This window comes from Pseudomonas sp. NBRC 111131, from assembly GCF_001320525.1.
GTDB lineage: Bacteria > Pseudomonadota > Gammaproteobacteria > Pseudomonadales > Pseudomonadaceae > Aquipseudomonas > Aquipseudomonas ceruminis.
In genome coordinates this window covers 56,851-111,790 of the sequence record NZ_BCBH01000012.1, presented here as the reverse complement: position 1 = coordinate 111,790, position 54,940 = coordinate 56,851, and the positions used below count along the sequence as shown (strand labels likewise).

The 54,940-nt window shown below is 63.4% G+C and carries 58 protein-coding genes and 1 riboswitch (2 of these 59 running past the window's edge); of the genes, 36 read left to right on the top strand and 22 right to left on the bottom strand.

Translation table 11 applies throughout. From position 1 onward, the window contains the following. Positions 1-227 carry the 5' portion of a flavin reductase family protein gene (locus tag APH34_RS13730; RefSeq protein ID WP_054901571.1) on the bottom strand. The gene continues 358 nt to the left of window position 1, outside the view, so 227 of the gene's 585 nt are visible here — the first part of the coding sequence; it begins with the start codon at positions 225-227; its stop codon lies off the left edge, out of view. Between the two features lie 173 nt (positions 228-400). Here APH34_RS13730 and APH34_RS13725 point away from each other — a divergent pair, with 173 nt between their 5' ends. Continuing rightward, positions 401-739: a hypothetical protein gene (locus tag APH34_RS13725; RefSeq protein ID WP_054901570.1), complete on the top strand. Its 339-nt coding sequence runs from the start codon at positions 401-403 to the stop codon at positions 737-739. Between the two features lie 39 nt (positions 740-778). Next, on the top strand, positions 779-2,212 hold the full coding sequence (locus APH34_RS13720) for a PLP-dependent aminotransferase family protein (protein ID WP_054901569.1): 1,434 nt from the start codon (positions 779-781) through the stop codon (positions 2,210-2,212). Here APH34_RS13720 and APH34_RS13715 read toward each other — a convergent pair. Both APH34_RS13715 and APH34_RS13710 read right to left on the bottom strand, forming a co-directional pair. Continuing rightward, complete coding sequence (locus tag APH34_RS13715; RefSeq protein WP_054901568.1) at positions 2,205-3,401, bottom strand: CynX/NimT family MFS transporter; 1,197 nt, start codon at positions 3,399-3,401, stop codon at positions 2,205-2,207. The genes APH34_RS13720 and APH34_RS13715 overlap by 8 nt on opposite strands. Beyond that, the gene (locus APH34_RS13710; RefSeq protein ID WP_054901567.1) at positions 3,398-3,856 is read right to left on the bottom strand and encodes a nucleoside deaminase; all 459 of its coding nucleotides are present in this window, start codon (positions 3,854-3,856) and stop codon (positions 3,398-3,400) included. The genes APH34_RS13715 and APH34_RS13710 overlap by 4 nt, the downstream gene beginning before the upstream one ends. Positions 3,857-4,055: 199 nt before the next feature. On the opposite strand from APH34_RS13710, the gene APH34_RS13705 reads away from it, so the two are divergent. After that, positions 4,056-4,493, top strand: coding sequence for a carboxymuconolactone decarboxylase family protein (locus APH34_RS13705; protein WP_054901616.1), 438 nt, complete (start codon positions 4,056-4,058; stop codon positions 4,491-4,493). A gap of 29 nt (positions 4,494-4,522) precedes the next feature. Here APH34_RS13705 and APH34_RS13700 read toward each other — a convergent pair whose 3' ends face one another. Next, positions 4,523-5,533 carry an AraC family transcriptional regulator gene (locus APH34_RS13700; RefSeq protein WP_054901566.1) on the bottom strand — a complete coding sequence of 337 codons (1,011 nt, stop codon included), beginning with the start codon at positions 5,531-5,533 and terminating at the stop codon, positions 4,523-4,525. 169 nt (positions 5,534-5,702) lie between these two features. On the opposite strand from APH34_RS13700, the gene APH34_RS13695 reads away from it, so the two are divergent. From APH34_RS13695 to APH34_RS13685, 3 genes are read left to right on the top strand one after another with little or no spacing between them, the layout of a single operon-like run. Then, positions 5,703-6,887, top strand: coding sequence for an acetyl-CoA C-acyltransferase family protein (locus tag APH34_RS13695; RefSeq protein ID WP_054901565.1), 1,185 nt, complete (start codon positions 5,703-5,705; stop codon positions 6,885-6,887). A gap of 12 nt (positions 6,888-6,899) precedes the next feature. Continuing rightward, positions 6,900-7,748 carry a 3-hydroxybutyryl-CoA dehydrogenase gene (locus APH34_RS13690; protein ID WP_054901564.1) on the top strand — a complete coding sequence of 283 codons (849 nt, stop codon included), beginning with the start codon at positions 6,900-6,902 and terminating at the stop codon, positions 7,746-7,748. A 12-nt stretch (positions 7,749-7,760) separates the two neighbouring features. Next, entirely contained in the window at positions 7,761-8,342 is a 582-nt protein-coding gene (locus APH34_RS13685) for a TetR/AcrR family transcriptional regulator (protein WP_054901563.1), read from the top strand. A 105-nt stretch (positions 8,343-8,447) separates the two neighbouring features. Here APH34_RS13685 and APH34_RS13680 read toward each other — a convergent pair whose 3' ends face one another. The 5 genes from APH34_RS13680 to APH34_RS13660 are packed head-to-tail and all read right to left on the bottom strand — an operon-like array spanning position 8,448 to position 14,947. Continuing rightward, positions 8,448-8,825, bottom strand: coding sequence for a response regulator (locus APH34_RS13680; protein WP_054901562.1), 378 nt, complete (start codon positions 8,823-8,825; stop codon positions 8,448-8,450). A gap of 44 nt (positions 8,826-8,869) precedes the next feature. Next, on the bottom strand, positions 8,870-10,096 hold the full coding sequence (locus APH34_RS13675; protein ID WP_054901561.1) for a hybrid sensor histidine kinase/response regulator: 1,227 nt from the start codon (positions 10,094-10,096) through the stop codon (positions 8,870-8,872). After that, on the bottom strand, positions 10,090-10,665 hold the full coding sequence (locus APH34_RS13670) for a chemotaxis protein CheB (protein ID WP_054901560.1): 576 nt from the start codon (positions 10,663-10,665) through the stop codon (positions 10,090-10,092). The genes APH34_RS13675 and APH34_RS13670 overlap by 7 nt, the downstream gene beginning before the upstream one ends. Next, entirely contained in the window at positions 10,662-11,483 is an 822-nt protein-coding gene (locus APH34_RS13665) for a protein-glutamate O-methyltransferase CheR (RefSeq protein WP_054901559.1), read from the bottom strand. Before APH34_RS13665 ends, APH34_RS13670 begins: the two co-directional genes overlap by 4 nt. Beyond that, on the bottom strand, positions 11,480-14,947 hold the full coding sequence (locus tag APH34_RS13660) for a response regulator (RefSeq protein WP_054901615.1): 3,468 nt from the start codon (positions 14,945-14,947) through the stop codon (positions 11,480-11,482). Before APH34_RS13660 ends, APH34_RS13665 begins: the two co-directional genes overlap by 4 nt. A 246-nt stretch (positions 14,948-15,193) precedes the next feature. On the opposite strand from APH34_RS13660, the gene APH34_RS13655 reads away from it, so the two are divergent. Then, positions 15,194-15,544, top strand: a complete 351-nt coding sequence (locus APH34_RS13655) for a response regulator (protein ID WP_054901558.1) — start codon at positions 15,194-15,196, stop codon at positions 15,542-15,544. Positions 15,545-15,604: 60 nt separating this feature from the next. Here the strand turns inward: APH34_RS13655 and cobF are convergent, their stop codons facing one another. After that, entirely contained in the window at positions 15,605-16,354 is a 750-nt protein-coding gene (gene cobF, locus APH34_RS13650) for a precorrin-6A synthase (deacetylating) (protein WP_054901557.1), read from the bottom strand. Between the two features lie 66 nt (positions 16,355-16,420). Beyond that, positions 16,421-17,710: an OprD family porin gene (locus APH34_RS13645; RefSeq protein ID WP_054901556.1), complete on the bottom strand. Its 1,290-nt coding sequence runs from the start codon at positions 17,708-17,710 to the stop codon at positions 16,421-16,423. Positions 17,711-18,067: 357 nt separating this feature from the next. Here APH34_RS13645 and APH34_RS13640 point away from each other — a divergent pair, with 357 nt between their 5' ends. From APH34_RS13640 to APH34_RS13630, 3 genes are all read left to right on the top strand, one after another. Continuing rightward, positions 18,068-18,427, top strand: a complete 360-nt coding sequence (locus APH34_RS13640) for a histone-like nucleoid-structuring protein, MvaT/MvaU family (RefSeq protein WP_054901555.1) — start codon at positions 18,068-18,070, stop codon at positions 18,425-18,427. A 222-nt stretch (positions 18,428-18,649) separates the two neighbouring features. Further along, positions 18,650-19,177, top strand: a complete 528-nt coding sequence (gene gloA, locus APH34_RS13635) for a lactoylglutathione lyase (protein ID WP_054901554.1) — start codon at positions 18,650-18,652, stop codon at positions 19,175-19,177. Positions 19,178-19,274: 97 nt separating this feature from the next. Next, entirely contained in the window at positions 19,275-19,517 is a 243-nt protein-coding gene (locus tag APH34_RS13630) for a hypothetical protein (protein ID WP_054901553.1), read from the top strand. Between the two features lie 117 nt (positions 19,518-19,634). Here the strand turns inward: APH34_RS13630 and APH34_RS13625 are convergent, their stop codons facing one another. Continuing rightward, the gene (locus APH34_RS13625; protein ID WP_054901552.1) at positions 19,635-20,456 is read right to left on the bottom strand and encodes a shikimate 5-dehydrogenase; all 822 of its coding nucleotides are present in this window, start codon (positions 20,454-20,456) and stop codon (positions 19,635-19,637) included. A 161-nt stretch (positions 20,457-20,617) separates the two neighbouring features. On the opposite strand from APH34_RS13625, the gene APH34_RS13620 reads away from it, so the two are divergent. The 3 genes from APH34_RS13620 to pbpG all read left to right on the top strand — a co-directional run bounded on the left by APH34_RS13620 (position 20,618) and on the right by pbpG (position 22,462). Continuing rightward, entirely contained in the window at positions 20,618-20,941 is a 324-nt protein-coding gene (locus tag APH34_RS13620) for a hypothetical protein (protein WP_054901551.1), read from the top strand. A gap of 95 nt (positions 20,942-21,036) precedes the next feature. After that, the gene (locus APH34_RS13615; protein ID WP_054901550.1) at positions 21,037-21,219 is read left to right on the top strand and encodes a hypothetical protein; all 183 of its coding nucleotides are present in this window, start codon (positions 21,037-21,039) and stop codon (positions 21,217-21,219) included. A 316-nt stretch (positions 21,220-21,535) separates the two neighbouring features. Then, entirely contained in the window at positions 21,536-22,462 is a 927-nt protein-coding gene (gene pbpG, locus APH34_RS13610) for a D-alanyl-D-alanine endopeptidase (protein ID WP_223849219.1), read from the top strand. A gap of 63 nt (positions 22,463-22,525) precedes the next feature. Here pbpG and APH34_RS13605 read toward each other — a convergent pair whose 3' ends face one another. Further along, positions 22,526-22,960, bottom strand: a complete 435-nt coding sequence (locus tag APH34_RS13605) for a hypothetical protein (RefSeq protein ID WP_054901548.1) — start codon at positions 22,958-22,960, stop codon at positions 22,526-22,528. A 197-nt stretch (positions 22,961-23,157) separates the two neighbouring features. Between APH34_RS13605 and APH34_RS13600 the strand changes: the two genes are divergently transcribed. The 9 genes from APH34_RS13600 to APH34_RS13560 all read left to right on the top strand — a co-directional run bounded on the left by APH34_RS13600 (position 23,158) and on the right by APH34_RS13560 (position 30,727). After that, positions 23,158-24,492 carry a lysine N(6)-hydroxylase/L-ornithine N(5)-oxygenase family protein gene (locus APH34_RS13600; protein WP_054901547.1) on the top strand — a complete coding sequence of 445 codons (1,335 nt, stop codon included), beginning with the start codon at positions 23,158-23,160 and terminating at the stop codon, positions 24,490-24,492. Between the two features lie 174 nt (positions 24,493-24,666). Continuing rightward, entirely contained in the window at positions 24,667-25,866 is a 1,200-nt protein-coding gene (locus tag APH34_RS13595; protein ID WP_054901546.1) for a PepSY domain-containing protein, read from the top strand. Continuing rightward, positions 25,863-26,402 carry a hypothetical protein gene (locus APH34_RS13590; RefSeq protein WP_054901545.1) on the top strand — a complete coding sequence of 180 codons (540 nt, stop codon included), beginning with the start codon at positions 25,863-25,865 and terminating at the stop codon, positions 26,400-26,402. Before APH34_RS13595 ends, APH34_RS13590 begins: the two co-directional genes overlap by 4 nt. After that, positions 26,399-26,719: a hypothetical protein gene (locus tag APH34_RS13585; protein ID WP_054901544.1), complete on the top strand. Its 321-nt coding sequence runs from the start codon at positions 26,399-26,401 to the stop codon at positions 26,717-26,719. Before APH34_RS13590 ends, APH34_RS13585 begins: the two co-directional genes overlap by 4 nt. Positions 26,720-26,730: 11 nt before the next feature. Then, entirely contained in the window at positions 26,731-27,300 is a 570-nt protein-coding gene (locus APH34_RS13580; RefSeq protein WP_082422803.1) for a DUF6162 family protein, read from the top strand. A 16-nt stretch (positions 27,301-27,316) separates the two neighbouring features. Then, positions 27,317-28,219, top strand: coding sequence for a metal ABC transporter substrate-binding protein (locus APH34_RS13575; protein WP_054901542.1), 903 nt, complete (start codon positions 27,317-27,319; stop codon positions 28,217-28,219). Next, complete coding sequence (locus tag APH34_RS13570; RefSeq protein ID WP_054901541.1) at positions 28,216-28,962, top strand: metal ABC transporter ATP-binding protein; 747 nt, start codon at positions 28,216-28,218, stop codon at positions 28,960-28,962. The genes APH34_RS13575 and APH34_RS13570 overlap by 4 nt, the downstream gene beginning before the upstream one ends. After that, positions 28,962-29,861 carry a metal ABC transporter permease gene (locus APH34_RS13565; protein ID WP_054901540.1) on the top strand — a complete coding sequence of 300 codons (900 nt, stop codon included), beginning with the start codon at positions 28,962-28,964 and terminating at the stop codon, positions 29,859-29,861. Before APH34_RS13570 ends, APH34_RS13565 begins: the two co-directional genes overlap by 1 nt. Next, entirely contained in the window at positions 29,858-30,727 is an 870-nt protein-coding gene (locus APH34_RS13560) for a metal ABC transporter solute-binding protein, Zn/Mn family (RefSeq protein WP_054901539.1), read from the top strand. Before APH34_RS13565 ends, APH34_RS13560 begins: the two co-directional genes overlap by 4 nt. 57 nt (positions 30,728-30,784) lie before the next feature. Here APH34_RS13560 and APH34_RS13555 read toward each other — a convergent pair whose 3' ends face one another. The 6 genes from APH34_RS13555 to APH34_RS13530 all read right to left on the bottom strand — a co-directional run bounded on the left by APH34_RS13555 (position 30,785) and on the right by APH34_RS13530 (position 34,262). Beyond that, a complete protein-coding gene (locus tag APH34_RS13555; protein ID WP_054901538.1) occupies positions 30,785-31,837 on the bottom strand; it encodes a DUF1615 domain-containing protein in 1,053 nt (350 codons plus the stop codon). A gap of 26 nt (positions 31,838-31,863) precedes the next feature. Then, entirely contained in the window at positions 31,864-32,415 is a 552-nt protein-coding gene (locus tag APH34_RS13550; protein WP_054901537.1) for a hydrolase, read from the bottom strand. Between the two features lie 57 nt (positions 32,416-32,472). Further along, entirely contained in the window at positions 32,473-33,192 is a 720-nt protein-coding gene (locus APH34_RS13545; RefSeq protein WP_054901536.1) for a thioesterase II family protein, read from the bottom strand. Beyond that, positions 33,189-33,410 carry an MbtH family protein gene (locus APH34_RS13540; RefSeq protein ID WP_003256222.1) on the bottom strand — a complete coding sequence of 74 codons (222 nt, stop codon included), beginning with the start codon at positions 33,408-33,410 and terminating at the stop codon, positions 33,189-33,191. The genes APH34_RS13545 and APH34_RS13540 overlap by 4 nt, the downstream gene beginning before the upstream one ends. Positions 33,411-33,520: 110 nt before the next feature. Then, the gene (locus APH34_RS13535) at positions 33,521-33,922 is read right to left on the bottom strand and encodes a hypothetical protein (protein ID WP_054901535.1); all 402 of its coding nucleotides are present in this window, start codon (positions 33,920-33,922) and stop codon (positions 33,521-33,523) included. Positions 33,923-33,968: 46 nt separating this feature from the next. Then, entirely contained in the window at positions 33,969-34,262 is a 294-nt protein-coding gene (locus tag APH34_RS13530) for a DUF1330 domain-containing protein (protein WP_054901534.1), read from the bottom strand. A gap of 78 nt (positions 34,263-34,340) precedes the next feature. Between APH34_RS13530 and ribBA the strand changes: the two genes are divergently transcribed. From ribBA to APH34_RS13485, 9 genes are all read left to right on the top strand, one after another. Next, positions 34,341-35,462, top strand: coding sequence for a bifunctional 3,4-dihydroxy-2-butanone-4-phosphate synthase/GTP cyclohydrolase II (gene ribBA, locus APH34_RS13525; protein WP_054901533.1), 1,122 nt, complete (start codon positions 34,341-34,343; stop codon positions 35,460-35,462). A gap of 245 nt (positions 35,463-35,707) precedes the next feature. Then, on the top strand, positions 35,708-36,733 hold the full coding sequence (locus tag APH34_RS13520; RefSeq protein ID WP_054901532.1) for a polyamine ABC transporter substrate-binding protein: 1,026 nt from the start codon (positions 35,708-35,710) through the stop codon (positions 36,731-36,733). Next, positions 36,730-37,632: an ABC transporter permease gene (locus tag APH34_RS13515; RefSeq protein WP_054901531.1), complete on the top strand. Its 903-nt coding sequence runs from the start codon at positions 36,730-36,732 to the stop codon at positions 37,630-37,632. Before APH34_RS13520 ends, APH34_RS13515 begins: the two co-directional genes overlap by 4 nt. A gap of 6 nt (positions 37,633-37,638) precedes the next feature. Further along, positions 37,639-38,448 (top strand): ABC transporter permease, encoded by an 810-nt coding sequence (locus APH34_RS13510; protein ID WP_054901530.1) that lies wholly within the window; start codon positions 37,639-37,641, stop codon positions 38,446-38,448. 19 nt (positions 38,449-38,467) lie between these two features. After that, positions 38,468-39,616, top strand: coding sequence for an ABC transporter ATP-binding protein (locus APH34_RS13505; protein WP_054901529.1), 1,149 nt, complete (start codon positions 38,468-38,470; stop codon positions 39,614-39,616). Between the two features lie 66 nt (positions 39,617-39,682). After that, a riboswitch (cobalamin riboswitch) is annotated at positions 39,683-39,889 on the top strand. Between the two features lie 109 nt (positions 39,890-39,998). After that, complete coding sequence (locus APH34_RS13500) at positions 39,999-42,128, top strand: TonB-dependent siderophore receptor (protein WP_054901528.1); 2,130 nt, start codon at positions 39,999-40,001, stop codon at positions 42,126-42,128. Between the two features lie 307 nt (positions 42,129-42,435). Then, positions 42,436-43,446, top strand: coding sequence for an ABC transporter substrate-binding protein (locus APH34_RS13495; RefSeq protein WP_054901527.1), 1,011 nt, complete (start codon positions 42,436-42,438; stop codon positions 43,444-43,446). Next, positions 43,446-44,462 (top strand): iron ABC transporter permease, encoded by a 1,017-nt coding sequence (locus tag APH34_RS13490; protein WP_054901526.1) that lies wholly within the window; start codon positions 43,446-43,448, stop codon positions 44,460-44,462. Before APH34_RS13495 ends, APH34_RS13490 begins: the two co-directional genes overlap by 1 nt. Next, entirely contained in the window at positions 44,459-45,247 is a 789-nt protein-coding gene (locus tag APH34_RS13485; RefSeq protein ID WP_054901525.1) for an ABC transporter ATP-binding protein, read from the top strand. The genes APH34_RS13490 and APH34_RS13485 overlap by 4 nt, the downstream gene beginning before the upstream one ends. 104 nt (positions 45,248-45,351) lie before the next feature. Here APH34_RS13485 and APH34_RS13480 read toward each other — a convergent pair whose 3' ends face one another. Beyond that, a complete protein-coding gene (locus APH34_RS13480) occupies positions 45,352-45,654 on the bottom strand; it encodes a hypothetical protein (protein WP_054901524.1) in 303 nt (100 codons plus the stop codon). A gap of 200 nt (positions 45,655-45,854) precedes the next feature. Between APH34_RS13480 and APH34_RS13475 the strand changes: the two genes are divergently transcribed. The 4 genes from APH34_RS13475 to APH34_RS13460 all read left to right on the top strand — a co-directional run bounded on the left by APH34_RS13475 (position 45,855) and on the right by APH34_RS13460 (position 49,569). Continuing rightward, entirely contained in the window at positions 45,855-46,334 is a 480-nt protein-coding gene (locus APH34_RS13475) for a hypothetical protein (RefSeq protein WP_054901523.1), read from the top strand. Between the two features lie 125 nt (positions 46,335-46,459). After that, positions 46,460-46,840: a hypothetical protein gene (locus tag APH34_RS13470; protein ID WP_054901522.1), complete on the top strand. Its 381-nt coding sequence runs from the start codon at positions 46,460-46,462 to the stop codon at positions 46,838-46,840. Positions 46,841-46,944: 104 nt separating this feature from the next. After that, positions 46,945-47,355 carry a DUF2946 domain-containing protein gene (locus tag APH34_RS13465; protein WP_054901614.1) on the top strand — a complete coding sequence of 137 codons (411 nt, stop codon included), beginning with the start codon at positions 46,945-46,947 and terminating at the stop codon, positions 47,353-47,355. 66 nt (positions 47,356-47,421) lie between these two features. Next, a complete protein-coding gene (locus tag APH34_RS13460; protein WP_054901613.1) occupies positions 47,422-49,569 on the top strand; it encodes a TonB-dependent siderophore receptor in 2,148 nt (715 codons plus the stop codon). 81 nt (positions 49,570-49,650) lie between these two features. Here APH34_RS13460 and APH34_RS13455 read toward each other — a convergent pair whose 3' ends face one another. Next, the gene (locus tag APH34_RS13455; protein ID WP_054901521.1) at positions 49,651-50,379 is read right to left on the bottom strand and encodes a bifunctional 2-polyprenyl-6-hydroxyphenol methylase/3-demethylubiquinol 3-O-methyltransferase UbiG; all 729 of its coding nucleotides are present in this window, start codon (positions 50,377-50,379) and stop codon (positions 49,651-49,653) included. Positions 50,380-50,617: 238 nt separating this feature from the next. Here APH34_RS13455 and APH34_RS13450 point away from each other — a divergent pair, with 238 nt between their 5' ends. Further along, positions 50,618-51,955 (top strand): MFS transporter, encoded by a 1,338-nt coding sequence (locus APH34_RS13450; RefSeq protein ID WP_054901520.1) that lies wholly within the window; start codon positions 50,618-50,620, stop codon positions 51,953-51,955. A gap of 36 nt (positions 51,956-51,991) precedes the next feature. Here the strand turns inward: APH34_RS13450 and APH34_RS13445 are convergent, their stop codons facing one another. Further along, positions 51,992-54,940 carry the 3' portion of an efflux RND transporter permease subunit gene (locus APH34_RS13445; protein ID WP_054901519.1) on the bottom strand. Its footprint extends 198 nt past the window's final position, so 2,949 of the gene's 3,147 nt are visible here — the last part of the coding sequence; the start codon falls outside the window, past its right edge; the stop codon is at positions 51,992-51,994.

Genomic DNA, 54,940 nt, shown 5'->3' with positions numbered 1-54,940 from the left:
GGAACCTGCAGCACGAACCAGCCACTGCCTTCGATCAGTTGGCGTGTACGGGCACTTTTGTCCAGTACCACGGTGACCTTAGGCGGGTTGAAGTCCAGCGCGCATGCCCAGGCGGCGGCCATGACGTTGTCCACACCTTCGTGGCTGGCCGACACCAGCACGGTCGGCCCATGGTTGAGCAGGCGATAGGCCTTTTGCAGGTCGACGGTTTGAAAGTGGCTGTTCATCGGTGTCCTCGGTCCGCGCAGGTATCAGGCGCGCAATTGTGCCGTATCAACGGCGTTGAGGCACCCACTCTGTAACTTGGGAATTTTCCTACCCAACAGATCGGAAACGCCTTACTTGTCGCTGTGGGCAGGCAAAAACATGATCGGCACTCGTCTTCCAGAGGAGGCTGAGCATGCACTCACTTGCCCGTACCACTGCCGAACTGCGCAGCACCCTGCGCGAACTGATGGCTCATGAGATCAGCAACCCGGACGAGGACCCGCACCTCTCGGGTGTGCTGTTCTTCTGCGCTACCGACGAACGCACCCGGCAGTTGATCGAGCGTATCGAACTGTTGGCCAGTGAGGTATTTTTCGACACCTGCGGCCGCGCCATCGCCCACCGTATGCGCGCCGCTGCCATCGAGGGCGTGTGCATCAGGCAGAAGCGCTCGGCACCGGCTGACGAAACGGTCATACGCATCGCCCTGCCTGGCAAGCGCTACATCACCGTGAGCACCGCGCGCTTCTGATCCGCTATCCTGAGCACTCCCGCGCTCCGGACCGTCACCATGGAACTACACATCCGCCTGGAAGGCCGCAAAGGCTTGGCCGACCAGCTTTACCAACAGCTGCGTGCTGGCATCGACAGTGGCCACCTGGCCGCCGGCACGCAACTGCCACCGACCCGCCTGTTGGCCGAGCAACTGGGTGTGTCGCGCAAGACCGTTGCCGAAGCCTATTCGCGGCTGACCTATGACAACCTGCTCAGCGGTGTGGTCGGCCGCGGTACCTTCATAACCCCACGCCAGCCTGTGCGCAGTAGCGAAACCCAGCCCGTGCCACTGGCCGCAGCCGCCTCCCTGGAGCGCTGGCAACAACGCGCCACGGTGCTGGCCGGGCGCACTCAGCAGGCGCCTTCACGCTATGACTTCGTCGGCGGAGCGTCGATCAAAGCGCAGTTTCCCTTCGACCACTGGCGCAGCTGCCTGAACTACGCCCTGCGCCGCAGTCAGCGGCACCCAGAGCGACAGTTCGCGGCCCAGGGCCTGCCCGAGCTGCGCGAGGCCATTGCCCACCACATCGCCTTCGCCCGCGGCGTGCACTGCAGCGCGGCTGACGTGCTGGTGTGCAACGGTGCCCAGCAGGCCCTGGACCTGATCGCTCGGGTGCTGATCGAGCCCGGCTGCCCGGTGGCCATGGAAGACCCCGGTTACCCGCCGGCACGCCAGTTGTTCCTGGCCTTGGGTGCGCGCCTGCAATCGGTCCCGGTGGACGACCAGGGCCTGTGTGTAGAACAGATCGCCGACGGTACCCGGCTGATCTACGTCACGCCTTCGCACCAGTTCCCCCTGGGCATGCCGATGAGTGAACCGCGTCGGCAAGCGTTGCTGGCCCGCGCCGCCGAGCTGGGCGCGCTGATCATCGAAGACGACTACGACTGCGAATTCCGCTACCAGGGCCAGGCTTGCGATGCCCTGCAGCGCCTCGACCGCCATGGCCTGGTGGCCTACGTCGGCACCTTCTCCAAGACCCTGCTGCCGGAACTGCGCCTGGGTTACGCAGTCCTGCCGCCCGCAGTGCTGAGCGCCGCTTGCGTGGCCAAGCACTTGAGTGACTGGCACAGCCCCTCGCTGTTGCAGTGGGCGCTGGCGCGCTTTATCAGCGAGGGGCACCTGAGCAAGCACATCCGCCGCTGCCACGATATCTACAGTGCCCGCCGGGCGCGTATCCTGGCACGCCTGGAGGAAGACCTGGCACCCTGGCTCAGCGCCGTGCCGGCCAACGCCGGGTTCCACCTCAGCGCCCTCGCCCAGCCGGGTATCGATATAGAGATGCTGACCAACCTCGCCCGCAAGGTGGAGGTTGGTCTTTACTCGCTGGCGCCCTTCTTCAGCGAGGCCCCCGTGCGCCCCGGCCTGGTGTTCGGTTTTGGTGCCATCGAACTGCTGGACATCGACCCGGCGCTGGACCGTGTGCGCGATACCCTGCAGCGCCTCACCTGACCACGGCCGGCTGGCTGCCAGGCCCAGGCCTAGCGACGGCAGCCGCGTAGCTACGCGGTGCGAAGCACCGGGTCACCAGCAACATGGCCAGCACGGTAACCGTCAGCAATGTCCAGGACGCCTGGAAGTTGCCGCTCACCTCCCGTAACCCGCCCGTGATGTACGGCACGATGCCGGTGATGATGAAGCCAATGCCCTGCACGAACGCCGCCAGGCTGCCAGCCTCGGCGGGGGTTTTCAGGTGTTCCAGGGTCAAGGTCAGGCTCAGGCTGAAGCACGCACCCAGCCCGAAACCGATCATCGCCACCCACGCTCCCATGGCCAGCGTTGGCGCCAGCAGCAGGCCGAGAAAGCCGACCAGCTGGATCGACAATGCCAGCCACAGCCCAGGCCGTCGATCAGCCCAACGGCGCAACAGCATCGGTAGCCCCAGCGCCCCGGCGACCTGGAACAGGGTCATCAGGCCCACCAGGTCTCCACCCCCCTGGGCTGTGCCGCCCTGCTCGAGGTGGTAGGCCGGCAGCCAGGCAACCATACTGGTGTAGCCGCCATTGATCAGGCCAAAGTACAGCGCCAATAGCCAGGCCCGGCGCGTGCCGAACCAGTGCCCTGCACCCGCTCCCGTCAGTACGGGTGCAGCCTCACGCGGGCGCAGCGCGGCCCAGGCAAGCACCGCCAGTACCGCCGGTACCGCCCACACGCCAAGGCCCGCCTGCCAATGGCCAAAGTGCCCGCTGATATGCGGCCCGAGCACCGCCGCCAGCCCGCCACCGCTCATCAGCGCCGCCGAGTAAAGGCCCATGGCCGCAGCCAGGCGATTGGCAAACCAGCGATTGACCAGCCCCGGCATCATGCCCTGGACCACCGCCACCCCCAACCCGGCCAGTACCGCACTGGCAATCAGCGCCCAGGCACTGTCCAGCTGCAACCGCCACAGGCAGGCCAGGGCAATGGCGCCAAGGCCGCCAAGCATGCCGCCATGCTCGCTGATCCAGCGTCGCAGCCAGGGTTGCAGCAACGGCACCAGGCCCATGCACAGCACCGGTAATGCTGTCAGCAGCGCCGCCTGCTGGTAGCCCAACCCGGTGCCGGCGCGAATGGGCTCAAGCAGCGGCCCGATGCTGGTCAGGATCGGGCGCAGGTTCAAGGCCAGCAATATCACCAACAACAGGTTCAACGCGCCCCTCATGGCTGGCTCGCCTGCTTCCATTGCTGATACAACCCTGCTTCGCCTGCTGGCTTGAGCGGGCGTAACGGCAAGCTCTGCTGTTGTGGCGGGCGAGCCATCTGCGCATAGACCGCCGCGGTGGAAAGGCCATAGGGCTCGCCTTCCTCATTGTCATAGGCAAACCAGGCGCGTTCGATGCCACACAAGTGCATGGCCGCCAGGCACATCGGGCACGGGTGCCCCGTGGCATAGATTTCAGCACCGTCCAGGCGTGCCCGGCCCAAGGCGTGGGACGCCTTGCGAATGGCCTGCATCTCAGCGTGGCTGGTCGGGTCCTGAGTGCTGTGGATCTCGTTGACGGCGCGGGCGATCACCCGCCCTTGGTACACCAGCACGGCGCCGAAGGGCCGGCCACCGGCCTGGATATTGGCACGGGCCAGGTCAAGGGCTTCGCGCATGTAGCGTTCTTCGGACATGAATCGGTTCTCCTGGAGCTAGACCGGGCCATTATCCCGTCTCCTCGACCCAGTCTGAAATGAAGAGATTGGATGCATGCCAGTGGCCACCTGAATGGCGCGATTGGCCTCCTGGCAAAGCGTGCGATTGGCTATCGGGGCATCGGGCGGGCGGCGCTAAGGTAGCGCCATGTCCACCCACCTTGATCTGGAGATCACCATGCACAATCGTATCGAATGGGCCAAGCACGCACCTGACGCCTACAAAGCCATGGTCGGCCTGGAGCAGGCGCTGGCCAGGAGCGGCCTGGAAAACGCGCTGCTGGAACTGGTGCGCCTGCGCGCTTCGCAGATCAACGGCTGCGCCTACTGCGTCAACATGCATGCCAATGACGCACGCAAGGCCGGCGAGACCGAAGCCCGCCTGCAGACCTTGAGCGTCTGGCGTGACACCGCTTACTTCACCCCGCGCGAGCGTGCGGCACTGGCCTGGGTCGAGTGCCTCACACGCTTGCCGGAGCAAGGCGCGCCACAGCCGGAGTATGAAGCGCTGCAAGCGCACTTCGAACCCACCGAGGTGGTCAACCTGACACTCGCCATCGCCACCATCAATGCCTGGAACCGGTTCGGGGTGGGATTTGCCATGGTGCCGGCCTGATCGATTGCCGACGACCGGCAGCAGCCCCGTCAGCGCCTGGCCAACAAGGCCCGATAGCTTCCGGGGCTTTGCCCGGTCCATTTCTTGAAAGCCCGGTGAAACGCACTGGGCTCCTGAAAGCCTGCCTGTTCGGCGATTTCGGCAATGCTCAACGCGCCCTCGCGCAAGCGCTCGAATGCCATCGCCCGGCGCACCTCGTCCTTGATCTGCTGATACGACCGCCCTTCCCGCTCCAGTTGGCGGCGAAAGGTACTGGCGCTGACGCCCTGTTGCACGGCCAATGCCGCCAAGGTTGGCCATTGGCCGTAGCGCCGCGCGCGCAGATGGCGATACACCTGTGCAACCAGGCCATTCTGGTTGCGAAAACGGATGACCAACCCTTGCGGCGCGCTGCGCAGGAAGGTCTTCAGGCTGCCGAGGTCCTGCACCACGGGCAAACGCAGGTAGGCGCTGTCGAATTCGACTTCGGTACGCCCACTGCCAAGGCGCAGGTCCGGTCCCCATAAGAGCAGGTCGTCCTCCTGCGCTGGGCGCGCCACCGCCAGTTCGGTGCGGTCGATGGCCAGGCGGCGCCCAGCCAGCCAGCACAGCAGGCCCACCACCAGCACCAGGTAGGTTTCCTCGGCGTACACCCGGGTCAACGGGTCGGCGATGCCCGAGTGCACGCTGATCGTCGCCCGCCCGGCCCGCACCGTCAGGCTGCCCCGCAGGTCGCGCAGGAACAGGCCAAAATTGCCCATGCACTGGCGCAGGGCTTTTTCCAGGTTCGGCTCCTGGATCAGCCCTCGGCAGATCAAGGCGAAGCTGCCCAGCGGCATGCCATGGCTGTCCAGGCGGAAAAACTCGTCATCCAGCCGCTGAATCAGCGCCAGCCACAGCTGGGCGAACGCCTTGGCGGGCACGCGGGCTTGTGCTTGTCCAAGCACACCGGGGTCGATGCCCACCGCGCGCAGGTGGGCATCGCGCAGCTCAGGCTTGTCGCGCAGGGCATGGAGCATGGCATTGAGAAAGTACACGGCGACCGAATCGCTATCGCGCATGGCGGAATTCGCTGTCTATGCTGAGTGGCAAAAAGTGCCAGGTTGACTGAACAGATCCGGCATAGGCTCGAACAGGGCCTTTGCCTAGACTCGGACCCAACGACGGGGTCGCCGGCCATTCTCGCAGAGCCTGGCCCGCTCCCGCCATGCCTTCGCAATCGGAGCCTCTATGAGCAGCGCAGAAATCTACGTCGTCAGTGCCGTCCGTACCGCCATCGGCGGTTTTGGTGGTTCCCTCAAGGACTTGCCGCTGGCCGACCTGGCCACCGCCGTCAGCCACGCCGCCATCGAGCGCTCGGGCGTGGCCGCCGATCAGATCGGCCACGTGGTCATGGGCACCGTCATTCCCACTGAGCCACGTGACGCCTACCTGGCACGGGTGGCGGCGATGAACGCTGGCATCCCCAAGGAAACCCCGGCATTCAACGTCAACCGCCTGTGCGGCTCGGGCCTGCAGGCCATTGTTTCGGCCAGCCAATGCCTGCTGCTCGGCGACGCCGACGTGGCCCTGGCAGCCGGTGCCGAGTCGATGAGCCGCGGCCCTTACCTGCTGCCACAGGCCCGCTGGGGAGCGCGCATGGGCGACCTGCAGGGGATCGACTACACCGTGGGCGTGTTGCAGGACCCGTTCGAACACTTCCACATGGGCATTACCGCGGAAAATGTCGCTGCCAAACATGGCGTCACCCGGGAAATGCAGGATGAGCTGGCCCTGACCAGCCAGCGCCGCGCCGCCCGCGCCATTGCCGAGGGCCGCTTCGCCAGCCAGATCGTGCCGTTGGAGCTGAAGACCCGCAAAGGCAGCGTCCAGTTCGCAGTAGACGAACACGTACGCGGGGATGTCACCGCCGAGCAACTGGCGGGCATGAAAACCGTCTTCAAGAAGGACGGCACCGTCACCGCAGGCAACGCCAGTGGCATCAACGACGGCGCTGCGGGCCTGGTGCTGGCCACCGGTGACGCCGTGCGTCGCCTGGGCCTCAAGCCGCTGGCGCGCCTGGTGGCCTACGCCCACGCGGGCGTCGAGCCGGAACTGATGGGCCTGGGACCGATTCCGGCCACGCGCAAGGTACTGGAAAAGGCCGGCCTGAACATCGCCGACCTGGACGTGATCGAGTCCAATGAGGCCTTTGCTGCCCAGGCCTGCGCCGTGGCCAACGCCCTGGGCTTGGACCCCGAAAAGGTCAACCCGAACGGCTCGGGCATTTCCCTCGGCCATCCGGTGGGCGCCACGGGGGCGATCATTGCCACCAAGGCCATCCATGAACTGCAGCGCATCCAGGGCCGCTACGCGCTGGCCACCATGTGCATCGGCGGCGGCCAAGGCATCGCCGTTGTCTTTGAGCGCGTCTGAGGGAACAGAACCATGAGCATTGAACAGATCGCCGTTATCGGCGCCGGCACCATGGGCAACGGCATCGCGCAGGTGTGTGCAGTGGCCGGTTACCAGGTGCTGTTGGTGGATGTTTCCGACGCCGCGCTGGAGCGTGGCGTGGCCACCTTGGGCAAGAACCTGGAGCGCCAGGTCAGCAAGGGCACCCTCGACGCCGAACGCGCTGCAGCGGCCAGAACGCGCATCCGCACCAGCACCGATTACGCACAGCTCAGCGCCGCCCATCTGGTGATCGAGGCCGCCACCGAGAACCTCCAGCTCAAGCAGCGCATCCTCCAGCAGGTCGCCGCTAACGTAACGGCCGATTGCCTGATCGCCACCAATACCTCGTCGCTGTCGGTCACCCAGTTGGCCGCCAGTATCGAGCACCCTGAACGCTTCATCGGCGTGCACTTTTTCAACCCGGTGCCGATGATGGCCCTGGTCGAGATCATCCGTGGCCTGCAGACCAGCGACGGGACCTATGCCCAGGCGCTGCTGGTGACCGAAAAGTTGGGCAAGACACCGATCACCGCCGGTAACCGCCCGGGGTTCGTGGTCAACCGCATCCTGGTGCCGATGATCAACGAAGCGATCTTCGTGCGTCAGGAGGGCCTGGCCAGTGCCGAGGATATCGACACCGGCATGCGCCTGGGCTGCAACCAACCGATCGGTCCGCTGGCCCTGGCGGACCTGATTGGCCTGGATACATTGCTGGCGATCATGGAGGCCTTCCATGAGGGCTTCAACGACAGCAAGTACCGCCCTGCGCCGCTGCTCAAGGAAATGGTCGCGGCCGGCTGGCTGGGGCGCAAGAGTGGCCGCGGTTTCTTTACCTACTGAGGACGAAGCAGCATGCCCCCGGTCAATGCCGCAATGCGCTGTGCCAACTTTGAAGAGCGACGTGACCGGGCCATGGCGCTGTTTGCCGAGAAAGGCTTCGGCCAGGTGAGCATGCGCGAGCTGGCGGCCCATGTGGGGCTGACCGCAGGTTCGTTGTATCACCATTTCCCGAGCAAGCAGGACCTGCTGTACGACTTGATCGAAGAGGTGTACGAGGAGCTGCAGGCCACCCTGGACCAAGGCCGCCGCGCCATGGCCCGGGGGGCATCGGCGTTGTCGTGCCTGATCGCGGCGCATTGGCAGTTGCATGCCGAGCGCCCCTTGCAGTTTCGCCTGGCCGAGCGCGATTTATGCTGTTTGAGTGAGGCGCAACAGGCGCACCTGGCATCGTTGCGCAAGCGGTATGAGGCAGGGTTGCTGCGCTTGATTGCACCGCAAGCGAAACTGCCGGGGCGTGCGTTGGACGCTACAGCACATGTACTGGCGACGTTGCTCAACCAACTGCCGGGGTTGCTCAAAGCATTGCCTCAAGCACAAGGGTTGGAGCTGATGGAAAATTTGCTGGTCGGTGGGATCGAGCGGACGCTGCGATAGCCTGCCAGGGCCGCTTCGCAGGGCAAGCCCGCGCCCAGTTCCCCCATGCCAAGGGATGCGGCGAAACCTCTGGAGGCGGGCTTGCCCCGCGAAGGGCCCGCCGCCTCAGCGCAACAGCGACTGGATCTGCTCGTGCAAGGTATCCAGGTCAAACGGCTTTGCCAGGATCGGTGCCTTGCGGGTGATCGGGCTGCCTGACTCGAGAATTTCCGCCGGGTAGCCACTGATGAAAATGACCTTCAGGTCTGGCCGCAATTTCACCGCGGGCTCGGCAATCTCCACCCCGGAGATCCCCCCAGGCAAGCGGAAGTCTGTCACCATCAGGTCCAGGTGCGGCTTGCTCGCCAGGATTGCGAACGCCTGCTCACCGTCTTCGGCGACCAGTACGTGGTAACCCTCCCCCGACAGGTAGTCGCGCAGGATCATGCGGATCGCCGGCTCATCCTCGACTACCAGTACCACATCTTGTGCATCTTCACTCATGACAACGCCTTGAAATTCATACAGTTGGCCATCTGACCCCAGGCTTAGGCAGAGGTTGCCCGCACCTGATCGTTTTGTTCTGCCCGCTTCGTCAACGGTAACCGAAGGGTGAACGTGGCACCCTTGCCTTCCTCGCTTTCGACCTGGATCTGCCCGCCATGGGCCTGCACGATCTGCTCCGAAATGTACAACCCCAACCCGAGCCCGCCGCTGGCCTGTTGCGTGGCCACACGCTCGAACTGCTGGAAGATCCGCTGCTGATTGACACCGCTGATGCCGATGCCATTGTCCTGCACTTGTACGCAGGCCATGCCGTTCTGCGCGAACACCCGTACCTGTACGGGCCGGCGTTCGCCATAGCGCAATGCATTGGACAACAGGTTGGCCAGTACTTGTTCAATCCGAAATTCATCCCACTCGCCCTGCAGCGGCTCGCAACGCTGCAGGTCGATGTGCGTCTCCAGTGCCAAGGCCTGGGCGGCGAAATTTTCCACCAGACCGCGCACCAGTTGGCTAAGGTCGAACAGCTTGGGTCGCAGCGACAGCTTGCCAGTGCGGATACGCGAGACATCCAGCATATCTTCGATCAACCGGATCAGGCTGTTGATCTGCCGCTCGTCACGCTCGACCATCGCCTGCAGCTTGTCGGCGCTAAAGGCATCGAGGTTGCCACGCGCCAGGTGCATCTTGCGCAGTTGCGTTTCGAGGATCAGACCATTGAGCGGCGTGCGCACTTCGTGGGAGACGATCGACATGAAATCGTCACGCATGCGCACCGCATGCTCCAGCTCGCCACGGGCAACCTGCAATTGCCCCAGCAGCAACTCTTGCTCCTGGCGGCTTCGCTCCAGGGCCTGGAGCTGGCGGTCAAGCACCTTGCGCTGCCGGTACAAGTCGACGAATACCGTGACCTTGCTCTTTACCGCAAAGGTGTCCAGCGGCTTGTGCAGAAAATCCACCGCACCACTTTCGTAGCCCTTGAAGGCGTAGTTCATCTCTCGTCCGGCGGCCGTGACGAAGACGATCGGTATATTGCGGGTCTTTTCCGTGCCACGCATCAGCTCGGCAAGCTCGAAGCCATTCATCCCCGGCATCTGCACATCGAGGATGGCCAGGGCGAATTCGTGTTCGAGCAACAGCGACAATGCCGCTTCTGCAGACTGGGCCTGGTGCACCTCGCGGTCTACGCCCTGAATCAGGGCGTCGAGGGCCAGCAGGTTTTCCGGCAGGTCGTCGACGATCAGCAGTTTGGCGGTGGTGTGGCTTAGCATGCGCAGGGTTCCAGGGTCGCGAGCAACTGCTCGATTCCGCTCAGAGAAAGTATATGGTCAGGCTGGTGAAGGGCCAGGGCGGCCTCCGGCATCAGCGCCACCTGTGCGTCGCGGGGGTCCTGGACCACGGTCCGGCCGCCGCTGTTCTTGATATAGGCAAGGCCCTTGGCGCCGTCTTCGTTGGCACCGGTGAGCAGCACGCCAAGCAGCTCGGGGCCATAGGCATCGGCCGCCGAGGTAAACAGAAAATCGATGGCCGGGCGCGAGAAATGCACCGGCTCTTCCTGGCTCAGCGACAAGCTGAAGTCGCGTTCTACGGAGAGGTGGTAAGCCGGCCCCGCCACATAGATCTGCCCTGGGGCGATGGCCTGCTTGTCGCAGGCTTCCTGCACCGGACGGTGCAGCCGGCGCTGCAGCACCTCGGCCAGGCGGCTGTGGCGATCGTCGGGCAAATGCAGCACGCACATGACCGGGAAATCGAAGCCCGCCGGCAGGCTGCCGAGCACCGTGAACAATGCCGCCACGCCGCCGGCAGAGGCCCCTATCACTACCGCACGCACGCCCTTCATGATTTGCGGTAGATCCGTTCGGGCTTGACCAGCGGCTCGAAGCGCTCGCTGTAAGCCGAGAAATCCACTGACTCCTTGCTACCCAGCACCAGAAAGCCGCGGTGGCACAACGACTCATGGAACAGGCCCAAAGCGCGGTCCTGCAGTTCTTTGTTGAAATAGATCAGCACGTTGCGGCAAGACACCAGCTGGGTTTCGGAAAACACGCTGTCGGTCGCCAGGCTATGATCGGCGAAGGTCACGTTTTCGCGCAGGGTGCTGTCCATGATGGCGTTGCCATAGGCGGCGGTGTAGTACTCGGCGAAATCACGACGCCCGCCGGCGAGGCGGTAGCTCTGCTCGTATTCGCGCATGCTCTGCATTGAGTAGATGCCTTGCTTGGCCTTCTCCAGCGAATGCGGGTTTATGTCGGTGGCGTAGATGATGGTGCGCTCGAGCAGGCCTTCCTCACGCAGGAGAATGGCCATCGAGTACACCTCCTCGCCGGTGCTGCAGCCCGCGATCCACACCTTGATCGAAGGCCAGGTGCGCAACAGCGGCACCACTTCGTTGCGCAACGCGAGGAAGTGGCTTGGATCGCGGAACATCTCGCTGACCGGGATCGTCAGGAACTGCAGCAACTGCATGAACATGCCGGGGTCGTGCAGCACCCGCTCCTGCAATGCCGACACCGTCAGGCAGTCGAACTGGCGCAGGGCATGGAGGATCCGACGCTTGATCGAAGCGCCAGAATAGTTGCGGAAATCGTAGCTGTACTTGAGGTAGATCGCCTCGATCAGCAGCCGGATTTCAATGTCGGTGTTGCGCTCGCTAGTCAAATTCGCTCCAGTTGCGGCAGCCATACGCGGATCAACGAGAACAGGCGGTCCAGATCGATCGGTTTGGCCAAGTAATCATTGGCACCGGCCTGCAGGCAACGCTGCTGGTCATCCTTCATCGCCTTGGCCGTCACGGCAATGATCGGCAGCTTGCGCCAGCGTGGTTGCAGACGGATCAGGCGGGTGGCCTCGAAGCCGTCCATTTCCGGCATCATCACGTCCATCAGGACCAGGTCGATGTCGTCGTGCTGCTCGAGGCGCTCGATGGCTTCGCGCCCGTTGCGGCCGATCTCGACAATGGCGCCCTTGTGTTCCAGGGCGCTGGTCAGGGCAAAGATGTTACGCACATCGTCATCCACCAGCAGCACCTTGCGGCCCTCGAATACCTTGTCGCGGCTGCGCGCGGTCTTGAGCATGCGCTGGCGTTCATGGGACAACTGAGACTCGACTTTATGCAGGAACAGCGTCACTTCGTCGAGCAGACGCTCTGGCGAGCGGGCGCCCTTGATGATGATCGAGCGCGAATACTTGAGCAGGTCGGCTTCTTCTTCACGGGTCAGGTTGCGACCGGTGTACACAATCACCGGCGGGAACGAGCGGATGTCTTCAGCGGTCATGCGCTTGAGCAGCTCGTTGCCCAGCATGTCCGGCAGCTTGAGGTCGATGATCATGCAGTCGTAGATGTTCTCGCGTAACAGCGCCAGGGCATCCTGGGCCATGGCCACGGCAGTGATCTCGACATCGTCATCGCCGATCAGACGGGCGATGCTCTCACGCTGCAGGTCGTCGTCTTCCACCAGCAGGATGTGCTTGAGCTTCTGCGTCAGCTTGGCCTCAAGGCGAGCGAACACTTCCTTGAGTTCTTCGCGGCTGGTGGGCTTGACGGCATAGCCCACTGCGCCCATGTGCATGGCCGCCTCGACGCGGTCCTCCACCGAAATGATATGCACCGGAATGTGCCGGGTGCCGGCCTGTTCCTTGAGGCGTTGCAGCACGGTAAGCCCTGAATGGTCGGGCAGGCGCATGTCCAGCAGGATGGCATCGGGAATGTACCGCGCCGCCAGCTCGAAGCCCTCGTCGGCACCGTGGGCCACCAGGCAGCTGTAGCCCAGTTCGTGGGCCAGGTCGAAGAGGATACGGGCGAAGTTCGGCTCGTCCTCGATCACCAGGATGCAGCGGTTGCCGAACGGTGCACGCTCACGGTCATCGGCAAATGCCGCTGCCGGCAGTTTGGGCGCTGCCGGTGCCGCTGCCTCAGGTACTGGCGGTAAGGTGTCGACCGCCGGGCGCAGGCTCAGCGCCTCCACTTCGTCGGCCTCGGCCTCGTAACGTTCCGGCATGATCAGGCTGAACACGCTGCCCTGGCCGGGGCTGCTGTCGACGCTGATCTGCCCGCCCAGCAGATGGGCCAGGTCGCGGGAAATCGACAAGCCCAGGCCGGTGCCGCCGTAGCGGCGGTTGCTGCTGCCGTCGACCTGATGGAAGGCGCCGAAAATCGCCTGCTGCTGCTCGGTAGCGATGCCGATGCCAGAATCGCGCACGGCGAACACGATGCCGGTGCCGGCCTGGTGGCTGATGGTCAGGCTGACCTGGCCATGGTCAGTAAACTTAATGGCGTTGGACAGCAGGTTCTTGAGGATCTGCTCCAGGCGCTGGCGGTCGGTGAACAGGGTGGCCGGCACATGCCCGTCGAGCTTGACCTCGAAGGACAGCCCCTTCTGTTCGGCCAACGGCAGGAACATGCCCCGCAAGCCTTCGACCAGGCGAGCCAGCTGGGTGGTCTCGGGGCGCACGTCGAGCTTGCCGGCCTCGACCTTGGCGATGTCGAGGATATCGTTGATCAGGTTCAGCAAGTCGTTGCCGGCCGAATAGATCGACTCAGCGAACTTGATCTGCTCGGCGCTGAGGTTACCCTCGCCGTTCTCGGCCAGCAGCTTGGCCAGGATCAGCGAGCTGTTGAGCGGCGTGCGCAGCTCATGGGACATGTTGGCAAGGAACTCGGACTTGTATTTGCTCGAACGCTGCAGGTCGTCGGCGCGGGCCTGCAGCTCGCGCTGGGCCTGGCTCAATTCGTCGTTCTTGCGGTCCAAGGCTTCGGTGCGTTCGGACAGTTGCTCGTTGGTCTGCTCGAGTTCGGCTTGCTGGGTTTCCAGATGGGCCTGCGACTCCTTGAGCACGCGCGACTGCTCTTCGAGCTCTTCGTTGGCGGTCTTCAGTTCTTCCTGCTGCACCTGCAACTCTTCGTTGAGCTGCTGGGTCTCTGCCAGCACCTCCTGCAGGCGTTGGCGATAACGGGCACTTTCGATAGACATGCCCAGGTTGCCGCCGACACGCTCGAGCAACTCATCGTCACGCTCCTGCAACGGGCGCAGGAAGCCCAGTTCGATCACGCCGTTGACTTGGCCGTCGTCGCTGGCCGGCATCAGCAAGGCGCTGCGCGGCAGACCGCTGCCCAAACCGGAACTCAGGTGGTAGTAGTCTTCAGGCAAGTCGTCCAGGCGCAGCAGCCGGCCTTCACGTACCGCCTGGGCCAGCAGGCCGTCATGGGCAGCCACCACCTGTTCGCGGGCCTGCTCCTGGGCGTCCAGGCCATAGGTGGCCACCCGCACCAGGCGCCCATGCCCGTCGCGCACGTACAGGGCGCCGACCACGCTGCCCAGGTAGCTGGCAAAGAAACGCAGAATGTTGTCGCCCAGCATTGGCAAGGTCAGTTGCCCCAGCACCTGTTCGGCCAGTTGTGTCTGGCCGTTGCGCAGCCAAGCCTGGTGCTCCAGGCGCTCGGCCGAGCGCTGCTGGGCCTTGAGGTTGTCGTCGTAGCTGCTAGACAAGGCCATCAGGTCGCGCCGCCCCAGGTAGGCCAGCAGCCCGCTCAGGCCGACGATGAACAACACGAAGACCGAAATGGCGGTGACCGTGACACTGCTGACCTTCTCGTTACGGGCCATGCGCAGTTGCTGCTCGGTACTCACCAGGCCGTCGAACTCCTTGCGGATTTCGTCGGTGATGCGTTTGCCCCGGCCATTGCCGATCGATTGACGGTAGTCGCCGCCATTACGACGCTGGGCGATCATCTCACCACCGAAGTCGTTCCAGGCCTGCTGCAGGGCTATCAGACGGTCGATACGGTCAACCTGCTGCGGGTTGTCTTCGACCAGGCCGCGCAAGCTGCGCAGGCTGCCGAGAATCTTCGGTTTAGCCACCTCGTAAGGGTCAAGAAAGCTTTCGTCCCCGGTAATCAGGAAGCCGCGCATACCGGTTTCCATGTCGATCGACAGCTTGACCGTTTCGTTGGCATTGCCGATGACCCGGTCGGTATGCTCGACCCATTGCATAGCCGACAGCAGGTAATTGATCACCGCGACAAAGGCCACGGCACCGAGCAGACCCACCCCCAAGGGCAAGCCGATGTTGCGGCTCAACAGCTTGCGGAAGCTTTGTTGGTCCATCGAGGCTGCTTGAATCATCTGAAAACGCCTGAGCGAAAAGTCCATTGAACGGTGTGGCGAATGAAGCCTGTTCCTGCCTGCCACCCACTTACCGGTTAGCAGCGAGTCTAACCACCTTTGCGGGCTTCGGCAGGCATTTAGCCGCTATTTGAAGGCAGCGTTCCTCAATCGTTCCATCCAATTGCAACCAACGGTATCCTCAGGGAACTTCTGGCGCTGCCTGGCGCACAGAATAAAGACATTCTTCTGGTACAGGATCAAACAATGCACCTCTTGGTAGTCGAAGATGACGACATCGTCCGCATGCTGATGATCGAAGTGCTCGACGAACTGGGCTATGCGGCCTTGGAGGCAGACTGCGCCACGGCAGCACTGGCGATCCTCGAAGACCCAAGCCAGCCCCTGGCGTTGCTGATGACCGATGTGGGCCTGCCGGACATGCGTGGCGAGGTGCTGGCGGCCAAGGCGCGTGCCCTGCGGCCCTCGTTGCCGGTGCTGTTTGCCAGTGGCTATTCCGAAAGCCTCGACGTGCCAGAGGGTATGCACATGATTGGCAAGCCATTCAGCATCGATCAGTTGCGTGACAAGGTGGTCGCCATTCTCGGTAAGGCGTGAACGCTGTGTTGGCCCGAGCGCCGGCCTGCCGGTGATCGGGCCGGTTCAGGCAACCTCTGGTTACAGCTCCCTGCGCAACAGGTAGGTATCCATGATCCACCCTTTGCGCGCCCTCGCTTGCTCCCGTACCTGTAATATCCGCGCTTTGACTAACGGCAACGGCCCGGCAATCAACACCTCGTCCTCGGTGCCCAGGTACGCACCCCAGTAGATCAGCAGCTCAGGGTCATCGAGCGCGGCAAACGCGCACTGCCCATCAAGCATCACCACCACGTTGTTCACTCGCCCCTGATCCGCCAGGCGGCGGCCCGGCAGCACGACCAACGGCTCGCCAATACGGTTGAGCGGCACCTGGTGCCGCGCCGCCAGAGCCTGCACGCTGCTGATACCGGGGATGACCTCCAGGCGCAGCGATACGCCACCCTCGCGAACCAGCTGGAGAATGCGCAAGGTGCTGTCATAAAGGGCAGGCTCGCCCCATAACAGAAAGCCGCCGATATCGCCGGCGCCCATCTCATCGGTGAGGAGGCGGGCATACAGCGTGGCGCGCTGGCGGTGCCAGCCCTGGACCGCGGCCACATAGTCGGCGGCCTCCGCGTCACGTTGCGGGTCCGCCACCTGCACCAGGCGGTAGTCGCCCGCAGGGCGGTAGCGTTCGAGAATGGCCTTGCGCAGGTGCACCAGCTCATCCTTGCCCGAGCCCTTGTCGAGGACAAAGAATACCGTAGCGCGGCGCAGCGCATCGACCGCCTCATAGGTGACCTGGCGTGGATCACCTGGCCCGATGCCAATAAGCAGCACGTCTTTCATTACCCAAGCCCTGACGGGAACCAGCAACCATTGTCGGCCGGCTGCTGGTGTTTTGGCAAAGCGACGTCAGAAGATCGAGAAGTTGTAACTGACGATGACACGGGTCTCGTCCATGTCACGCGCCCATTTCTCGTAGTTGCTGCGGTAGGTGGAGTTGCGCAGGCGCACACTGACATCCTTGAACGTGCCGGTCTGGACCTGATACTTAAACTCGGTGTCGCGTTCCCATTCCTTGCCTTCGGCGTTACTGCCGGGGACCTTGATGTGGTCGCCATTGATGTAACGGGTGAAGAAGGTCAGGCCAGGCACGCCCAGGGCCTTGAAGTCATAGTCGTAGCGCAGTTGCCAGGAGCGCTCCTGGGCAGCGGCAAAGTCGTTGACCTGCGCGTAGTTGACCAGGTAAGGGTTAGTGCCATCGAGGTAGGGCATGGCGCTTTCGCCATACATGCGCTGCCAGCCCGCACTGATCTTGTGGCCACCCAGGCTGTAGCCGAGCATGCCGCTGAACGCGCGGTGGTCGATTTCACCCGCGCGGGCGTTACCGATGTCATCGCTTTTGATCAGACGCAGGTCCGCCGACAGGCTGCCGACCGCCAGCGGCTGGCTGGCCACCAGACCCAGGAAGTGCTGACGGTAGATGTTTTCCAGCTTGGCCACCTGGTACTGGGCGCTGAGCCGGTCGTTGAAACGGTAATCCAGCCCCGCCAGGTCGAAGTGGTCGGCTTCGGTATCGCAGGCGTAGCGCTTGTTCTTGCAATGCACGCGAATGTCCTGGCGGTCGGTAGAGTCACGTGCGGTGTACTGGTTCAAGCGCGCCAGGGTGAACTTCAGGTCGTGTACTTCTTCGGACGTGAGCATGGCGCCATGGAACATGGTCGGCAACAGGCGACCATCGTTGTATTTCAACAGTGGCACATCCGGCATCATCGAGCCGTACTTGAGCACGGTGTTGGAGACCTTGACCTTGGCCGCCAGGCCCATCTTCGCGTACTGGTCGGCGGAGTGCCGTGGATCATGACCGGAAGAAGGCAACAAGCCACTGTTACTGTCCGCAGGGCTGGAATCGAGCTTGATACCAAACATGCCCAACGCGTCCACACCAAAGCCTACCGGGCCCTGGGTATAACCCGACTGCACATTGAGAATGAAGCCTTGCGCCCACTCTTCGCGCTTTGACGCTCCCTGGCTGGAACTGCTGTGGCCGTCACGGAAATCCCGGTTGAAATAGACATTGCGTGCTTCGACCTTGGCACTGCTGTCTTCAAGAAAACCGGCAGCCTGGGCGTGCGCACCGGCACACAAAAGGAACAGGCCGGCAACACGACGCCCAGGGGCGAGAGGAAAAGGGGCAAACATGCGAGGGAACATCCAGAAGAAAGGCAAAAAACAAACCGTGGCGGACATGCGCCACGCTGAGGCAAGACGGCCGAACACGGCTCGACCATCATCTGAAATGATCGCGCGAAGGCTCTACCATGGGCCATTGGACCATGGTCTATAGGCCAGGAGCGGCACTGCAAAAAATGCGCGGGCTGCCCGTACGGAAAACTAGCAAAGTTCCCGTCTTACTTGAAAAAGTTTGCGGTTTACCCAATTGCCACGAGTGTCTACACTCGATATCAGCGAACAGTTTCACCCACCCGTGTGGCCGGCGTTTATTTCTGTTCAATGTTCGTCACGCCATGCCACGAAAGACGTACAGGAGTGATTACAGTGTCCAGACTTGCAGAGTTTCGTGCTGCCGAAAAAGCGCTCCAGGAGCAAATGGCTCAACTGGAAGCGCTGAAAAAGGATGCCGGCCTAAAACGCGAAATCGAATTCGAGCAGAAACTAGTCGGCCTGATGAAAAGCTATGACAAAAGTCTGCGCGATATCATCGCTATTCTTGATCCGAAGGCCGTTACACGCGGCGCGGTCAGCGCGCCCAAACAGCAACGCCGACCGCGCGTGGTGAAAGTGTACGAAAACCCTCACACCGGCGAGCAGATCGAAACAAAAGGTGGCAACCACCGCGGCCTCAAGGCCTGGAAAGAAGAATACGGGGCTGCCACCGTGGAAAGTTGGCTGCGCTGATGAAACGTCAACGCCTGCTTCACACTTTTTTCACAAGGACTGGCTCAGTATCGAAACAGCTAAAGGACTAGCGACCCCATCACGCGCCCGCACATGCGGGCCTCTCTTCCAGCGCCCTGCCCCTTGCAGGGCGCTTTCATTTGCGCAATCGGTTCACTGCCGTATCATGGCCCTCCTGTCTGTTGCGCTGGCATCGATGCCAGCCCCGTCTCTGGAGTTCCCATGAGCCTGCAAAATCTGCAAACCCTGCCTGGTGTCACCGCACAACCTGACGCCGCCACCGCCAAGTTCGTCTTCAACCACACCATGCTGCGGGTAAAGGACATCGAGAAGTCTCTGGACTTCTACACGCGCGTGCTGGGCTTCCGCCTGGTCGACAAGCGTGACTTTCCGGAAGCGGCCTTCAGCCTGTACTTCCTGGCCCTGGTCGACCCCGCGCAAATCCCCGCCGACGACCACGAGCGCCACCAGTGGATGAAGTCGATCCCTGGCGTGCTGGAGCTGACCCACAACCACGGCACCGAAAGCGACCCGGCGTTCGCCTACCACAATGGCAACACCGACCCGCGTGGCTTTGGCCATATCTGCATTTCGGTTCCGGACGTGCACGTTGCCTGCGCCCGTTTCGAGGCGCTGAACGTACCGTTCCAGAAGCGCCTGGCTGACGGTCGCATGAACCACCTGGCGTTCATCAAGGACCCGGACGGCTACTGGGTCGAAGTAATCCAGCCAACCGAAGTCAAAGGCTGACCCTACGGCAGTCTTCGTTCGTCGGGCCGGGAACTCCCGGCCTCTCGCTGTGGTATATGAAAGTAAGCGCTTCACATGCCACAGCGAGGTAAGGACGATGCAATCTCTTCACTGTGAATACCGCGACCACACCATCACCGCCAGCGTGATGCCTCACCCCGACTCTCCCCTTCCCTATGCCGCCGGTTGCCTGATCACCGACCCGCAAGGCCATACCAGCAAACGAATATCGATGCCGATGAAGTTCTTCTCGGACCTTGAGCATGCTCAGCATGTGTCCCTGGCCCATGGCCGGGCCTTGGTGGATGAGCGGCTGGACAGGGAGCACAGTGCCTCCTGATGCAATGGGGCAAATGCCCCTTTCGCGGGCCAAGCTCACCACCAACGGTTGGCCACGCCATCGCGCTGGGCGCACAACCAGTGGGGTGGCTTGACCCGTGAAGAGCCGGCACCCAACCTAGATATCCCGTGCGTACTTCACCGCAGCATCAATCTGCGCTTGAGTCGGCCGCACGCCGGTATACAGTACGAACTGCTCAAGCGCCTGTAATGCAATCACCTCCAACCCGGTAATCACCGGCTTGCCCAGCGCCTGTGCCTGCCGAATCAATGGTGTTTGTGCTGGCAGCGCCACCACATCGAACACCCGCTCGGCGGCGGCAATGGCGTTCTCGCTGAACGCAAGCTGCTCGGCCTCCGGCCCACCCGCCATGCCGATCGGCGTCACGTTCACCAGCATGGGAGGGCACAGATCACCCAGGTCGGCGACCCAACGGTAGCCACACAGATCGGCCAGCTGCCGCCCGGCCTGCTCGTTACGCGCCACGATGATCCCTTCCTGGAACCCGGCATCACGCAGGGCGCTGGCCACCGCCTTGGCCATGCCCCCGCTGCCACGCAGGGCGAAGGCGGTGGCCGGGTCTACCTGATGTTGCTCCAGCAACTGGCGCACCGCCAGGTAGTCGGTGTTGTACGCCTTCAGGTGCCCGGCGGTGTTGACCAGCGTATTGACCGACTCGATCGCAGCGGCGGAGGGGTCGATTTCATCGACCAAGGCCATGCACGCTTCCTTGTAGGGCATCGATACCCCGCACCCCCGTATGCCCAGCGCACGGATACCTGCCACAGCAGCCGGCAGGTCATCGGTGCTCATCGCCTTGTAATAGAAATCCAGCCCAAGTTGCTGGTACAGGTGGTTATGAAAGCGCACGCCAAAGTGGCCGGGGCGACCGGCAAGAGAAATGCACAGCACAGTGTCTCTGCTGGGAGTTGCCGCCATAACCTGCTCCTTCTTCATGACTGAAACGTTTGTTCAGCGTAACAGAGCCCACCGCTTGTCGTCCCTTACACAACCTTTACCGTTCCCGTGTACTCAGCTGACAGTGCACAGAGTCATAGTAGTAAGGCCCCAAGCGCGGGGTTTTCTTACGAGGAAGTCTCATGAACCGTCTTATCCCCGGAATCGCCCTGCTGGTCGGTGCCCTGGCCATCAGTGGGCAGGCCTGCGCCCACGGTGGTGGCTGGTATGGCCCTGGCCCCCTGCTCGGTGCGGCCGTCGTCGGGGCAGTGGTCGGGGCGACAGTTTCCGGTGGCCACGACCGGACCGTCTACGTCGAACGTCAACCTGCTTATTATTCGCCGCCGCCAGTGTATGTACAGGCGCCGCCACCGCCGGTCTATTACCAACCGTACTACGTGCCTGCACCGCCGCCGGTGTACCGCTATGGCCCGCCGCCGGTGTATTACGGGCCGCCACGCTGGTAACCGTTGATAAAACTGATGAGCACTATTGAGCGAGTTGATTTCAAACCGCGCCGGCGGCTGCGTAAGGTAGGGCCATGTTTCACAGGAGGTCTCCCATGGCCGCTATCCAGATCATGTCCGTCGTCGGCAGCGCTGTCCCTACTACCCTGCGCGAGCAAGGCCTGCTGGCATGCTGGTACTTGGTGCGCAACGGTGAAGCCGTAAGCGGCCCGCTGGCCAGCCGGGCCTCTGCCCAGGCGCTGGCCGAACAGCTGCAGGAGGCTTGCCTGCTGGCTTGAAGTATTTGTTGTGCGTTGCTCCCTACGCCTCTTCCGGCCCGCCTATGCGGGCCTTTTTTTGTTCATCCCCTGGCATCCTGTGCAGGAGCCGTTGCCACTGAACGACGACATCATCAATGGTCGCGGCATCGGCGGGCGATTTCTACGTCTGCGTTCATCCATACCATTTTGAGAGCAGGATTAAATTTCGTTCACGTTGCGCCCTTTAGTCATAAGGCATTCGACAGGGATTAAGCCATACTCCAGAATGCGAGCGGTTTTTAGGGGGAAAACCCTTGCACAGCCAACGACATACCAACCTTTAGTGAGCCTCAACGTGAAAACATCCCTGTCCATCCTCAGCCTGCTGCTGTTGCTCACAGGAACCGCGACCCTTCCGTCGACCGCTGCTGCACAACCCCCGGCCCAGGTTCAACGCGACCCGTCCAAATTGCACCTGGCATCAGGCAGTGCGCTGCTGATCGACCTGAACAGCAACCAGGAATTGTATTCCAGCCATGCCGACCGCGTAGTCCCCATTGCCTCAGTGACCAAGCTGATGACTGCGATGGTGGTGCTGGACGCCAAGCTGCCCATGGATGAGATGCTCACCATGACCATCGCCAACAACCCGGACATGAAAGGTGTCTATTCGCGGGTACGCCTGGGCAGTGAGCTCAACCGCCGCGAAACGCTGCTGATCACGCTGATGTCGTCGGAAAACCGCGCCGCCACGACCCTGGCCAACCATTACCCGGGGGGTTACCCGGCCTTCATCAAAGCCATGAATGCCAAGGCGCGCAGCCTGGGCATGAGCCATACCCGCTACGTTGAGCCCACAGGCCTGTCGACGCAGAACGTTTCCAACGCCCGCGACCTGGCCAAGCTGCTGATGGCCTCGCGCAAATACCCGATGCTGAGCGAGCTGTCGACCACCCGCGAGAAGACCGTGGCTTTCCGCAAGCCCAACTACACGCTGGGGTTCCGCAATACCGACCACCTGGTGAACAAGAGCAACTGGGACATCAAGCTGACCAAGACGGGCTTCACCAATGAGGCAGGCCATTGCCTGGTGCTGTTGACCCGCATGGACAACCGCCCGGTGGCCATGGTGATCCTCGACGCCTTCGGCAAATACACCCACTTCGCCGATGCCAGCCGCATGCGTCAATGGCTGGAAACAGGCGCGGCCAAGCCAGCACCGGCGGTGGCGATGCAGTACAAGTCGGACCGCCAGAACAAGAGCCGATTGGCATCGGAGTAGCACTAGAACGGCCCCGCCTCATCGTCGACACGCCAGTGATGATGGGGCGGGTATAAGGCTGCCTCAGGCCTGGGTGTTGACCGAGCCACCGGCGCTGCTGCCACCGGTTTTGGCCAGGGCTTCGAGCAGCTGCGCAGTAGCCTTCATGATCTCGCCGGTCAGGGTCGAGATGCTGGCCTGTTTGGCCGTTACCGCCGCAAGCTTGGTGCCCTCGTCCTTCTGTGCCATCAGGTCGGCCAACTGCTTCTGTTCGTCAGCCAGCTGCTTTTGCATGCGCTTGATCATCTCACGCAACTGCTTGATGTATCCCGGCTCTTCACTTGCGCTACTTTCTTCAGCGCCTTGAGCCTGGCCGCCGTTGCGCAGCTTGGAAGTATCGACCTGCGTCGCAGAGCGGCCCTCCTCGGTTTTCTCGGTTTCCTTGTCCTTGGCTGCCTGGCCGGCGTTGAGTACCTGGGCCGAATGGCTGCTGTTGATGACTGCTGTAATACCTACCATGACGTTCTCCCTGCTGTGAACGGGTCCGTGCGATGCCCTGCCTATCGGCGGCCTGACGCAGATCTTTAGCGTCAGCCGTTCACCCCCCCTCGCCGTTCAGTAAATTCCCCACAACGTGGCTCGTTCCAACCAATGTACTTGCGCAGGAGCCGGAGCCCCGGCGGGCGTCCACATTCGACCATTATGGAATCGCAGCCATGAGCCAGTCTTCACACCCGGAAACCATCAAAGACCTGATAGGCGTGGGCTTCGGCCCTTCCAACCTGGCCTTGGCCATCGCCCTGGAAGAACTCGCGCAGAGCCAGGGCCACGCACTCGACGCCCTGTTCATCGACAAGCAGAAGGAATACCGCTGGCACGGAGAAACCCTGGCCACCCAGAGCGAACTGCAGATTTCTTTCCTCAAGGACCTGGTTTCGCTGCGCAATCCGACCAGCCCCTACAGTTTCGTCAACTACCTGCACCAGAAGCAGCGTCTGGCCGACTTCATCAACCTCGGTACGTTCTACCCCTGCCGCCTGGAGTACAACGATTACCTGCGCTGGGCGGCTGAGCATTTCGCCGCACAGGCCGTGTATGGTGAGGAAGTGCTGCGTATCGAGCCGGAAGTGAAAGGCGGCCGTGTGGAGCATCTGCGCCTGGTGTCCCGCGATACCCAAGGCCGTGAATACAGCCGACGAACCCGCTCGGTAGTGGTCGGCAGTGGCGGCACGCCGAAAATCCCGGAAAAATTCGGCGCGTTCAAGGATGACCCGCGCGTCTTCCACCACTCGCAGTATTTGAGCAGCCTCGACAAACTGCCCTGCACCGAGGGCAAACCTATGCGCATCGCAGTGATCGGCTCTGGCCAGAGCGCCGCGGAAGCCTTCATCGACCTCAACGACAGCTACCCGTCGGTCAAGGTCGACATGATCCTACGCGGCTCTGCGCTCAAACCCGCCGACGACAGCCCGTTCGTCAACGAAATTTTCTCGCCGGACTACACCGACCTGGTCTACAACGAGCCGGCCGACCAGCGGGCCAAGCTGCTGGGCGAATACCACAACACCAACTACTCGGTAGTCGACCTGGACCTGATCGAGCGCATCTACGGCATCCTCTACCGTCAGAAGGTATCGCACCAGTTCCGCCACAACGTGCTATGCCGTCGCCAGGTCGAGGCGGTGGTGGCCACCCGCGATGGCATCGAGCTGACCCTGCGTGACCTGGCGACCGGCCAGCAGCAGACCCACCGCTACGATGCAGTGATTCTCGCCACAGGCTACGAGCGCCGTTCACACCGCGACCTGCTGGCACCGCTGGCGGGCTACCTGGACGACTTCAGCGTCGACCGCAACTATCGGGTACTGACCAGCCCGGACCTGCAAGCCTCGGTTTACCTGCAAGGCTTCTGCGAGAACAGCCATGGCCTGAGCGACACATTGCTGTCGGTACTGCCCTCCCGCGCCGCAGAAATCGGCCAGGCGCTGTACCACGACTTGGCGCGTCAGCTCGACAAAACGCCAGCTGCGGTCGCCCTGACCAGCGCCTGATAGCGTTCAAACCATGACAACGCCGACAGGGTGCCTAAGGGCGCGCTGTCGGCTTTGTGCATTCTGAAACATTTGCTTTCACTTAAATCGGCAGGATTTCCATTCTCATTCGTCCTTATAGATGCAGCCCCTTTGGCTGGGCATGTGCTCGCCCCCTATTTCAGAAGACGACCAATGGCCAAATCTCAGAAAAAATCCAAGTCCAAGTTGTGGTTCCTCGTGCACAGCTGGCTCGCCCTGCCGATCTGGTTCTTCGTGCTGATTGTCTGCTTTACTGGCATGCTCGCGGTGGTCAGCCAGGAAATCGTCTGGCTGGCCAACCCCGATGTCCGTGCCAGCAAGCCCGACGACAGCGCCGAACGGCTGAGCTTTCAGCAAGTGCTGAGCGCGCTGAACCACGCCGAGCCGCAAATGATGGTGCGCTCACTGAGCCAGCCCGACGGCTCTCACTTCGCCCTCACAGCCAGTGTGACCTACCCCGACGGCACCAGCCCGACGCTGTACGTCAACCCGTACACCGGGGCCATCCAGGGCAAGAGCCCGGACTTCAATTTCGAAGCGTTCACCCGCGCCCTGCACGGCTGGTGGCTGGTGCCTTTCACCAACGGCTTCAGCTGGGGCTGGTACCTGGTCTCGCTGCTCGGCCTGCCGATGCTGGCGTCGCTGGTCACCGGGCTGGTGGTGTACAAAAAATTCTGGAAGGGCTTTTTCAAGCCGGTGCGCACGGGCCACGGCTCGCGGATCTTTTGGGGCGACGTGCATCGCCTGGCGGGCGTCTGGTCGATATGGTTTATCGCCGTCATTGCCATCACCGGGGTCTGGTTCCTGATCCGGGCGATCCTGTTCGACAACCAGATCACGATATCCAGCGAACCGATCGTGCCGGTGATCGCCCGCGAAGATGTACCCCTGACCAGCGACGGCAGCCCAGCACCGCGCATCGACCTGGACGAAGCCGCGCGCATCGCCGGCCTGGCCATCCCGGGCCTGGACATTAGCTTCATCTCCCTGCCCGCCACCGCCTACAGCCATATCAGCCTGGGCGGGCGCGGCTGGTACCCGTTGATGTACCAGACGGCCGAGGTCAATCCCTATACCCGCGTGGTAGACAGCCAGTTCCTGCTTGCGGACCGCTCTGCCCTGGAGTTCGTCACCGAATCCATGCGCCCCTTGCACACCGGTGACTTTGGCGGCCTGCCGATCAAACTGGTGTGGTTCTTCTTCGGCCTGATCCTGACCCTGATGGTATTCAGTGGCCTGTTGATCTGGACCAAGCGCACCGCCCAGGCGACCGCAGCCGCCCTCAAACGCAGCGAGCGCACGCCCCCTACCCGCACGTCAGGCAGCGACAACCCCGTGGAGATACGCCCATGAGCCAGTCCCAGGCCCTGCCCAACCGCCCCCTCAAACAGCTGTGGCTGAAATGGCGCTTCCACCTGAACATCTTGCTCATCCTCATCCCCTTGGGGTTCATGCCCAAGTATTTTGCCGATGCCAAGCTGTTTCGCGGTGATGCCGGGTTGGGGGTGAACCCGATCAACGACATTCAGGTGGGCCCTTACAGCCTCGACCTGGCCGAACTGCGTAGCGAACCCCCTCGCGCCGACGGCACGGCGGGCCATTTCAAGCTGTTCAACGCCGCGCTGTGCAAGGCCTGCATCAGCGACGTCAAGGCCGTCTACCTGCGCATTGGCAAGCCCCGCAGCCTGCGCGCCGCCGGCACCATCTTCTTCGGCGCGCCCTACCGCATGGGCACGAACCTGCCCATACCACCACGCACCCAACCTGATGCGCAGGTGTGGATCACCATCGAAGGCTGGGACGGCAGCATGCACCAGGCGTCGGTGCTCTTGGCCAAGGCGTCGCCAGCCACCGTGGCCTGGCTCGAGAAAAAAGGAGGCAAACCATGAAACACCTGATGCGCAGGCTCGCCCTGCCCTTGCTGGTGCTGGCCGCAGGCCCGGCCCTGGCGCACAACCCGATGTGCGAATGTGAAGAAGTGGACGGTGGCCAGGTCAGATGCACCGGTGGCTTCTCGGATGGCAGCGGCGCCCCTGGCGTGACCCTGGACGTGATCGGTTATGACGAGCAGGTACTGGTCGGTGGCAAGCTTGGCGAAGATTCGACCCTGACCTTCAAGCGCCCGGATGGCGAATTCTATGTGCTGTTCGACGCCGGCCCAGGTCATGTGGTGGAAGTCGACTACGCCGACATCGCGCAACCATGAATAACCCGACCATGCGCCGTACCCAGGTGGTACGCCCGGCCGGGGCCGGGCATGAAACCCTTTACGTGGTGCTGATCAGCCTGCTGATCGTCGTCCTTGCCGCCACCGTAGTGTGGATGCGTGGGGAGCGCGAGGACGAGCAGACCATCGCCAGCCACCAGGTTGATGCGCGCCGCGACCTGACAGCCGCTGAACAGGGCATCTATACCGACCTGCGCGTCGCGTTCGACGAGATCCAACTGTTGCGCGAGGAAACTGCCGCCGTGCCAGGCGTGGACGCCCTGGCAGCGGAAGGCCTGCCGCCGTTCGTGGTGGACGCCGGCAGCCAAAGCCGCGGCAGCCACCAGTGGCTGTGGCTGCAGACCGGTGCCTACCTGGGTCGCAGTCAGGATCTACAGCTCGCCGGCAGCTTCCTGCTGATCCTGCCGGGGGACAGCAGCGGCCAGGCCGATGTCTGGCTACGCCGCGACAGCGCCGCCGTCACCCCGGACGACTTCGACCAGGCTGCATTGATCGCCGCTGGCTGGCGGCAGGTGGTCAGCCACTACGACGCCGGGGTCACCCGCGAACACCGTCACTGAACCCAAGGAATCGCCCATGTTCCGCTCCGCATTCGCCCTGATCCTTGCCTGCGCCATGCCGCTGCTTGCCCTGGCCGACCCCGGCAGGCCCCTGCGCATCGGCATCACGCTGCACCCTTACTACAGCTATGTGAGCAATATCGTCGGCGACAAGGCCGAAGTGGTACCGCTGATCCCGGCGGGTTTCAACCCGCATGCCTACGAGCCGCGGGCCGAGGACATCAAGCGCATCGGTAGCCTGGATGTGGTCGTGCTCAACGGTGTGGGCCATGACGATTTCGCCGACCGCATGATCGCCGCCAGCGAAAAGCCTCAGATCAAGACCATCGAGGCCAACCAGAACGTACCCTTGCTGGCGGCCACCGGTATCGCCGCGCGCGGCGCCGGCAAAGTGGTCAACCCGCACACGTTCCTGTCCATCAGCACCACCATCGCCCAGGTCAACACCATTGCCCGCGAGCTGGGCAAGCTCGACCCGGACAATGCCGCCTTCTACACCCAGAACGCCCGCGCCTACGCCAAGCGGCTGCGCACCTTGCGTGCCCAAGCCCTGGCCAAGGTCACCGAAGCGCCGGGTGCTGACTTGCGCGTGGCGACCATTCACGCCGCCTACGACTACCTGGTGCGCGACTTCGGCCTGGAGGTCACCGCCGTGGTCGAGCCCGCCCACGGCATCGAGCCAAGCCCGGCACAGCTCAAGAAAACCATCGACCAGCTCAAGGCCCTGGACGTGAGGGTGATCTTCTCGGAGATGGACTTCCCTTCCGCCTATGTCCAGACCATCCAGCGCGAGTCCGGCGTGCGCCTGTACCCGCTGACGCATATCTCCTACGGCGAGTACACCCCTGAGAAATACGAAGTGGAGATGAAGCGCAACCTCGATACCGTGGTACGCGCCATCCAGGAGAACCGCGCATGACCGCCGCAGCCAGCATCAGGGCCGCGGACGGGCCGCGGATCGATTTTGCCGGTATAAACCTCACGCTGGGCCGCACGCGCATTCTCGAGCAGGTCAGTTTCAATGTCAGCCCCGGCAGCGTACACGCCATCGTCGGGCCCAACGGCGGCGGCAAGAGCTCGCTGATCAAGACCTTGCTGGGGCAGATGCCGCACCAGGGTCAACTGACCCTGCACTGGCCAGGTGAACGGCAGGTGATCGGCTATGTGCCACAGGCCTTGGAGTTCGACAGTGGCCTGCCCATGACCGTGGATGATTTCATGGCTGCGATGTGCCAACAGCGCCCGGCGTTCCTCGGCCTGTCACGCCGGGTACAGCCGGCGATCGACGCGGCACTGGCCCGGGTGGGTATGCTCGACAAGCGCAAACGACGCATGGGGGCATTGTCCGGGGGCGAGCGTCAGCGAGTGCTGCTCGCCCAGGGGTTGATCCCCGAGCCGCAGTTGCTGGTGCTGGACGAGCCGATGTCGGCACTCGACGAAGCGGGCATCCAGGTGTTCGAGCAACTGCTACAGGGCTGGCGCCAGGCCGGTACGACCGTGCTGTGGATCGAGCATGACCTTGCAGCGGTGTTGCGCCTGGCCGACCGGGTCACCGGCCTGAGCCGCCAGGTACTGTTCGACGCCCCGCCTGCCCAGGCCCTGACCCCAGAGCGCCTGCTTGGCCTGTTCTCCGTCCACCCGCGCAGTGAGGGCCGCACCTGATGAGCTATAAAACCTTTCGCCAAGTGGTCCAGGAATGGGCCGGCGCTGGCTACCTGCCGGAGGCGCTGGCCTACGGTTTTGTCATCAACGCGCTGCTGGCCGGCCTGATGATCGGCCCGGTGCTGGGCGGCCTGGGAACGCTCGTGGTGGTCAAGCGCTTTGCCTTCTTCTCCGAGGCTGTCGGCCACGCCGCACTCACCGGTGTGGCCATCGGCATTCTGCTCGGCGAACCTTACACCGGCCCTTATGGCAGCCTGTTCGGTTACTGCCTGTTGTTCGGCATTCTGCTTAACTTCCTGCGCAACCGTACTGGGCTTTCGCCGGACACGCTGATCGGCGTGTTTCTCTCGGTGTCGCTGGCGCTGGGCGCGAGCCTGCTGCTGATGCTGGCGGGCAAGATCAACGTGCACATCCTGGAAAACGTACTGTTCGGCTCAGTGCTGACAGTCAGCGGCCAGGACCTGGTGGTGCTCGGCATTGTCGCGGTGATGGTGTTGGCACTAGCCCTGCCGCTGTACAACCGCATCATGCTGGCCAGCTTCAACCCGCAACTGGCGGCCGTGCGTGGGGTAGCGGTGAAGACCCTGGACTACCTGTTCGTGGTGCTGGTGACCTTGGTTACCGTGGCCTCGGTGAAAGTCATCGGGGCGATTCTGGTGGGCGCGCTGCTGGTGATTCCAGCTGCGGCCGCACGGCTGGTGAGCCAGTCGCTCAAGGGCTTTTTCTTCATCTCGGTGCTGATCGCCACGCTGAGCACACTGTGCGGCATTCTGCTGCCGATCGTCTTCGACCTGCCGGTGCCCTCGGGCGCCGCGATCATTCTGGTTGCGGGCATGTGCTTCGCCCTCGCGGCCCTGGCCCGCGCCCTCGTTCCACGCCTGCAAGGAAACCCGGCATGAACCTGAAACAGTTGACCGTGGTACTGGCACTGGTCGCCCTGCCCTCATGGGCCCTGGCCACGCAAGTACTGACCACCCTGCCCGTCACCCACAGCCTGGCAAGCACCCTGCTCGAGGGTACGTCAGTGCAACTCAAGCGTGCCGCGCCAGGTAACCTGCCAGCCAGCCGGCAACCGTCGTACTTCAGCAACCGTGGGGCGGCCAGCCTGGCAAAGGCGGCGCTGCAGGCCGACGCGGTGATCGGCGTACGTTCGATCTGGCGTGATGACCCGTTGTACCCAATGGCCCGGCGCAGCAACATCCGCATTGTCGAAATCGATGCCGCGCAGCCGGTGGATGGCGCACTGCCAGGTATTGCGGTCAATGGCGACGAGGCTTACAGCACCTACCCCTGGTTGAACCCAACCAACCTGGGGCGCATGGCAGACGTTCTGGCCAACGACCTGGAGCGTCTGGCACCTGCGGACAAGGCGCGAATTCAGGAAAACCTGGCGGCGCTCAAGCGGCAACTGCTGGAATTGACCGCCAAAAGCCAGACAGCGCTCGCCCAGGTCGACAACCTGAGCGTGGTCAGCCTGTCCGAGCGTCTTGGGTACCTGGCCAGCGGCTTGAATCTGGATGTGGTAGAGCAGGCGTTGCCCACCGATGGCAAGTGGGACGAGGCGGCGCTCAAGGCGTTGGCGCAAAACCTGAAAGCGCAGGATGTGGCCCTGGTGCTGGACCATCGGCAGCCGCAGGCAGCGGTCGCTGCCGTGATCGAGGCCAGTGGGGCGACGCTGCTGGTGGTGGAGAGCGATCCGGAGGATGCGGTGGCCGGGCTCAAGGCCAGCGTCGATCAGGTGGTTGGGGCATTGAGCGAGGGTTGATGCTGCCCTCACGGGCCCTTTCGCGGGGCAAGCCCGCGAAGGGGCCAGTACAGCCCGCTAACGCTTCATGCAGCGTTGATAACGCTCATCCACCCGCCCGGCAAACCATGCGGTAGTCAGCTTGCGGGTAATCTTCGGGCTCTTCAGCTCAATTCCCGGCAACACCGCCCTCGGCACCGGTTTTTCCGCGGCGGCATCGGCCAGGGCGAATACCCCGCTGTACAGCTTGCTGTCCTCGAACGCCAGGCGATCACCCAGCTCAAGCTGGCTGCGAATTTGCGTATTGCGCAACCCCAGCTTCACCCCGAGCTTGCGCGCCGCCTGCTCAGTGCTCCCCGGCAGGATCGCCCCAGGCGCAATCAGGTCGCCATCGAGCGCCAATCTCACCCCGGTCACCTGGCTCAACGCCGCCTGAAACGCCGCATTGCGGCTTGCATACCAACCGGCATTGAAATCGGCAAAGCGATAGAGCGGGCGCTCATAGTGCGCGGGGTAACCCAGCAAGTGGGCAATACCGAAGTACATGCCTCCTCGGCGCGTGAACACTTCCTGGCGAACCGTGCCGCTGTAGGTGTAGGGATAGTCCTTGGCATGCTGTTCGGCAAAGGCGACGCTGACTTGCATCGGCCCGCCCGTGTGCACCGGGTTGAGGCCGCCGAGCAAGGTCTTGCCCAGCGGCAGACGGGCGATGAATTCGTCGTATAGCGCGCTCAGTTCTTTTTCGCTGCGCACCGCGAGCAAGCGCTGTTGGTAGGTCTTGCCGTTGCCCGAGGTGGTGTTCAGCGCGCCATCGACCAGCAGGCGCGGCACATGCAGCCGCGCGGCGCGGCGGTCGATTTCTTCGCGGGCGATACGGCCCAGGTTGGGCACCTGCGGGTCGGCGTTGAAGGTCGACTCCTGCTCCGTCACCGCCAGCGCGGCACACAGGTTGCTCTTGCTCGGCGCGATGCGCTGGGCCTCGAATGCCTGCTGGATATCCTTGGCCCACCCTTCCCGGTCTTTGGCCTGGGACGGTAGCAGGCGCAACAGCTGGGCGCGTACCTTGGCAGGGTCGGCTTCGGGCTCTTCCTCACGGCGCCCGGCGCAGCCCTGCAGCAACGCCAGGGCCATCAGGCCAGCCGTCAACAGCCGCCCGTTCAGGGCTGTTCACCGACCATGTAGGTCTTGCTGATGTGCCGGAACTGCGGGTGGCTGGCACTGCCCATGAGTTCGAACAGGACCATTTCCCGGGTGACTACCTGGGCGCCCGCCTGGCGCATGCGTGCCAACCCTGCCGCCTTGTTCGCCGGGGTACGGCTGTCACAGGCGTCCTCGACCACGAACACCTGCTTGCCCAGGCTGAGCAGACCAAGGGCGGTTTGCAGCACGCAGACGTGGGTTTCCATGCCGCAGACGATCACCTGCTCACGGGCCAGCAGGCTGTCGGGCAGGCACTGGGCGGCGACGCAGGAGAAGTGCTTCTTTTCAACCACCTCAGCGGCCGGAGCTGCAGCGAGCAGCGCAGGCAGGGTATGGCCCAGGCCCTGGGGATACTGTTCGGAGATGACTACCGGCAACCCCAGCTCGGCACTGGCCGCCACTAGCCAGCGAGCCCGGGCGTGCGTGCCTTCGGGGTCGCTCATGGCGCCGATGAGTTTTTCCTGGATGTCGACGACCAACAGTGTGGCCTTGTGAGGTTCGATCAGCATTGCCTGCCCCTTGCCTGGGAAAACGCCTAGCCTCCCCCAGGCAAGCGGCGGCGTCAATCAGGCGAAAAGCCGATGCGGCGCCAGGGAAGCCGCCAACTCGGCCAGTACCTGGTCCTCCTGTTCATGGATGAAGAAATGGCTGCCAGGGAACATCTGCAACGAGAACGGCCCCTGGGTTTCCCTGGCCCAGGCCTGCAGTTGCTCCTTGCTGGCCCGGTCATCCTCACCGCCAAGCACATGCAGCGCGCAGGCCAACGGCGCGCGCTGACGATACGCATAACGACCGCACAACAGGAAATCCGCTCGCAGCACCGGCAAGGTCAGGCTCATCAGCTCCGCGTTGGCCAGCACCTCCTCCGGGGTGCCGTTGAGTTCGCGCAGTTCGTTGCGCAGCTCATCATCGGTCTTGGGGGCCCGCCAGTTATTACCGTCGTAGTCTTCGCGCCGCGTGGGTGCCGCGGTACCACACGCGAACAGGGCCAAAGGCGGCGGGCAACCCAGTGCTCGCAGTTCATGGGCCAGTTCGAACGCCAGCAGTGCGCCAAGGCTATGGCCTAATAGGGCATAAGGTGCGTTGGCGGCCACGCGCTGCTCCGTCGCCAGTAGCCGGGCCAGGGCCTGCATGTCGGTCTGCAGCGGCTCGCCCAGGCGCGCTCCGCGCCCAGGCAGCTCGACCGGACGCACCTGCAGCCACGCGGGCAGCTTGCGCCGCCAGCGGCTGTAGACCATGGCGCTGGCACCCGAATACGGCAGGCACAGCAGGTTGACCGTGGTCACTGTGCGGCGGCTTCTGCCATTTTCTGGCGCAGGCTCAGCGGGCGCATGTCAGTCCACACTTCATCGATGTAGGCCAGGCAGTCCTTCTTCAGGCCACTCTTGCCGACGGCGCGCCAGCCGTTCGGGATCGCCTTGTAGTCGGGCCAGATGGAATATTGCTCTTCGTGGTTGACCACTACCTGGAACTGGATATCGTCGCGGTCGAAAACGGAAGTCATTGCCTGTCTCCTTGAGTGATAGATGCCGATGCGCGATTGGCGCAGAGAGGCTCTCTGGTAGACGGAGAAACGCGCAGGAAAATTAGCCAAGATTGGCGAAGGACAACCGTTCACGCATCGCCGAGCAAGTCATGGGCATCCAGCAAACGAAACGCCACCTGCGGATTACGCTCCAGACCACGCCGGATGGCCGCCGGAATCGCCTGCCGGGTCTTCCGGCACAGGCCAGGCTGGGCGTCCAGTTCGATGACGAAGCCACGCATGGTGCGCACCTCGTTGAAACCTGGCGCGATGTGCACGCGGATGCCGAGGTTTTCGTACAGCCGCGCCTGCAGACGGTGGAGGTCTTCCAGGTCTGTGAGGTTTTCCAGGCGTTCGAGCAGGCGCTTTTCCTCCTGGCGCGTGAGCAGGAGGATACGCTGCGCGGCTGGCGGGTGCTCGGCCAAGTGTTCGCGGCCGCAGTCACAAGCGCCAGGTGGGCAAGGTTGGCGTAAAGGGGGCGTTGTACTCATGGGGCAAGCATAGCCTGTACCGCCCTGGCGGTCAGGCCCGGACCGCTCAGGGCGCGATGCCTTCGACAATGATCACCTCTGCCTTCGCCACCCCTTGCCTATGGCTGCATGCCTGCTGGTAGCGCTCGGACCGATAACAGGCCACCGCCTGCTCATACGAGTCGAACTCGATCACCACGCTGCGTTGCGGCGTGGCTCGCCCTTCCATCGCCTCGCTGCGCCCGCCCCTGGCCAGAAAGCGTCTGCCAAAGGCCGCGAACGCCGCCGGGGCGCGCTGGGTGTACTGCTGGTATTGCTCGGGGTCGATCACGTCCACATGGGCGATCCAATAGGCTTTCATCCGCTACGCTCCTGTTGCACCATTAACTGTGTATGATGGTATACCATAATAATCAACCTCTCACAGCGAGTGTGCAACATGGCGTTCAACCGCATCGAAGAACTCCTCGAGGACTACCGGCAAGGCAAGATGGTCCTGCTGGTGGACGACGAAGACCGGGAAAACGAGGGCGACCTGTTGATCGCCGCCGAGCGCTGCGACGCCCAGGCCATCAACTTCATGGCGCGCGAAGCGCGAGGCCTGATCTGCCTGACCCTGACTGATGAGCACTGCCAGCGCCTTGGCCTGGAACAGATGGTGCCGGCCAACGGTAGCGCGTTCAGCACGGCGTTCACGGTGTCGATCGAGGCCGCAAGCGGCGTCACCACCGGTATTTCCGCCGCCGACCGGGCACGCACCGTGGCTGCGGCCATGGCCGCCGAGGCCAGCCCTGAAGACCTGGTGCAGCCCGGCCACATCTTCCCCCTGCGCGCCCGCGAAGGGGGCGTGCTGACCCGGGCCGGCCATACCGAAGCCGGGTGTGACCTGGCTCGCCTGGCAGGCTTCAGCCCTGCCTCGGTGATCGTCGAGGTGCTCAACGACGACGGCACCATGGCCCGCCGCCCGGACCTTGAAGTGTTCGCCGCCCGCCACGGCATCAAGATCGGCACCATCGCCGACCTGATCCATCACCGCCTGAGCACTGAACAGACCATCAAGCGCATCGGCGAGCGCGATCTGCCGACCGTGCATGGCACCTTCCGCCTGGTCACCTATGAGGACCGCATCGAAGGTGGTGTGCACATGGCCATGGTGATGGGCGATATCCGCCGCGAGCAGCCGACGTTGGTGCGGGTGCATGTGATCGACCCGCTGCGCGACCTGGTGGGGGCCGAGTACGCGGGCCCTGCCAACTGGACGTTGTGGGCAGCGCTGCAGAAAGTGGCCGAGGAAGGCGCCGGGGTGGTGGTGATCCTGGCAAACCACGAATCTTCACAGGCGCTGCTCGAGCGTGTACCGCAGTTGACCCAACCGGTGCGGCCTTACCAGCGCGGACAGTCGAAGGTGTACTCCGAAGTCGGAACCGGCGCGCAGATTCTGCAAGACCTCGGCGTCGGCAAGCTGCGCCACCTTGGGCCGCCGCTCAAGTATGCGGGGCTGGCGGGGTATGCGCTGGAGGTGGTGCAGAGCATTGCATTCGAGCCGCCCCTGGCGACCTGATTGGGCGATGGCTACTGCGCTGGGATTGTAACCGCCCGGGGGCACAGAGTGATGGCCGGTAGCCTTCCGCGCTTGCCAAAATCTTGGAATACCATAATATGATATCCCGTAGACCTTGAGTTTGCAGGCCGCCACCTACCGTCACCTACGGCCTTTCACACTTTGTTTTAGCTGCTCCCCGAATACTGTTGGCGGGCGCACCATCAGCCCCGCCTCGAATAACAAAAAGCAACGAGGGCGTAACCATGCTGTTGAGCAAACGTGTAACCGCAGTGCTGTCTGCCAGCCTGCTGACCTTGGCGTGTCAGGCTGCCCAGGCCGCCGAGAGCCTCAACTTCGTCAGCTGGGGCGGGACCACCCAGGACGCCCAGAAGGAAGCGTGGGCCGTACCGTTCTCCAAATCGACCGACATCAAGGTCGTCCAGGACGGCCCCACCGACTACGGCAAGCTCAAGGCCATGGTCGAAAGCGGCAACGTGCAGTGGGACGTGGTCGACGTGGAGGCCGACTTTGCCTTGCGTGCCGCCAGCGAAGGCCTGCTCGAACCTCTGGACTTCACCACCATTGAGCGCGACAAGATCGACCCGCGCTTTGTCTCCGACCATGGCGTGGGTTCGTTCTTCTTCTCTTTCGTGCTCGGCTACAACGAGAGCAAGCTCGGCGCCAACAAACCAGTCGACTGGAGCGCCTTGTTCGACACCAAGACGTTCCCAGGCAAGCGCGCCCTGTACAAATGGCCTAGCCCCGGCGTGCTGGAGCTGGCCCTGCTGGCCGACGGTGTGCCCGCCGACAAGCTCTACCCACTGGACCTGGATCGCGCCTTCAAAAAGCTCGACACGATCAAGAAAGACATCGTCTGGTGGGGCGGTGGCGCCCAGTCACAGCAGCTGTTGGCCTCGGGTGAAGCCTCGCTCGGGCAGTTCTGGAACGGCCGCGTCTATGCCCTGCAGCAAGACGGGGCGCCGGTGGGCGTGAGCTGGAAGCAGAACCTGGTCATGGCCGATTTCCTGGTCATCCCCAAAGGCGCCAGGAACAAGGACGCCGCCATGAAGTTCCTGGCGAACGCCAGCAGCGCCGAAGGCCAGGCCGAGTTCGCCAACAAGACGGCGTACGCACCGGTAAACATCGACAGCGTCGCCAAGCTCGATAAAGATCTCGCGCCCAACCTGCCAACCGCCTATGTCCAGGACCAGGTGACACTGGACTTCGCCTACTGGGCCAAGAACGGCCAAACCATCGCCGCGCGCTGGAATGAGTGGTTGGTCAAATGAAAGTCGCCATCAACGCCCTGCACAACGCGCAAGGTGCGCCCACGGGCGCGGCCCCTCGCCGCGAGCCACTGAGCCGCCGCTGGAAAGGCAGCCGCAACCTGCTACCGGCCCTGCTGTTTCTTGGCCTGTTCTTTTTCGCCCCGCTGATCGGCCTGCTGCTGCGCGGGGTACTGGAGCCGGTGCCGGGTTTGGGCAACTACGAGCAGCTGTTCGCCAATTCGGCCTATGCGCGGGTACTGTTCAATACCTTTTCGGTGGCTGGCGTGGTCACCCTGATCAGCGTCCTGCTGGGTTTTCCACTGGCCTGGGCAATAACCCTGGTGCCCAACGGCTGGGGCCGCTGGCTGCTGAACATCGTGCTGCTGTCGATGTGGACCAGCCTGCTGGCCCGCACCTACTCGTGGCTGGTGCTGCTGCAAAGCTCGGGGGTGATCAACAAGGTGCTGATGGCCCTGGGCATCATCGATGCGCCGCTGGAGATGGTGCACAACCTGACTGGCGTGGTGATCGGCATGAGCTACATCATGATCCCGTTCATCGTGCTGCCCTTGCAGGCGACCATGCATGCCATTGACCCCATGGTGCTGCAGGCCGGTTCGATCTGCGGGGCAAGCCCGTGGACCAACTTCTGGAAGGTGTTCCTGCCGCTGTGCCGCTCGGGGCTGTTCTCCGGTGCGCTGATGGTGTTCGTGATGTCGCTCGGTTACTACGTCACCCCGGCGCTGCTCGGTGGCGCGCAGAACATGATGCTGCCCGAATTCATCATCCAGCAGGTGCAGTCGTTCCTCAACTGGGGCCTGGCCAGCGCCGCCGCCGCACTGCTGGTAGTGATCACGCTGGTGCTCTTCTACCTGTACCTGAAGCTGCAGCCGGAATCGCCGGTTGGCACCGCGAGGTAATTTGCCATGCTCCTGTCACCCAATGCCATGGGTCGCCCGTTGCGTACGGGCTTGTACCTGACCACCGGGGTCATCGCGGCCTTTTTGCTGCTGCCGGTGGTGTTCATCGTGCTGCTGTCGTTCGGGTCTTCGCAGTGGCTGGTATTCCCGCCACCGGGCTGGACCTTCAAATGGTACGGCCAGTTCTTCTCCAACCCTGAGTGGATGGATGCGGCCCTGGCCAGCCTCAAGGTCGCGGTGCTGACCACCCTCGCTGCCGTGCTGCTGGGCCTGCCCACCGCATTCGCCCTGGTCCGTGGCCGCTTTCCCGGCCGCGAACTGCTCTATGGCCTGTTCACCATGCCGATGATCGTGCCGCTGGTGATCATCGCTGTGGCGGTGTACGCACTGTTCCTCAAGCTTGGCTACACCGGCACGCTGTTCGCCTTCGTGGTCAGCCATGTGATCGTCGCCCTGCCCTTTACCATCATTTCGATCATCAACTCGCTCAAGCTGTTCGACCAGTCGATCGAGGACGCCGCAGTGATCTGCGGCGCCTCGCGCCTGCAAGCGATCTTCAAGGTGACCTTCCCGGCCATTCGCCCTGGGATGATTGCCGGCGGGCTGTTCGCCTTTCTCGTGTCGTGGGATGAGGTGGTGCTCAGCGTGATGATGGCCAGCCCCGATCTGCAGACCCTGCCGGTAAAAATGTGGACCACCCTGCGCCAGGACCTGAGCCCAGTGATTGCCGTCGCCTCGACGCTGCTGATCGGCCTGTCGCTGCTTGTCATGGTCGTGGCCGCCGCTTTGCGCCGGCGTACCGACGCCAACGCTTGAGTACCCGGAGAGAACAACAATGAGTGCAGTCATCAAAGACAACGCGCACCACAAACCCCTGGTCAGCCTTCGCGGGTTGAACAAGCACTACGGCGACTTCACCGCCGTGGACAACCTCAACCTAGAGATCCAGGACGGTGAGTTCCTGACCTTTCTCGGCTCCAGCGGCTCGGGCAAGTCCACCACCCTGTCGATGCTCGCCGGGTTCGAGACGCCAAGCAGCGGCGAAATCCTGGTCGATGGCCAGTCGCTGGTAAACGTGCCACCGCACAAGCGTGACATTGGCATGGTGTTCCAACGCTATTCGCTGTTTCCGCACCTGAATGTGCGCGACAACATCGCCTTCCCGCTCGCCATCCGCAAGTTGGGCGCCAGCGAAACCCACAAACGGGTCGAGGCCATGCTCAAGCTGGTGCAACTGGAGGCGTTCGCCCATCGCAAGCCGGCGCAGCTGTCTGGCGGCCAGCAACAGCGCGTGGCCATTGCCCGGGCATTGGTCTATGAGCCACGTATCCTGTTGATGGACGAACCGCTTGGCGCGCTGGACAAGAAACTGCGCGAGGACCTGCAGGACGAACTGCGCCAACTGCACCGTCGGCTGGGCATTACCATCGTCTATGTGACCCACGACCAGGAAGAGGCCATGCGTCTGTCCCAGCGCATCGCCATCTTCAGCCACGGCAAGGTCGTCGGCCTCGGCACCGGCTACGACCTCTACCAGAATCCGCCCAATGCCTTCGTTGCGTCGTTCCTGGGCAACTCAAATTTCCTTCAGGTCAAGGCCAGCAGCCATGGCGCGGCCAGCTTCGAAGGCCAGCCTGTAGCGATCCGCCTGACCGCGGGCCTGGCCACCGGGCAGGAGGCACTGATCATGGTGCGCCCGGAAAAGGCCCTGGCCCTGACCACAGAGCAAGCCGCACGCCAACCGCTGCCAGCGGGCTGGAATGAAGTCAGTGCCAAGGTCACTGAAGTGCTGTTCCTGGGCGAAAGCCAGACCTGCCATGTGCTCACCGCCGGCGGTACTGAGCTTACCGTCAAGGCGCTATCTGCGGCAGGCATGGCGATGCAGCCGGGGGCCAGCGTGAAGGTACGCTGGGCAGTGGCTGATGCCTGCATCTACACGCAATGGGCGCAGAGTGACCTGAGCAAGGGGGCGGGTGCGCACTGACAGGCATACATACGGCACCCTGTGTGTTGTTACGTACCCCATTGACGTGCGCGCTGACCAATGGTCATATGCGCGCCAGTTTCAGGTGTCCTGCGCCGCCGAGCGCAGGGTGAAACGGGAAGCCGGTGCGTCGTGGTTCACGACAAGTCCGGCGCTGCCCCCGCAACGGTAAGCGAGCGATGCCTTCGATACACCACTGTGCACCTGCATGGGAAGGTGAAGGCCTCATGACCCTCGCAAGCCCGGAGACCGGCCTGAAGCGTTACTTGGCAACCCGCGGTGGGCGGGCGCAGGCCGGTATCTGCGTGCGCGCCTGCGTGCGTGGTTGTGCCTTTGCGTGTTCTCCACCGGGATCCATTCATTCCTGCAACAGTGGAAAGACATGTCCCGTTTCTTCAAGCTTCACCCTCTGGCGGCCTGCCTGGCAGTCACCCTCCCGGCCTTGGCCGACGACCACGACAAGGCGGTCCTGGCACTCCCCTCCACGGCCATTACGGACACCCGCGATGCTCAGGTAGTCGACCTTGCGACGCCCACCCAGGCTGGCTCACGGCTGAACCTCAGCGCCCTGGAAACCCCGGCCAGCACCAGCAGCATCACGGCCGAACAAATCCAGCAGCGCAACAACGTCACCGTTCAGGATGCCGTGACCCGCTCGCCGGGCATCACCTTCACCGGCACCCCGGGTGACGGTGGCACGGGCCTGTCGGCTCGCGGTTTTGACGGACATGGCTCGGTGATGACACTGTTCGATGGCGCACGCCTGTACACCGGTGCCGGTACCCAGACCTTCCCGGTAGACCCCTGGATGGTCGAGCGCATCGACGTGATCCGTGGCCCGGCCTCGGTGCTGTATGGCGAGGGTGCCACCGGTGCGGTGGTCAACGTCATCCCGAAAAAACCGTTCACCGGCGACATTCACAACCACCTGCGCCTGGGCTACGGCTCCTGGGACCGCCAGCAACTGGGCCTGGACAGCGGCGGCAGCCTCAGCGAGCGCCTGAGCTACCGGGTTACCCTGAACCAGCAGGCTGGCAACGGCTGGGTGGACCGCACCGACTCACGCAGCCTGGCCCTGAGTGCCGCGCTGCGTTTCGACGCCACCGACGACCTGAGCTTCACCCTGGCCCATGAGCGCGGCGATGCCGAGCCGGCCAACTACTACGGCACGCCGCTGATCGACGGCCACTACCGCAGCAGCCTGCGCAAGAAGAACTTCAACATCCACAACGACGTGCAGCGCTACCACGATGAATGGACCCGCTTCACCACCGACTGGACCCTCAACGACCAGCTCAGCGCCAGCAACCAGCTCTACTACATCAAGAGCCGCCGCCACTGGCGCAATGCCGAGGACTACAGCTGGGACGCCGACCTGGGCCAACTCCAGCGCGGCAGTTACCTGGAGATCAAGCACAACCAGGAACAGATCGGCGACCGCCAGACCTTCACCTTCGACCATTCGCTGTTCGGCCTGGCGAGCAGGACGATGGTCGGTGCCGAGTACAACAAGATTCGCTTCAACGTCGACAGCAACTCGCCGTACATCGATGCTGAGCCTGGTGACTATGTCGACCCATGGAACCCAACGCCAGGTTGGTTCCACAGTGATTCGCCACTGCGCCCACAGACGCTCTCCACCACCCATACCTTCGCCCTGTTCGCCGAGAACCGCCTGCAACTGACTGAGCGCCTGTCGCTGGTGACCGGTGTACGCCGCGACCAGAACCACATCGACCGTGACAACCTCACCAACGACACCCGTAGCGACCGCAGCCTGCAAGGCGGCAACTGGCGCGCCGGGCTGGTGTTCGCGGTCAACGATGACGTGTCGCTGTATGGCCAGTACTCCACCAGTGAGGACGGGGTGAACAACCTCATCAGCCTAAACCCGACGCAGATGAACTACGACCTGACCGAGTCGAAGCAGACCGAGCTGGGGCTCAAGCAGCGTTTCTGGGAAGGGCGCGGTGAATGGACGCTGGCGGCCTACCACATCGTCAAGAAAAAACTGCTGGTGGATGACCCTGTCACCCACGAAAAACAGCAGGCCGGGCAACAGACCTCCGATGGCCTGGAGGCGACACTTGAACTGGCCTTGGCGCACCAGTGGCACGTTTCGGCCAATGCCTCGGTGGTACGCGCCAAGTACGACGACTTCGACCAGATGGTCGGCGGCGTGCCGCAGGACCGCGCCGGCAACCGCCCGGCCAACGTGCCACGGCGCACCGCCAACCTGTGGTTGAGCAAGGGCTTCGGCCAGCAGGTCGAGGCTGGCATCGGCGCCCGTTATGTGGATGAGCGCTACGCCAATACCGCCAACACCCAGCGCGCGCCAGGGTACACCGTGGTCGATGCCAACATCGGCTGGCAGGTGTTGCCGGATGTGCGGCTGGGATTGCAGGTGAACAACCTGTTCGACCGCGAGTACGTGGCGGCTGCCTTCAGTGGCGAGCAATGGATCATGGGAACGCCCCGCGCCTATTTCGCGACGGTGGATTACAGTTTTTGATTTGAAGTGTCAGCGCCGGCGCTAGGGCCGGTGCTGACAACTCAAAACTCGGCGCCGCGCCGATGTTCTGAATTTGCGTTTCACCCGGCAGCCTGATGGTCTACCATGCGGCCCGCCGGTTTCCACCACGGAATCAAAAAGGCGGAGCCAGGCCAAGACGCACCCGTCAGGAGACCTGCCGGCCTACATTCACCAACCGGCGGGGTGTCCGGGATTGGCCAGCCGTATTGCCCCCACCTTGCGCGGGCGCTTGGCGACGCCTGTCCGTGCGTTCCTTCCGTGACTGTCCGATAGGAGATCGCCCAGCATGTTGCTCCGTTTCGTCACCCTGCTCGCCGGCCTGAGCCTCACCGGCATCGCCCATGCCGCTGTCACCCACTACCCGCTGACTATCGCCAACTGCGGCGTAACGCAGACGTTCGGCCACGCCCCCCAGCGCGTCGTAACCATCGGCCAGGCCAGCACCGAAATGCTCTATGCCCTGGGGCTGGGTGACAAACTGGCAGGCACCTCGCTGTGGTTCAACAACGTGCTGCCAGAATTCAAGACGTTGAACGACAAGGTGCCGCGGCTGGCCGACAACGACCCGAGCTTCGAGGCCGTCGTTGGCAAACGCCCACAACTGGTCGCCGTGCAGTTCGAGTGGATGGTTGGCGCTCAGGGCGTGGTGGGTACCCGCGAACAGTTCAACGAACTGAACATCCCCACTTACCTGTTGCCCTCGGACTGCGAAGGCAAGGACAACCTGGTGGGCGCCGATGGCACCCGCCTGCAGGCGTTTCAGGTCCAGAGCATCTACAAGAGCGTCAGCCAGCTGGCCGAGATTTTTGACGTGCAGGACCGTGGCGCTGCCCTGAACACAGACCTCGAAGCCCGCCTGATCAGCGCCAAGCAACAGCTGGCCGGCAAGGACCTGAGCAACACGTCGGCGGCGTTCTGGTTCTCCAGTGCCGACCTGGAACTGGACCCCTATGTCGCCGGCCGACAGGGCGTGGCCGACTTCATGCTGCGTACCCTGGGCGTGCGCAACGTCGTGGAGTCCACCGAAGAATGGCCGACCGTGGGCTGGGAAACCCTGGCAAAGGCCAACCCTACCTGGCTGATCATCGCCCGTATGGACCGCCGCCGCTTCCCCGCTGACGACCACCAGAAAAAACTCGAATTTCTCCACAGTGACCCGGTTACCCGCAACATGGAGGCGGTGAAGAACAACCGCATCATCATCCTCGACGCCGATGCCATGCAGGCGGGTATCCGCTTGTTCCGTGGCCTGCAGACGCTGTCGGCGGCCTTTGCCCGCGGTACGGCAGCGCCGTGATGAAGCGTCTGTTGCCCTGCAGTGCCCTGGCGCTGGCGGCCTTGCTGGCGGCGCTGCTGGCCGGTACCGCGATAGGTGAAACCAGCGTGTCGCCCACCGTGGTCTATCAGGTGCTGGCCAACCAGCTGTGGCATGCCGGCTATTCGGTCGACCCGATCGATGCCGGCATCGTCTGGAACTACCGCCTGACCCGCACCCTGGTTGCCGCTGCCTGCGGCGCCGGCCTGGCGACCTGCGGGGTAATCCTCCAGGCCCTGCTGCGCAACCCGCTGGCCGAACCGTACTTGCTGGGTTTGTCGGCTGGCGCCTCGACCGGGGCTGTGCTGGTTGGCCTGCTGGGCCTGGGCAGCGTGGCCCTGAGCATGTCCGCCGGGGCTTTTGTCGGCGCTGTGGCGGCCTTTGCCCTGGTGCTGGCGCTGGCCCGCGCGGCCGGCCCCAGCAGCAACAACGCCCAGGTGATCCTGGCAGGTATTGCCGGTTCGCAGCTGTTCAATGCCCTGACCGCGTTTCTGATCACCAAGTCGGCTACCGCCGAGCAGGCCCGCGGCATCCTGTTCTGGCTGTTGGGCAACCTCAGCGGTGTGCGCTGGCCATCGGTATGGCTGGCCCTGCCAGTGGTACTGTTCGGGCTGGTGGTCTGCCTGTGGCATCGGCGCGCTCTGGACGCATTCACGTTTGGCGCTGATTCGGCCGCGTCGCTGGGCATCGCGGTGCGCCGCACGCAACTGCTGCTGATCAGCTGTGCAGCGCTGGTGACGGCGGTGATGGTGTCGATCGTCGGTGCCATCGGGTTTGTCGGCCTGGTCATCCCGCATGCCTTGCGCCTGCTGCTCGGCCCCGGCCACAGCCGCCTGCTGCCAGCCAGTGCCCTGGGTGGCGCGTTGTTCCTGATTGCCGCCGACATGCTGTCGCGCACCCTGATCCCAGGCCAGGTGATCCCGGTGGGCGTGGTCACGGCACTGATCGGGGCGCCGGTGTTCGCGCTCATTCTGGTCAGCCGCCGGGGGCGCCCATGACGGTCATGCAGCCCAGGCCCGTCGCTCCTCTCGCCTGTCAGAGCCTGAACCTGCAACTGTCGGGCAACCGCGTATTGCGCGATATCGACCTCACGGTGACCGCCGGTGAAACCCTGGGCATCGTCGGCCCTAACGGTTCTGGCAAATCGTCTTTGCTCAAGGTACTGGCCGGGCTGCGCACGCCCAGCAGCGGCAGCGTGCAGTTACTTGGCGAGCCGCTGGCGCGCCTGCCTCGGCGCCGCGTCGCTCAGGCCTTGGCGCTGGTCGAGCAACAAGCCGACACCCTTGATGCCGTGCGCGTATTCGACGCCGTGGCCCTGGGCCGCACACCCTGGTTATCCGCTTTGGCGCCCTTCGCCCATGAAGACCACGCGATCGTCGAGCAAGCCCTTGCCGATCTGGATGCCACTCACCTGCGTGCACGGGTGTGGAGCTCGTTGTCCGGCGGTGAACGCCAGCGGGTACACATTGCCCGCGCCTTGGCCCAACGCCCGCGGGTACTGCTGCTCGATGAGCCGACCAACCACCTCGACATCCAGCATCAACTGAGCCTGCTGCAGCAGGTGCAGGCGCTGCCGGTCACCACGCTGGTGGCCCTGCACGACCTCAACCAGGCGCTGACCTGCGACCGCGTGGCGGTGCTCGACCAGGGTCGCCTGGTGGCCCTTGGCAAACCCCTGGAGGTGCTGACTCCAGATCGCCTGCTGGTCACCTTCGGGGTGCACGCGCGCTACCTCACCGACCCCTTCGACGGCGCACGCATCCTGCGTTTTCGCGCCCCCTGAACCAGGAACAGTTCCGCTATGCTCCTGCGCGCCCCCACCCTGCTGCTTGCCAGCGCCTTGCCGATTGCTGAATGTCTGTGCAGTGTGCGGCGGGGACTACAGGCCTATGCCAACCCCCAAATTTGCTTCTCCTTCTCGGACAACATCGCAACCACCTCAGTGAAAACCTCGTTGAACTCCGAGCTGACGTGCTTGTGCACATGCTGATTAGTCAGCAAGTACCGCTTCACGGCCTTCGGCCAATTGCCCTCCTTGTGCGCAGCAATGATGATGGCGTTGGCATCCTGGTAATTGGCCGGCGTCTTCTTCTCGGTGAGGCGTCTTTCAAAGTCTGCGAAGGTCCAGTCATCCCTGCGGTTTTCGAACTCATCAAGCAGTTCGAGCTTGTACAGCGCAAGATAGGCCATGGGCATTGCTCCTTCGTCAATATCGGCACGCGAAGGTAAGTAAATCGTCGGATGATTGAAATGAACGGGGTGGCCATCGCGGGCATTGCCAAGTAGGAAAGCACCTACCCGGCGGGCCACAGTGGGTCATTCTCTACGTCGATCAGCCAACGACACCGCTATAATCCAAACCTTTAAAACGCGCGCCCAAGGCCATTTCCATGCCCCGCATCACCACGCTGCTACTGCCGCTGCTGTTCACCGCTGCCCTCACCGCCTGCGAGCAAAAACCCACTCGCGAGGAGCAAATCCTGGCGAACCTGCCGCTGCAGGAAGCCTATGAGCACAACATCGACCACATGGCTTTGCTACTGACCCGCACCCACCCGCAGCTCGCCGAAGACACCATCCGCGGCGTGCTGCGCAAGCACCTCACGGTAGAAGACCAGCGCCAGGACCTGTTCAAGCTCTACAGCGAAAAGAACTTCAGCGACGCCGAATTCGCCACCATCGTCCAAGTAACCCGTGACCCGGCCAAGGCCAAGGCGCTCGAAGAGACAGAGCAAGGCCAGACACTGAGCGCCAAGCTGACCCGGCTGATGCGTGAGACCGCGCGGGATGAAAAAGCCCAGGCCCTGGCAGAGCAGCGCCTGCAACAGGTTGAAGAGGAGCTGAACGCGCTGGAAAACGCCGGTTCCTGATCTGCCATCGTGGACCTGAAAGGTCACATGCACCGGGCTCAAGCGGCCACCCGTCGGTTGCACTGCACTGCGTGGCACAACGAACTGCCGAACATTGGGTAATCACTCCACCAGGAGACTCACCCATGAAACGTATGACACCTCTTACGCTGCTGCTCGCCCTGTGTCTGGGCGCCAGCGCACCGATCGCCCTGGCGGCGACCGACATGAACAACAACGGCAGTACACCCCCCGCAACCGGCACGCAAAATGGCAGCAAGGGTGGCGCTACCGGGTCTGGCGTTCCAGGCGATGCAACCGGCAGCGGGACCGGTGCCAATGACACCGACAGCACCGGCGGGGACGGCACCACCCATGGCGCTGGATCAGGTACCAACGGCTCGGGCGGCATGGGCAACGGGGGCAGTACCGGCTCGGGAACCGGTAGCGGCACCGGTGGGTCGGGTACGGGGGCCGGCGGCAGTGGCGGTGGAAGCGGCAGTGGAGGAAGCGGTGGCGGCGGCTGATCTGATCCGCCGCACGGATGCCCTTGAGCGCGCCGCCTGACCTGCGACAACCTGCCGCGCCGCAGGGCTACACGACCGCTCATCCGGATGATAAATTCGCCGCCATGAAAATCACCCGGCAAACCCGCACGCTGACGGCCTGGACGCTCTACGCCAGCGTCCTGTTCAGCCTGTTGCTGTGCGGCCTGCACCATGGCCAGATGGGCGGGCTGCGCCTGGCCGGCCTGCAAGGTGGGTTCTGTTCGATCAACAGCGAACATGGCGTGGCCATCGACCTCGATGACGCTGGCGGCGACCAGCACATGGCCCAGCTTGACTGCCCTGTGTGTTCATCGTTCGGCATGGCCGTGCCGTTGAGCAGTGGCCAATGGTCGTTTACCGCTGTACGCGCCGGCGCCACATCGCCCATCGTCGTGCGCAGCTGGGCGCAACCGCCACCGCGTTACCAACGCCCAGCCCTCAACCCCCGCGCCTCCCCCTTCGCCTTCCCCGCAGTAGCCATTCATTTCGCCTGACCCTGGCCGGGCGCACCTGTGTGCGCGGTCGTGGTCAGCCATGACCTTTGCGTGGAAGACAACAACATGCTCCGCAACACCTCCCTGGTGCTCCTCATGGGCACCTGCACATTCGCTTGCGCGGACGATGCTGTAGAACTCTCTGCCACCACCATTGATGGCCAACGCGCGGCACCCTCCGGCGTACAACTGGACGAACCGATCCGTACTGGCTCGCGGCTGGGCCTCACGGCCCGAGAAACGCCGGCGTCGGTGAGCGTCTCGGACCGCCGCATCATCGAAGAGCGAAGCGCCAACGACAGCCAGGACGTGATCAACGCCATGACCGGCGTGAACGCCTCGGCTAACCCGGGCTACGGCGGTTTCGTCAGCTACCGTGGTTTCACCCAGAACCAGGTCACCCAGCTCTACAACGGCATCAACCTGGGCTACAGCAGCGCCACCCGGCCGGTGGACGCCTGGGTGCTGGACCGGGTCGAACTGCTCGGCGGGCCGTCATCGTTCCTGCATGGCGCAGGCTCGGTCGGTGGCTCGATCAACTACATCACCAAGCTCGCCAGCCGCGATCAGCAAATCATCGACGGGCGCATACGCTATGGCAGCTTCGACGATTCGCAAGTGGCCTTCGGCATCAATCAGGCACTGGCCAGCAATCCTGCCGATGCCCGGCACTTCATGCGCCTGGACTTCAGCCGAGGCCACAGCAATGGCTACATCGACCGCAACGAACGGCACACTGACAGCCTGGCGTTTTCACTGCTCAGCGACCTCACGCCCAACCTCACTCACACCTTGGCCGTGGAGTATCAGCAAGACAGTGAGGACAGCCCCTACTGGGGTTCGCCGATCCTGCCTGGGCGCAGCACCATGAAGATCGACAAGAGCCGCCGCTTCGAAAACTACAACGTCGCCGACGGCCGTTACGAACAACGGGTGCGCTGGCTGCGCTCGATCCTCGATTACCAGGTCAGCGACACTACCAGCGTGCAAAACACGCTTTATCACTACAACGCCCAGCGCGACTACCGCAACGTCGAGCGTTACAGCTACACCAACGACGGCAATGTGCTACGCGCCGGCCCTTACCTGCAACGCCACGACCAGAACGTGCTCGGCGACCGCATCGAACTGCGCCATGACCACACCGTATTCGGCCTGGCCAGCCAGTGGTCGCTGGGCCTGGACTACTCGCGCATGCGCCAGACCCTCTACCCCACCTCGGGTAACTGGAGCGATGTGGTGGACCCTGAACACTTCGACCCGGGCAGCTTCAACGACATACCGGTGGTGAATGCGGGCCTGACCAAACAGCGTCGTCATGAACTCATCAACCGCGCCGTGTCTGCCGAAAACCGCCTGCAACTGACTGAGCGCCTGGCCCTTTTGACCGCACTGCGCTATGACTACCTGGACATGGAGGTAACCAACTACGGTGCCGTCACCCCCACCTCTCCAGCGTACTTCCAACGGCGCTGGGAGCCCCTCTCCGGGCGCATCGGCCTGACCTACGAGCTGACCCCATCTGCCAGTGTCTACGCCCAGTACAGCACCGCGGCCGACCTGCCTGCCGGTTCGCTGGCAGCAGCCACTTACTCCAACGTCGGCCTGTTCGACCTGTCCAAGGGCGAGCAGTGGGAAGTGGGCAGCAAGTTCGACTTCCTCGACGGGCGTGGAGCGGCGACGGTGGCGCTGTACCAGATCGTGCGTAAGGACTTCGCCGTGCGCGATTCGGCCAACCCCAACCTGACGGTCCAGGCCGGGCAGCAGACCTCACGCGGTATCGAGTTGTCCGGTCGCCTGCAAGTCACGCAAAGGCTGTTGGCTGAAGCCAATTATGCGTATGTCGATGCCAAGTACGATGCGTTCAACGAGGCGGTCAACGGCGTGTCGGTGTCGCGCAAAGGCAATGCACCGGTCAACGTGCCAGCCAATGTCGCCAACCTGTGGCTGACTTACAGCTTCACCCCGGCGTGGTCGGCGGGGGTGGACGCACGCTATGTAGGGTCGGTGTACGCCGACAATGCCAACACACTCAAGGCGCCGGCCTATACCCTGTTGGGTACCTTCGCCCGCTACCGGCTGGATGAACACACCACGCTTACTGGCCGGGTACGCAACCTGACTGATCAGCTGTATGCCAAGCAGGCGTACGGGCTTCAGTACTATGCGGGCGCGCCGAGGACGTTTGAGCTGGCGGTGGATATGCGCTTCTGACCCTGGCCACCGCACGGCCTTGCACACAGGCCCCGGCGCCGGCTTGCCCGCGAACCAGGCGCCAGGGCAGGTTGCAACGGCTCAGCGCTGTGCGGACACCAGCAGCATCATCGGCCGCTCGAGCTCTTCGGAAAGGTTTGGCAGCGCGGCAACCTGCTCGGGCGAGGGGGCGAACTCTTCGACCCGGTTGATGCGCAGGCCTGCCTCGATCAGGGTGTTGAGCGTGGTGGCCAGAGTGCGGTGGTACTTGAGCACACCCTTGGCGAACCAATCGGTGCGCCGCTGCCCTTCCAGCGCGTAGCCGTTGACCGGCCAGGTCAGGCGGCCATCGGCGTCCTTGAACCAATGCGGATGGGCAGCGGCCATGTAGATGGGGTGTTCGACAGTAAACACCAGGTGGCCGTCGGCGTTCAGTGACTGGGCGATGGTACGCACCAGGCGGCTGAAATCCTCGACGTAATGAAAGGTCAGCGCGCTGTAGGCCAGGTCGAACGCCGCAGGCGGCAATTGCAGGGTATCGAGGTCGGCAATGCGGTACTCGATGGCCGCGTCGTCGGTATCACGGCGGGCGCGGTCGATCATGTTCTGCGACAGGTCCAGGCCCAGCACCGACGCGGCGCCCTGCTCGCGCATCCAGCGCGAGGCCCAGCCAAACCCACAACCCAAATCGACCACCCGCTTTTCGCGAACCTCGGGGAGCAGGGCGCGAATCGCCGGCCACTCGGGTGCACCGTCCAGGCCAAGGACCTGACGGGGGAGCTGGCTGTACCCGGCGAAGAAGGCGGGGTTGTCGTAGATGTTCTGGGCCATGGTCAGGCTCCTGCGCAAGCGGTGGCCCACGACTGTAATTCATAACCGAGGTGTTTGTTGGCCTCTGCGTGGCAAACCTGCGATGAGGTCGGCGTGGTCGGAATAGACATCCCGATGTCGCCCTCGACAAAGCGCCCTGCCGCCCGCACCGGTCTACTGCCGGTAACAACAATGATGACGCGGCCTTGACCGCATCACTTTCCCTCCAGGCTGCCTTTGGAAACCGGAGCGTTCCCACATGTCCGCATCTCATGAGGTCTCCCCCGCCACACTTCGCCGGGTCATCGCCGCCTCGGCGATCGGTAACTTCGTCGAATGGTTCGACTTCGCGGTCTACGGCTTTCTTGCCACCCTGATCGCCAGCCAGTTCTTCGCCAGCGGTGATGCCAGCGTTGCCCTGCTCAAGACCTTTGCGGTATTTGCCGTGGCCTTCGCCTTGCGACCGCTGGGCGGCATCGTGTTCGGTGCGCTGGGCGACCGACTAGGACGCAAACGTATCCTGTCGCTGACCATTTTGTTGATGGCAGGCTCCACCACGCTGATCGGTCTGCTGCCCACCTATGCCAGCATCGGCCTCGCCGCGCCGGTGTTGTTGACCCTGGCGCGCTGCCTGCAGGGCTTCTCTGCCGGTGGCGAGTACGCGGGGGCCTGTGCGTACCTGATGGAACACGCGCCGCACAACAAACGTGCGTTCTATGGCAGCTTCGTGCCGGTATCGACCTTTTCCGCGTTTGCCTGCGCAGCGGTAATTGCCTATGGCCTGGAAGCGAGCCTGTCGGCCGAAGCGATGGCGGCCTGGGGCTGGCGCGTACCATTCCTGGTGGCTGCACCGTTGGGCCTGGTAGGCCTTTACCTGCGCTGGCGCATGGAGGAAACGCCAGCGTTTCGCGAAGCCCTCGCCCAAGGCAAGGTGCATGAGCATTCACCGCTCAAGGACACCTTGCGCCACCATGGCCGAACCCTTCGCAACCTGGGTGCGTTCATCTCGCTCACCGCATTGTCGTTCTACATGTTCACCACCTACTTCGCCACTTACCTGCAACTGGTCGGCAACCTGACCCGCGCCCAGTCATTGCTGGTGACCACGGTGGCGCTGCTGTTCGCCGCCGTTGGCTGCCCGCTGGCGGGCGCGTTCTCGGACCGGGTCGGGCGACGCAAGACCATTGGCTTCACCTGTTTGTGGGTGATGCTGTGCGTCTTCCCCGCCTACTGGCTGGCCAGCTCCGGGTCGATGTCGGGCGCGCTGCTGGGGGTGATTCTGCTGGCGGTGGGCGCGCTGTGCAGCGGAGTGGTCACCGCTGCACTGCTCTCGGAGAGCTTCCCCACCCGCACCCGCTATACCGCCTCGGCCATTACCTACAATGTGGCCTACACGCTGTTCGGCGGTACTGCACCACTGGTGGCGACGTGGTTGATCGGACAGACCGGCAGCAGCCTGGCACCAGCGTTCTACCTGGTGGTGATTGCCCTCCTCGCGCTGGCAGGCGGCCTGGCGTTGCCGGAGACTTCGCGCATTTCGTTGCATGAAGCGCCAGGGGGCGATGTCGAGCGGCCAGGCGTTCGCCGCGCAGTTTGAACGGGGGCCGGGGCTGCCATTGCAGCCCCGGCCTTCTCACCCTTGCTCAGCCTCTTCGCGCCGATATGCCCACTGGTACAAGGCCGGCAACACCAGCAAGGTCAGCGCCGTGGACGACAGAATCCCACCAATCACCACCGTGGCCAGCGGCCGTTGTACTTCGGCCCCGGTCCCGGTGGCCAATGCCATCGGGATGAACCCCAGCGACGCCACCAACGCCGTCATCAGTACCGGCCGCAGCCGCGTCAAGGCGCCCTCTTCGACCGCCACACGCAGGCTGCGCCCTTGATCGCGCAGGTTACGGATGAAGGCAATCATCACCAGGCCATTGAGGACGGCCACGCCCGACAACGCGATAAACCCCACCCCTGCAGAAATCGACAGCGGGATGTCCCGCAGCCACAGCGCCAGCACCCCACCCGTCAGGGCAAAGGGAATACCGGTAAATACCAGCAAGCCATCCTTGAGGTTGTTGAACATCATCAACAACAAGGCCATGACCAGTAACAGCGCGATCGGGACCACCACCTGCAAGCGCTCGGCCGCCGATTGCAACTGCTCGAACTGGCCACCCCAGCGGGTCCAGTAGCCGGGTGGCACCTGCACCTGCTGGAGCAGTGTGCGCTCGGCCTCTTCCACGAACGAGCCCAGGTCACGCCCGCGCACGTTGGCACTGATTACCACAACACGCTTGCCATCCTCCCGGCTGACCTGATTCGGCCCGCGCTGCAGGTTGACTGTCGCAACTTGGGACAGCGGGATGAAGCCGATCTGTGCGTCACCGGCTGCGGCACTGGCAGGCACCGGAATCAGCAGGCTGGCCAGGCCATCTACGTCCGTACGCAGGGGTTCGGCAAGGCGCACCACCATGTCGAAGCGACGGTCACCCTCATACAACGTGCCCGCCGTGCGGCCGCCTACGGCGATGGCAATGGCGTCCTGTACGTCACCCACGTTCAGGCCATGGCGGGCAGCCTTGTCGCGGTCGATATCAATGGTCAGTACCGGCAGGCCAGTGGTCTGTTCGACCTTCACTTCCGAAGCCCCAGGCACCTGTTGCAGGCTGCCCGCAATTTGCGCCGCCGTGCGGTTGAGCACCGCCATGTCGTCACCGAACAGCTTCACCGCCACATCGCTGCGCACACCAGAAATGAGCTCGTTGAAGCGCAACTGGATGGGTTGCGACAGTTCGTAATTGCTCCCCGGCACGCTGGCGGCGGCGCGCTGCACCTGGGCGATCAGTGTTTCACGCGACTTGCCTGGGTCTGGCCATTGCGCACTTGGGCGCAGCATCACGTAGGCGTCCGAGATGTTTGGCGGCATCGGGTCAGAGGCAATCTCGGCAGTGCCGGTGCGGGCGAACACCCGTTCCACTTCAGGCACCTGGGCGATGATCGCGCGCTCCAGCCGCTGCTGCATATCGACAGATTGCGACAGGCTGGTGCCAGGCACGCGCAAGGCCTGCAAGGCAAAGTCGCCTTCGCTGAGGCTGGGGATGAACTCGCTGCCCATGCGCCCGGCCATCACCCCGGACAACAGCACCAGGCCTGCGGCCCCGGCAAACGCCAGCCGCCGTCGTCCCAGCACCCAGTTCAGTGCGGGTGCGTAGCGCCTACGCGCAGTGCGCATCACCCAGCCCTCCTCCTCCTTGACCTTGCCGGTGACAAACAGCGCTAGGGCCGCCGGCACGAAAGTCACCGACAGGAGCATGGCGCCTAGCAAGGCAATGACCACGGTGAAGGCCATGGGGTGGAACATCTTGCCCTCGACCCCGCTCAGGGCAAAGATCGGCAGGTACACCACCATGATGATCAGTTGCCCGTAAACCAGCGGCCGACGCGCCTCGCGTGCAGCAGCAAAAACCTCGTGGAAACGCTCGGCACGTGTCAACAGGCGGCCATGGCGGTGCTGGGCATGGGCCAGGCGGCGGATGGCGTTCTCGACGATCACCACTGCACCATCGACGATGATGCCGAAGTCCAGGGCGCCCAGGCTCATGAGGTTGGCACTGACCTTGTTGCTGAACATACCGGTGAAGGTGAACAGCATCGACAACGGAATCACCATGGCGGTGATCAGCGCGGCGCGGATGTTGCCAAGGAACAGAAACAGCACCGCAACCACCAGGATCGCGCCTTCGACGAGGTTCTTCCTGACGGTGGCGATGGCCTTCTCGACCAGGTTGGTGCGGTCGTATACCGTCACTGCGACCACGCCTTTGGGCAGGTTGCGGTTGATCTCGACAAGCTTGGCTGCCACGGCCTGGGACACGCTGCGGCTGTTTTCACCGATCAGCATGAACACCGTGCCAAGTACCACTTCACGGCCGTTTTCGGTGGCCGCCCCCGCACGCAGTTCCTGGCCGAGGCTGACCTGGGCGACATGGCTGACGCGGATCGGCGTGCCATCGACGCTGGAGATGACGACGTTGGCGATGTCTTGCGCCGACGCCAGTTGCCCCGGTGCACGGATCAACAGCTGTTCGCCGTTGCGTTCGATATAGCCCGCCCCGACGTTGGCGTTGTTGCGCTCCAGGGCGGCGACCAGGTCGTTGAGGGTGAGCCTGTAGGCCGCCAGGCGCTTGGGTTCCGGGGCGATCAGGTATTGCTTGGCATGGCCACCGATGCTGTTCACCTCCGCCACCCCAGGCACGTTGCGTAACTGCGGTTTGATGATCCAGTCCTGGATCACCCGCAGGTCGGTGGCGGTATAGGGCGTACCGTCATCCTTGCGCGCCCCCTCCTGGGCTTCGACCGTCCACAGAAAGATCTCGCCCAGGCCCGTGGAGATCGGCCCCATGCTGGCCTCGATGCCCGGCGGCAGTTGCGCGCGGGCCACCTGCAGGCGCTCGTTGACCAACTGCCGGGCAAAGAACAGGTCCGTGCCGTCGTCGAAGATTACCGTGACCTGGGACAGCCCCGAGCGCGACAGTGAGCGGGTCTGCTTGAGCCCTGGCAAGCCGGCCATGGCCGTTTCGATGGCAAA

What these genes read in the sequence shown, in the direction of transcription:
- APH34_RS13470 (WP_054901522.1), top strand. Translation starts at nt 46,460, where the DNA reads ATGAAACGTATGACACCTCTTACGCTGCTGCTCGCCCTGTGTCTGGGC.
- APH34_RS13510 (WP_054901530.1), top strand. Translation starts at nt 37,639, where the DNA reads ATGCTCCTGTCACCCAATGCCATGGGTCGCCCGTTGCGTACGGGCTTG.
- APH34_RS13715 (WP_054901568.1), bottom strand. Translation starts at nt 3,401, where the DNA reads ATGAGGGGCGCGTTGAACCTGTTGTTGGTGATATTGCTGGCCTTGAAC.
- APH34_RS13560 (WP_054901539.1), top strand. Translation starts at nt 29,858, where the DNA reads ATGAACCTGAAACAGTTGACCGTGGTACTGGCACTGGTCGCCCTGCCC.
- ribBA (WP_054901533.1), top strand. Translation starts at nt 34,341, where the DNA reads ATGGCGTTCAACCGCATCGAAGAACTCCTCGAGGACTACCGGCAAGGC.
- gloA (WP_054901554.1), top strand. Translation starts at nt 18,650, where the DNA reads ATGAGCCTGCAAAATCTGCAAACCCTGCCTGGTGTCACCGCACAACCT.
- APH34_RS13675 (WP_054901561.1), bottom strand. Translation starts at nt 10,096, where the DNA reads ATGCTAAGCCACACCACCGCCAAACTGCTGATCGTCGACGACCTGCCG.
- APH34_RS13570 (WP_054901541.1), top strand. Translation starts at nt 28,216, where the DNA reads ATGACCGCCGCAGCCAGCATCAGGGCCGCGGACGGGCCGCGGATCGAT.
- APH34_RS13475 (WP_054901523.1), top strand. Translation starts at nt 45,855, where the DNA reads ATGCCCCGCATCACCACGCTGCTACTGCCGCTGCTGTTCACCGCTGCC.
- APH34_RS13520 (WP_054901532.1), top strand. Translation starts at nt 35,708, where the DNA reads ATGCTGTTGAGCAAACGTGTAACCGCAGTGCTGTCTGCCAGCCTGCTG.
- APH34_RS13680 (WP_054901562.1), bottom strand. Translation starts at nt 8,825, where the DNA reads ATGAGTGAAGATGCACAAGATGTGGTACTGGTAGTCGAGGATGAGCCG.
- APH34_RS13480 (WP_054901524.1), bottom strand. Translation starts at nt 45,654, where the DNA reads ATGGCCTATCTTGCGCTGTACAAGCTCGAACTGCTTGATGAGTTCGAA.
- APH34_RS13530 (WP_054901534.1), bottom strand. Translation starts at nt 34,262, where the DNA reads ATGAAAGCCTATTGGATCGCCCATGTGGACGTGATCGACCCCGAGCAA.
- APH34_RS13625 (WP_054901552.1), bottom strand. Translation starts at nt 20,456, where the DNA reads ATGGCGGCAACTCCCAGCAGAGACACTGTGCTGTGCATTTCTCTTGCC.
- APH34_RS13595 (WP_054901546.1), top strand. Translation starts at nt 24,667, where the DNA reads ATGGCCAAATCTCAGAAAAAATCCAAGTCCAAGTTGTGGTTCCTCGTG.
- APH34_RS13490 (WP_054901526.1), top strand. Translation starts at nt 43,446, where the DNA reads ATGAAGCGTCTGTTGCCCTGCAGTGCCCTGGCGCTGGCGGCCTTGCTG.
- APH34_RS13620 (WP_054901551.1), top strand. Translation starts at nt 20,618, where the DNA reads ATGAACCGTCTTATCCCCGGAATCGCCCTGCTGGTCGGTGCCCTGGCC.
- APH34_RS13585 (WP_054901544.1), top strand. Translation starts at nt 26,399, where the DNA reads ATGAAACACCTGATGCGCAGGCTCGCCCTGCCCTTGCTGGTGCTGGCC.
- APH34_RS13685 (WP_054901563.1), top strand. Translation starts at nt 7,761, where the DNA reads ATGCCCCCGGTCAATGCCGCAATGCGCTGTGCCAACTTTGAAGAGCGA.
- APH34_RS13700 (WP_054901566.1), bottom strand. Translation starts at nt 5,533, where the DNA reads ATGCGCGATAGCGATTCGGTCGCCGTGTACTTTCTCAATGCCATGCTC.
- APH34_RS13605 (WP_054901548.1), bottom strand. Translation starts at nt 22,960, where the DNA reads ATGGTAGGTATTACAGCAGTCATCAACAGCAGCCATTCGGCCCAGGTA.
- APH34_RS13500 (WP_054901528.1), top strand. Translation starts at nt 39,999, where the DNA reads ATGTCCCGTTTCTTCAAGCTTCACCCTCTGGCGGCCTGCCTGGCAGTC.
- APH34_RS13710 (WP_054901567.1), bottom strand. Translation starts at nt 3,856, where the DNA reads ATGTCCGAAGAACGCTACATGCGCGAAGCCCTTGACCTGGCCCGTGCC.
- APH34_RS13495 (WP_054901527.1), top strand. Translation starts at nt 42,436, where the DNA reads ATGTTGCTCCGTTTCGTCACCCTGCTCGCCGGCCTGAGCCTCACCGGC.
- APH34_RS13460 (WP_054901613.1), top strand. Translation starts at nt 47,422, where the DNA reads ATGCTCCGCAACACCTCCCTGGTGCTCCTCATGGGCACCTGCACATTC.
- APH34_RS13550 (WP_054901537.1), bottom strand. Translation starts at nt 32,415, where the DNA reads ATGCTGATCGAACCTCACAAGGCCACACTGTTGGTCGTCGACATCCAG.
- APH34_RS13660 (WP_054901615.1), bottom strand. Translation starts at nt 14,947, where the DNA reads ATGATTCAAGCAGCCTCGATGGACCAACAAAGCTTCCGCAAGCTGTTG.
- APH34_RS13655 (WP_054901558.1), top strand. Translation starts at nt 15,194, where the DNA reads ATGCACCTCTTGGTAGTCGAAGATGACGACATCGTCCGCATGCTGATG.
- APH34_RS13580 (WP_082422803.1), top strand. Translation starts at nt 26,731, where the DNA reads ATGCGCCGTACCCAGGTGGTACGCCCGGCCGGGGCCGGGCATGAAACC.
- APH34_RS13540 (WP_003256222.1), bottom strand. Translation starts at nt 33,410, where the DNA reads ATGACTTCCGTTTTCGACCGCGACGATATCCAGTTCCAGGTAGTGGTC.
- APH34_RS13450 (WP_054901520.1), top strand. Translation starts at nt 50,618, where the DNA reads ATGTCCGCATCTCATGAGGTCTCCCCCGCCACACTTCGCCGGGTCATC.
- APH34_RS13725 (WP_054901570.1), top strand. Translation starts at nt 401, where the DNA reads ATGCACTCACTTGCCCGTACCACTGCCGAACTGCGCAGCACCCTGCGC.
- APH34_RS13600 (WP_054901547.1), top strand. Translation starts at nt 23,158, where the DNA reads ATGAGCCAGTCTTCACACCCGGAAACCATCAAAGACCTGATAGGCGTG.
- APH34_RS13615 (WP_054901550.1), top strand. Translation starts at nt 21,037, where the DNA reads ATGGCCGCTATCCAGATCATGTCCGTCGTCGGCAGCGCTGTCCCTACT.
- APH34_RS13670 (WP_054901560.1), bottom strand. Translation starts at nt 10,665, where the DNA reads ATGAAGGGCGTGCGTGCGGTAGTGATAGGGGCCTCTGCCGGCGGCGTG.
- APH34_RS13515 (WP_054901531.1), top strand. Translation starts at nt 36,730, where the DNA reads ATGAAAGTCGCCATCAACGCCCTGCACAACGCGCAAGGTGCGCCCACG.
- APH34_RS13575 (WP_054901542.1), top strand. Translation starts at nt 27,317, where the DNA reads ATGTTCCGCTCCGCATTCGCCCTGATCCTTGCCTGCGCCATGCCGCTG.
- APH34_RS13645 (WP_054901556.1), bottom strand. Translation starts at nt 17,710, where the DNA reads ATGTTTGCCCCTTTTCCTCTCGCCCCTGGGCGTCGTGTTGCCGGCCTG.
- APH34_RS13465 (WP_054901614.1), top strand. Translation starts at nt 46,945, where the DNA reads ATGAAAATCACCCGGCAAACCCGCACGCTGACGGCCTGGACGCTCTAC.
- APH34_RS13535 (WP_054901535.1), bottom strand. Translation starts at nt 33,922, where the DNA reads ATGAGTACAACGCCCCCTTTACGCCAACCTTGCCCACCTGGCGCTTGT.
- APH34_RS13555 (WP_054901538.1), bottom strand. Translation starts at nt 31,837, where the DNA reads ATGGCCCTGGCGTTGCTGCAGGGCTGCGCCGGGCGCCGTGAGGAAGAG.
- APH34_RS13695 (WP_054901565.1), top strand. Translation starts at nt 5,703, where the DNA reads ATGAGCAGCGCAGAAATCTACGTCGTCAGTGCCGTCCGTACCGCCATC.
- cobF (WP_054901557.1), bottom strand. Translation starts at nt 16,354, where the DNA reads ATGAAAGACGTGCTGCTTATTGGCATCGGGCCAGGTGATCCACGCCAG.
- APH34_RS13705 (WP_054901616.1), top strand. Translation starts at nt 4,056, where the DNA reads ATGCACAATCGTATCGAATGGGCCAAGCACGCACCTGACGCCTACAAA.
- APH34_RS13720 (WP_054901569.1), top strand. Translation starts at nt 779, where the DNA reads ATGGAACTACACATCCGCCTGGAAGGCCGCAAAGGCTTGGCCGACCAG.
- APH34_RS13565 (WP_054901540.1), top strand. Translation starts at nt 28,962, where the DNA reads ATGAGCTATAAAACCTTTCGCCAAGTGGTCCAGGAATGGGCCGGCGCT.
- APH34_RS13590 (WP_054901545.1), top strand. Translation starts at nt 25,863, where the DNA reads ATGAGCCAGTCCCAGGCCCTGCCCAACCGCCCCCTCAAACAGCTGTGG.
- APH34_RS13690 (WP_054901564.1), top strand. Translation starts at nt 6,900, where the DNA reads ATGAGCATTGAACAGATCGCCGTTATCGGCGCCGGCACCATGGGCAAC.
- APH34_RS13485 (WP_054901525.1), top strand. Translation starts at nt 44,459, where the DNA reads ATGACGGTCATGCAGCCCAGGCCCGTCGCTCCTCTCGCCTGTCAGAGC.
- APH34_RS13630 (WP_054901553.1), top strand. Translation starts at nt 19,275, where the DNA reads ATGCAATCTCTTCACTGTGAATACCGCGACCACACCATCACCGCCAGC.
- APH34_RS13455 (WP_054901521.1), bottom strand. Translation starts at nt 50,379, where the DNA reads ATGGCCCAGAACATCTACGACAACCCCGCCTTCTTCGCCGGGTACAGC.
- APH34_RS13505 (WP_054901529.1), top strand. Translation starts at nt 38,468, where the DNA reads ATGAGTGCAGTCATCAAAGACAACGCGCACCACAAACCCCTGGTCAGC.